The 57,671-nt window shown below is 42.3% G+C and carries 48 protein-coding genes (1 of these 48 running past the window's edge); 36 read left to right on the forward strand and 12 right to left on the reverse strand.

Annotated elements, in window-relative coordinates; translation table 11 throughout:
• Window positions 1-64: 64 nt before the first annotated feature.
• Window positions 65-733 (reverse strand): tetratricopeptide repeat protein, encoded by a 669-nt coding sequence (locus tag R2S08_RS14405; protein WP_133783265.1) that lies wholly within the window; start codon window positions 731-733, stop codon window positions 65-67.
• 127 nt (window positions 734-860) lie between these two features.
• On the opposite strand from R2S08_RS14405, the gene recF reads away from it, so the two are divergent.
• A complete protein-coding gene (gene recF, locus R2S08_RS14410; protein WP_133783263.1) occupies window positions 861-1,964 on the forward strand; it encodes a DNA replication/repair protein RecF in 1,104 nt (367 codons plus the stop codon).
• Window positions 1,957-2,247 carry a DUF721 domain-containing protein gene (locus R2S08_RS14415; RefSeq protein ID WP_108553164.1) on the forward strand — a complete coding sequence of 97 codons (291 nt, stop codon included), beginning with the start codon at window positions 1,957-1,959 and terminating at the stop codon, window positions 2,245-2,247. Before recF ends, R2S08_RS14415 begins: the two co-directional genes overlap by 8 nt.
• Window positions 2,248-2,252: 5 nt before the next feature.
• Here R2S08_RS14415 and R2S08_RS14420 read toward each other — a convergent pair whose 3' ends face one another.
• The 3 genes from R2S08_RS14420 to R2S08_RS14430 form a co-directional block, all read right to left on the reverse strand.
• Window positions 2,253-2,438 (reverse strand): hypothetical protein, encoded by a 186-nt coding sequence (locus tag R2S08_RS14420; RefSeq protein ID WP_316835831.1) that lies wholly within the window; start codon window positions 2,436-2,438, stop codon window positions 2,253-2,255.
• A 52-nt stretch (window positions 2,439-2,490) separates the two neighbouring features.
• Complete coding sequence (locus tag R2S08_RS14425; protein ID WP_316835832.1) at window positions 2,491-3,198, reverse strand: FKBP-type peptidyl-prolyl cis-trans isomerase; 708 nt, start codon at window positions 3,196-3,198, stop codon at window positions 2,491-2,493.
• 327 nt (window positions 3,199-3,525) lie between these two features.
• Window positions 3,526-3,945 (reverse strand): nucleoside-diphosphate kinase, encoded by a 420-nt coding sequence (locus tag R2S08_RS14430; RefSeq protein ID WP_108553167.1) that lies wholly within the window; start codon window positions 3,943-3,945, stop codon window positions 3,526-3,528.
• Between the two features lie 108 nt (window positions 3,946-4,053).
• Here R2S08_RS14430 and R2S08_RS14435 point away from each other — a divergent pair, with 108 nt between their 5' ends.
• The 8 genes from R2S08_RS14435 to R2S08_RS14470 all read left to right on the forward strand — a co-directional run bounded on the left by R2S08_RS14435 (window position 4,054) and on the right by R2S08_RS14470 (window position 13,164).
• Window positions 4,054-5,064 (forward strand): DHH family phosphoesterase, encoded by a 1,011-nt coding sequence (locus R2S08_RS14435; RefSeq protein WP_199078687.1) that lies wholly within the window; start codon window positions 4,054-4,056, stop codon window positions 5,062-5,064.
• Window positions 5,065-5,292: 228 nt separating this feature from the next.
• Window positions 5,293-6,309, forward strand: coding sequence for an FKBP-type peptidyl-prolyl cis-trans isomerase (locus tag R2S08_RS14440; protein ID WP_316835833.1), 1,017 nt, complete (start codon window positions 5,293-5,295; stop codon window positions 6,307-6,309).
• A gap of 80 nt (window positions 6,310-6,389) precedes the next feature.
• Window positions 6,390-7,157 carry a TatD family hydrolase gene (locus tag R2S08_RS14445; protein WP_316835834.1) on the forward strand — a complete coding sequence of 256 codons (768 nt, stop codon included), beginning with the start codon at window positions 6,390-6,392 and terminating at the stop codon, window positions 7,155-7,157.
• A 6-nt stretch (window positions 7,158-7,163) separates the two neighbouring features.
• Complete coding sequence (locus tag R2S08_RS14450; protein WP_316835835.1) at window positions 7,164-8,180, forward strand: type I asparaginase; 1,017 nt, start codon at window positions 7,164-7,166, stop codon at window positions 8,178-8,180.
• An 81-nt stretch (window positions 8,181-8,261) separates the two neighbouring features.
• Window positions 8,262-9,677: an MBL fold metallo-hydrolase gene (locus tag R2S08_RS14455; RefSeq protein WP_316835836.1), complete on the forward strand. Its 1,416-nt coding sequence runs from the start codon at window positions 8,262-8,264 to the stop codon at window positions 9,675-9,677.
• An 11-nt stretch (window positions 9,678-9,688) separates the two neighbouring features.
• On the forward strand, window positions 9,689-10,654 hold the full coding sequence (locus R2S08_RS14460; protein ID WP_316835837.1) for a YpdA family putative bacillithiol disulfide reductase: 966 nt from the start codon (window positions 9,689-9,691) through the stop codon (window positions 10,652-10,654).
• 32 nt (window positions 10,655-10,686) lie between these two features.
• Window positions 10,687-11,658 (forward strand): polyprenyl synthetase family protein, encoded by a 972-nt coding sequence (locus R2S08_RS14465; RefSeq protein ID WP_133783244.1) that lies wholly within the window; start codon window positions 10,687-10,689, stop codon window positions 11,656-11,658.
• A gap of 54 nt (window positions 11,659-11,712) precedes the next feature.
• Complete coding sequence (locus tag R2S08_RS14470) at window positions 11,713-13,164, forward strand: M28 family peptidase (protein ID WP_316835838.1); 1,452 nt, start codon at window positions 11,713-11,715, stop codon at window positions 13,162-13,164.
• A gap of 35 nt (window positions 13,165-13,199) precedes the next feature.
• On the opposite strand, the gene R2S08_RS14475 is transcribed toward R2S08_RS14470, so the two are convergent.
• Window positions 13,200-13,814 carry a DUF6266 family protein gene (locus R2S08_RS14475; RefSeq protein ID WP_316835839.1) on the reverse strand — a complete coding sequence of 205 codons (615 nt, stop codon included), beginning with the start codon at window positions 13,812-13,814 and terminating at the stop codon, window positions 13,200-13,202.
• Window positions 13,815-14,234: 420 nt separating this feature from the next.
• Between R2S08_RS14475 and R2S08_RS14480 the strand changes: the two genes are divergently transcribed.
• The 11 genes from R2S08_RS14480 to R2S08_RS14530 all read left to right on the forward strand — a co-directional run bounded on the left by R2S08_RS14480 (window position 14,235) and on the right by R2S08_RS14530 (window position 32,350).
• The gene (locus R2S08_RS14480; protein ID WP_316835840.1) at window positions 14,235-15,251 is read left to right on the forward strand and encodes a LacI family DNA-binding transcriptional regulator; all 1,017 of its coding nucleotides are present in this window, start codon (window positions 14,235-14,237) and stop codon (window positions 15,249-15,251) included.
• 433 nt (window positions 15,252-15,684) lie between these two features.
• A complete protein-coding gene (locus R2S08_RS14485) occupies window positions 15,685-18,693 on the forward strand; it encodes a SusC/RagA family TonB-linked outer membrane protein (RefSeq protein ID WP_316835841.1) in 3,009 nt (1,002 codons plus the stop codon).
• A gap of 12 nt (window positions 18,694-18,705) precedes the next feature.
• A complete protein-coding gene (locus tag R2S08_RS14490; RefSeq protein WP_316835842.1) occupies window positions 18,706-20,289 on the forward strand; it encodes a RagB/SusD family nutrient uptake outer membrane protein in 1,584 nt (527 codons plus the stop codon).
• 18 nt (window positions 20,290-20,307) lie between these two features.
• The gene (locus R2S08_RS14495; RefSeq protein ID WP_133783231.1) at window positions 20,308-21,348 is read left to right on the forward strand and encodes a SusE domain-containing protein; all 1,041 of its coding nucleotides are present in this window, start codon (window positions 20,308-20,310) and stop codon (window positions 21,346-21,348) included.
• A 119-nt stretch (window positions 21,349-21,467) separates the two neighbouring features.
• Entirely contained in the window at window positions 21,468-23,321 is a 1,854-nt protein-coding gene (locus R2S08_RS14500) for a glycoside hydrolase family 13 protein (RefSeq protein ID WP_316835843.1), read from the forward strand.
• A gap of 10 nt (window positions 23,322-23,331) precedes the next feature.
• Window positions 23,332-24,006 (forward strand): beta-phosphoglucomutase, encoded by a 675-nt coding sequence (gene pgmB, locus R2S08_RS14505; protein WP_316835844.1) that lies wholly within the window; start codon window positions 23,332-23,334, stop codon window positions 24,004-24,006.
• A 33-nt stretch (window positions 24,007-24,039) separates the two neighbouring features.
• On the forward strand, window positions 24,040-26,358 hold the full coding sequence (locus R2S08_RS14510; protein ID WP_316835845.1) for a glycoside hydrolase family 65 protein: 2,319 nt from the start codon (window positions 24,040-24,042) through the stop codon (window positions 26,356-26,358).
• Window positions 26,349-28,136, forward strand: a complete 1,788-nt coding sequence (locus R2S08_RS14515; protein WP_316835846.1) for an alpha-amylase family protein — start codon at window positions 26,349-26,351, stop codon at window positions 28,134-28,136. Before R2S08_RS14510 ends, R2S08_RS14515 begins: the two co-directional genes overlap by 10 nt.
• Before the next feature lie 9 nt (window positions 28,137-28,145).
• Window positions 28,146-29,474 (forward strand): MFS transporter, encoded by a 1,329-nt coding sequence (locus R2S08_RS14520; protein WP_316835847.1) that lies wholly within the window; start codon window positions 28,146-28,148, stop codon window positions 29,472-29,474.
• Between the two features lie 4 nt (window positions 29,475-29,478).
• Window positions 29,479-31,356 (forward strand): alpha-amylase family glycosyl hydrolase, encoded by a 1,878-nt coding sequence (locus R2S08_RS14525; RefSeq protein ID WP_316835848.1) that lies wholly within the window; start codon window positions 29,479-29,481, stop codon window positions 31,354-31,356.
• Window positions 31,357-31,387: 31 nt separating this feature from the next.
• Window positions 31,388-32,350, forward strand: coding sequence for an acetyl-CoA carboxylase carboxyltransferase subunit alpha (locus R2S08_RS14530; RefSeq protein ID WP_133783217.1), 963 nt, complete (start codon window positions 31,388-31,390; stop codon window positions 32,348-32,350).
• A 72-nt stretch (window positions 32,351-32,422) separates the two neighbouring features.
• Here R2S08_RS14530 and R2S08_RS14535 read toward each other — a convergent pair whose 3' ends face one another.
• A complete protein-coding gene (locus R2S08_RS14535) occupies window positions 32,423-35,458 on the reverse strand; it encodes a protein O-mannosyl-transferase family (RefSeq protein WP_316835849.1) in 3,036 nt (1,011 codons plus the stop codon).
• A gap of 380 nt (window positions 35,459-35,838) precedes the next feature.
• Between R2S08_RS14535 and R2S08_RS14540 the strand changes: the two genes are divergently transcribed.
• From R2S08_RS14540 to pth, 3 genes are all read left to right on the forward strand, one after another.
• Window positions 35,839-36,780 (forward strand): ribose-phosphate pyrophosphokinase, encoded by a 942-nt coding sequence (locus R2S08_RS14540; RefSeq protein WP_316835850.1) that lies wholly within the window; start codon window positions 35,839-35,841, stop codon window positions 36,778-36,780.
• A 51-nt stretch (window positions 36,781-36,831) separates the two neighbouring features.
• On the forward strand, window positions 36,832-37,410 hold the full coding sequence (locus R2S08_RS14545) for a 50S ribosomal protein L25/general stress protein Ctc (protein ID WP_133783211.1): 579 nt from the start codon (window positions 36,832-36,834) through the stop codon (window positions 37,408-37,410).
• A gap of 607 nt (window positions 37,411-38,017) precedes the next feature.
• Entirely contained in the window at window positions 38,018-38,578 is a 561-nt protein-coding gene (gene pth, locus R2S08_RS14550) for an aminoacyl-tRNA hydrolase (RefSeq protein ID WP_316835851.1), read from the forward strand.
• A 91-nt stretch (window positions 38,579-38,669) separates the two neighbouring features.
• On the opposite strand, the gene R2S08_RS14555 is transcribed toward pth, so the two are convergent.
• The 3 genes from R2S08_RS14555 to R2S08_RS14565 are packed head-to-tail and all read right to left on the reverse strand — an operon-like array spanning window position 38,670 to window position 44,606.
• Window positions 38,670-40,259: a response regulator gene (locus R2S08_RS14555; RefSeq protein ID WP_316835852.1), complete on the reverse strand. Its 1,590-nt coding sequence runs from the start codon at window positions 40,257-40,259 to the stop codon at window positions 38,670-38,672.
• A gap of 23 nt (window positions 40,260-40,282) precedes the next feature.
• A complete protein-coding gene (locus tag R2S08_RS14560) occupies window positions 40,283-41,119 on the reverse strand; it encodes a protein-glutamate O-methyltransferase CheR (protein WP_316835853.1) in 837 nt (278 codons plus the stop codon).
• 1 nt (window position 41,120) lies between these two features.
• On the reverse strand, window positions 41,121-44,606 hold the full coding sequence (locus tag R2S08_RS14565; protein WP_316835854.1) for a response regulator: 3,486 nt from the start codon (window positions 44,604-44,606) through the stop codon (window positions 41,121-41,123).
• A gap of 153 nt (window positions 44,607-44,759) precedes the next feature.
• Here R2S08_RS14565 and R2S08_RS14570 point away from each other — a divergent pair, with 153 nt between their 5' ends.
• From R2S08_RS14570 to R2S08_RS14580, 3 genes are all read left to right on the forward strand, one after another.
• Window positions 44,760-45,110: a Spx/MgsR family RNA polymerase-binding regulatory protein gene (locus tag R2S08_RS14570; RefSeq protein ID WP_316835855.1), complete on the forward strand. Its 351-nt coding sequence runs from the start codon at window positions 44,760-44,762 to the stop codon at window positions 45,108-45,110.
• A gap of 68 nt (window positions 45,111-45,178) precedes the next feature.
• Window positions 45,179-45,922, forward strand: a complete 744-nt coding sequence (locus tag R2S08_RS14575) for a hypothetical protein (protein WP_316835856.1) — start codon at window positions 45,179-45,181, stop codon at window positions 45,920-45,922.
• A 70-nt stretch (window positions 45,923-45,992) separates the two neighbouring features.
• Entirely contained in the window at window positions 45,993-47,963 is a 1,971-nt protein-coding gene (locus R2S08_RS14580; RefSeq protein WP_316835857.1) for a M1 family metallopeptidase, read from the forward strand.
• Window positions 47,964-48,114: 151 nt separating this feature from the next.
• Here the strand turns inward: R2S08_RS14580 and R2S08_RS14590 are convergent, their stop codons facing one another.
• Window positions 48,115-49,278 carry a mechanosensitive ion channel family protein gene (locus tag R2S08_RS14590; protein ID WP_316835859.1) on the reverse strand — a complete coding sequence of 388 codons (1,164 nt, stop codon included), beginning with the start codon at window positions 49,276-49,278 and terminating at the stop codon, window positions 48,115-48,117.
• A 60-nt stretch (window positions 49,279-49,338) separates the two neighbouring features.
• Complete coding sequence (locus R2S08_RS14595; RefSeq protein WP_316835860.1) at window positions 49,339-49,977, reverse strand: hypothetical protein; 639 nt, start codon at window positions 49,975-49,977, stop codon at window positions 49,339-49,341.
• Between the two features lie 57 nt (window positions 49,978-50,034).
• Here R2S08_RS14595 and R2S08_RS14600 point away from each other — a divergent pair, with 57 nt between their 5' ends.
• From R2S08_RS14600 to rpsJ, 6 genes are all read left to right on the forward strand, one after another.
• Window positions 50,035-50,259: a VF530 family protein gene (locus tag R2S08_RS14600; protein WP_316835861.1), complete on the forward strand. Its 225-nt coding sequence runs from the start codon at window positions 50,035-50,037 to the stop codon at window positions 50,257-50,259.
• 78 nt (window positions 50,260-50,337) lie between these two features.
• Complete coding sequence (locus tag R2S08_RS14605; RefSeq protein WP_316835862.1) at window positions 50,338-51,033, forward strand: carboxypeptidase-like regulatory domain-containing protein; 696 nt, start codon at window positions 50,338-50,340, stop codon at window positions 51,031-51,033.
• 702 nt (window positions 51,034-51,735) lie between these two features.
• Window positions 51,736-52,149, forward strand: coding sequence for a 30S ribosomal protein S12 (gene rpsL / locus R2S08_RS14610; protein WP_008244597.1), 414 nt, complete (start codon window positions 51,736-51,738; stop codon window positions 52,147-52,149).
• A gap of 16 nt (window positions 52,150-52,165) precedes the next feature.
• Window positions 52,166-52,633 (forward strand): 30S ribosomal protein S7, encoded by a 468-nt coding sequence (gene rpsG / locus R2S08_RS14615; RefSeq protein WP_084287544.1) that lies wholly within the window; start codon window positions 52,166-52,168, stop codon window positions 52,631-52,633.
• Window positions 52,634-52,651: 18 nt separating this feature from the next.
• Window positions 52,652-54,766 carry an elongation factor G gene (fusA, locus tag R2S08_RS14620; protein ID WP_316835863.1) on the forward strand — a complete coding sequence of 705 codons (2,115 nt, stop codon included), beginning with the start codon at window positions 52,652-52,654 and terminating at the stop codon, window positions 54,764-54,766.
• Window positions 54,767-54,828: 62 nt separating this feature from the next.
• On the forward strand, window positions 54,829-55,134 hold the full coding sequence (gene rpsJ / locus R2S08_RS14625; protein WP_008244591.1) for a 30S ribosomal protein S10: 306 nt from the start codon (window positions 54,829-54,831) through the stop codon (window positions 55,132-55,134).
• A gap of 92 nt (window positions 55,135-55,226) precedes the next feature.
• On the opposite strand, the gene R2S08_RS14630 is transcribed toward rpsJ, so the two are convergent.
• The gene (locus tag R2S08_RS14630; RefSeq protein ID WP_316835864.1) at window positions 55,227-55,835 is read right to left on the reverse strand and encodes a hypothetical protein; all 609 of its coding nucleotides are present in this window, start codon (window positions 55,833-55,835) and stop codon (window positions 55,227-55,229) included.
• Between the two features lie 80 nt (window positions 55,836-55,915).
• On the opposite strand from R2S08_RS14630, the gene R2S08_RS14635 reads away from it, so the two are divergent.
• The 3 genes from R2S08_RS14635 to rplC form a co-directional block, all read left to right on the forward strand.
• The gene (locus R2S08_RS14635; RefSeq protein ID WP_316835865.1) at window positions 55,916-56,752 is read left to right on the forward strand and encodes a sulfite exporter TauE/SafE family protein; all 837 of its coding nucleotides are present in this window, start codon (window positions 55,916-55,918) and stop codon (window positions 56,750-56,752) included.
• Window positions 56,749-57,141 carry a DUF1634 domain-containing protein gene (locus tag R2S08_RS14640; RefSeq protein ID WP_316835866.1) on the forward strand — a complete coding sequence of 131 codons (393 nt, stop codon included), beginning with the start codon at window positions 56,749-56,751 and terminating at the stop codon, window positions 57,139-57,141. Before R2S08_RS14635 ends, R2S08_RS14640 begins: the two co-directional genes overlap by 4 nt.
• 179 nt (window positions 57,142-57,320) lie before the next feature.
• On the forward strand, window positions 57,321-57,671 hold the 5' portion of the coding sequence (gene rplC / locus R2S08_RS14645; protein WP_316835867.1) for a 50S ribosomal protein L3. The gene runs 267 nt beyond the window's last position; the window shows 351 of its 618 coding nt (coding positions 1-351); it begins with the start codon at window positions 57,321-57,323; the stop codon falls past the right edge of the window.

Genomic DNA, 57,671 nt, shown 5'->3' on the forward strand with positions numbered 1-57,671 from the left:
TTGCCCACAAAAAAAGGCCAACCTTTCAGGTTAGCCTTTGTAAAAATAATTTAATCTTTTTGACTTATTTTGCCTGAGCACCTGCGCGGGCAATGTATTCGTCAATCATTGCAGCTTCCTGGCTTGCAGGGTATTCTGTTTTGATCTTGGTATAAGCTTCTTCAGCACCTTTAAAGTCTTTCAATTGTTCATTTACCAGGCCTAATTTTTTCAGGAACATTGGAGAAGTGAATTTGTTGCTGGCTTTATCAGCCGCTTTTTTATAATAAGTTGCTGCTTGTTTGTAGTCTTTCAACTCGCTGTATGCATCACCTAGTAAACCCAGAGCAAGCGGATCTGCCACCGGGCTTCCGGTTTCAGAATATTTACCTAAAGCTTCAGTCGCTTTTTTGTATTCACCTTTACGTAAATAAATACCACCTAAATAAAGATTGGCCAGATTGGCAGATTTTGTATTGGCATATTCATTGGCAATTTGTTCAAAACCTGGATAACCACCATCGCCGTTAATGGCTTTATTGGCTAAAGAATCCACACCTAAATATTGCTCAGCTTTGTACATTTTTGCAGTTGCTTCTTCAGCCCTGCCTTTTAAATATACATTTTGGTACCAGATATAGATACCAATTAATACCACTACTGCACCTGCAATAAATAACAGGCTTTTTGAGTTTTCTTGTACAAAAGAGCCCTTTCTTACAGGGTTGTTGAGTTCTTTTTCTGTTGCGGACATTTTATTTTAAAAAAATTAAGGATTGCAAAAATACATTTTTCGTTCAAAGTATCAACCCCTTTCTTTAGTATTTAATTAAACTTTAATGATTTAACGAAGGTAAACGGTAACTTTGAAGCCATAAACTATGTGGTTAAAAAACATTACCCTATTAAATTTCAAGAATTATACGGATGCCGATCTGCGTTTTTCAAAGTCGGTAAATGCCTTTGTGGGCAATAATGGCGCAGGAAAAACCAATTTGCTCGATGCCATACACTATTTATGTTTGTGTAAAGGTTATTTCAATCCGATTGACAGTCAGCAAATCAAATCGGGAGAAGATTTATTTTTAATACAAGGCGATTTTGACCGGAAGGAGAAGAATGAGAAGATCACTTGCGGCGTAAAGAAAAATCAGAAGAAGCAGTTCAAGAGAAATAAAAAGGAATACGAGAAGCTGGCCGATCATATCGGTCTGTTTCCGGTGGTGATGATTTCTCCCTATGATGTCAACCTGATCATGGATGGGAGTGAAGAACGCAGAAAGTTTATGGACAATGTGATTTCTCAAACAGATTCCAGGTATTTGGATGAGCTGATCACATACAACCGTCATTTGCTGAACAGAAATGCGCTGCTTAAACAAATTGCCCTTACCCGGAAATACGATCCGGCATTGCTGCAGATTTTTGATGAGCAGCTGGTGGCTTCGGGTAATAAGCTTTTTGAGAAGCGTAAAAGTTTCATGACAGAATTTATTCCTTTATTTAATAAGTATTACAGCTTCATTACCGAAGACCAGGAAGAAGTTCATTTATTGTACCAGTCACAATTAAACGAACATCATTTTGAAACCTTATTGCAGCAGGCCGCAGAGAAAGACAAGGTTCTGGAAAGGACTACTGTAGGTATTCATAAAGATGAACTGGTTTTTACCATCGGGGAAATGGCTTTAAAGAAATTTGGGTCGCAAGGGCAGCAAAAGTCTTTTTTGATTGCCCTTAAACTGGCACAATATGCCTACCTGCAAAAATACAGAGGATTTAAACCGCTGTTGTTGCTGGATGATATTTTTGATAAACTGGACGATCACCGCATGAGAAAGCTAATGGAAATGGTTTCCCATCATGATTTCGGTCAGATCTTTATTACCGATACAGGAAAAGAAAGAGTGCTGAATATTTTTAATAGCATTAAAGTTCCCGTAACTTTATTCGACGTAGATAACGGGGCTGTAAAACATGCGTAAACCGAATGATATTACTCTAAAGGAAGGCATCGATAAATTATTGGCTGTCTATAAATTGAAAGGAAAGTTTGATCAAACTTCTGTGGTGGCCTTATGGCCGGAAATTATGGGTAAAGCTATTGCAAACAGGACTACCCAAATCTATGTAAACAATAAAAAGTTATTTGTACGGATCGAGTCCTCGGTCATCAAGAACGATCTTTTAATGGTCAGAACCGGCATTATCCAAAGTATTAATGAACGTACCGGTTCTGAGGTCATCACGGAAATCGTGTTTCTTTAATTCTTTTAGCTCTTTCCGCCGCCGCCAAACACTTTGGAAATTACCCAGATGATCAGGGCAAGTATAATCACGACGATAATCACACCAGTCCATACACCGGTTTTAAAAATGCCTTCTATCACAGAGCAACTGCTTAAGGTGGTCACAAGAAGGGCAACTATTCCAAGAGGAAGATATTTTTTAAGATCCATAAATCATTGTTTTCCTAGATAACAATGATTTATGGAAATGGTTTGAGAAGGATTATTTGCCGTTTATTTTAAGCAACTCTACTTCGAAGATCAGCGTGCTGTATGGCGGGATATCTTGTCCGGCACCGCGTTCTCCGTAAGCCAGGTTGTACGGAATGAAAAATTTGTACTTGGAGCCTGGCTGCATGAGTTGTATCCCTTCTGTCCATCCAGGAATAACACGGTTTAAAGGTAATGCCAATGGTTCATTTCTGTCATAAGAACTGTCAAACTGCTTGCCGCTCAGCAAGGTGCCTTTGTAATGTGCAGTTACGGTGTCTGTCGCAGCAGGATGTACGCCACTGCCTTCTTTGAGTACAATATATTGCAAACCGCTGGCCGTCGTTTTTACACCTGCTGTTTTTTTATTGTTTTCCAGGAATGTTTTTCCTTCTGCAATGATACCGGCATATTTTTTCTTGCTGGCTCCGGCGAAGAGGTTATTAATGGCCGTTTGTGTTTTATCACTTGACAACAGGGGAGTTTTGCCGGTGAAGGTGTCTTTTAGTCCCTGGATAAAAAGTTCGTAGTTTAAAGCGGTTACACCGTTGTTCTTCAGGTTTGTTGCCATACTGGTTCCAAAGGCGTAGCTGGCAGAATCAAGACCGTTTTTGATAGCAGATGCTTTTACAACGGCTTTTTTTACAGGGTGTTTCTTGGTTTGCGCCATTGCAGTGAATGTCGTTAGAGGAAGCAACAGGGCGATAAAGGCTGTTTTCATTATGTGTTTAAATGTTTAAGTGTGTAGCTGGGCTAAGATTTGAAAGCGGAAAGTTATACATTTTTGAAACATAAAGAAAAAGAAGAGAAATAAGCTTGGTGAAAAAATCAATGTACTCTTCTGAGACTACGCTTTCTGCGCGCCGCTGCGCGGACTGCTTCGAAAGCTGAGGTCTCTTCAGAGTAACATTGATTTTTTTTCCGGGTGCTTAACCGGGAGGAGAGGCCAGACATGGAGCAGAGGGATAGTTTAGGTGTGGTCTGAGGGATGGGCATAAAAAAAGCACCCTTATGAGGTGCTTTTTTTATAAGTTGTTTCGTGTATTGCTTAGAAACGTTCGTCTGCTGTAAAGAAGAAATCGCCTTCAATCTGAGCATTCTCATCAGAGTCTGAACCATGAACAGCGTTTGCATCAATTGATTTTGCATATTTCTGACGGATAGTACCTTCAGCTGCTTCTGCAGGATTAGTTGCGCCGATCAATTTTCTGAAATCTTCAATTGCATTGTCTTTTTCAAGGATCGCAGCAACAATAGGACCTGAAGACATGAATTCAACAAGATCCTTGTAGAAAGGACGCTCTTTGTGAACTTCGTAAAATTTACCTGCAGTCTCAGGAGTTAATTTAGTATACTTTAATGCAATGATTTTGAAACCTGCAGAAGTGATGTCGTTGATGATTGCTCCGATATGTCCGTTAGCAACAGCATCAGGCTTGATCATTGTAAAAGTTCTGTTTGTAGCCATTTTTGTTTTAATTTTTTTGCAAAATTACGTTTTATACTGGTAATATTAAAGCTTGAAATATAAAGGCATTCATTTCTTCATTAAATTGTTAGCTTTGCAGCGAAATATATGTTATCTCTTTCAGAACTAAAATCTTTGCTGGCAACGCCGCAGAAAATTGTAATTACGACGCATCATAAGCCAGATGGCGATGCAATGGGCTCGTCTCTGGGTTTGTATGCTTACCTTATCCAGAAAGGGCACCACGTTAAGGTAATTACACCGACAGATTATCCATACTTTCTGCATTGGCTTCCTAATAACTCAGATGTTATTATATATACAGAGCAAAAGGAACAATCAGAACTTCATGTAGCAGAAGCTTCTTTGATCTTTTGCCTGGACTTTAATACCCTGAGCAGGATCAACGAACTTGGAGAAGTGATCCGGGCTTCGGAAGCTTATAAGATCATGATCGATCACCACCTGGAACCGGAGGATTTCGACGATTACCGGTGCTGGAACATCAATGCCTGTGCAGCTGCGCAACTGGTTTATGAATTTATTGTGCACGAACTTGAGGATGGCGCATTCATGTCTAAAGACATTGCAACTTGTCTTTATACTGGGATCATGACAGATTCAGGCTCTTTCCGCTTTCCTTCGGCAACTTCGGAAGTGTACAGGATAGGCGCAGATCTGATCGATGCAGGAGCAGAACACTGGAGAATTCACCAGCTGGTATACGATAATGCTACTGAAAACCGTTTACGCTTTTTAGGACATTGCTTAACCAACAAACTGGAGATTTTAAGGGAGTTCAATACAGCTATCATTACAGTTACTGCCGAAGAACTTAAAAAATATAATATTGTTACCGGAGATACCGAAGGGATTGTAAATTACGCATTGTCTGTAAACGGCATCAGGCTGGCTGCTTTCATTATAGAAAGAACTGACCGTGTTAAACTTTCTTTACGTTCTACCGGAGATTTTCCAGCCAATGAGATCTGTAAAAAATATTTCAACGGCGGTGGGCACAGAAATGCAGCTGGTGGTGCTTCTGATGAGAGTTTAACAGATACTGTAGAGAAGTTTAAATCTATTTTGACAGAGTATAAAACACAGTTACTACAATAAAAGCAACGGCAGGGCCCTCTTGAGAGCAGCTGAAATAAAAATAAATAAACGAAAACGGCGGAGCCCTCTTGAGGACCGCTGAGATCAAATAAACAAAACGATAAAACGGCAAAACCCTCTTGAGAACCGCTGAAATAAAAATAAATAAACGAAAACGGCGAAGCCCTCTTGAGGACCGCTGAGATCAAATAAACAAAACGATAAAAAAATAAAACGACAAAAAACGCAATGAAAAAAACTTTAGTACTTCTTTTTGCAGCTACGCTTGGTTTAGCTGCTTGTAATAACTACAAAAAAGGACCGGGTGGTTTAATGTACATGATACATAAATCAGAAGGAAAAGAAAAAATCAAAGAAGGTGATATCATTAAATTGAACTTTATTCAAAAAAATGAAAAAGATTCAGTGATGGCGAATACCTATGATCTTGAGCAACCTCAAATCTTCCCTGTAGGTAAAAAACAATATGCAGGTGATATGAACGATGTATTGTACCTTTTTGGTGAAGGTGACAGTGCAACTTTCAAATTGGATTTAGATACGATGGCTAAACACTCAGGTCAGCCAAAACCAGCTAACCTGAAAAATGATAAATACCTGGTATTTACCGTTAAAATTGAGAAAGTATTACACAAAGATCCAAAAGAAGCAGATTCTACTTTCCAGAACAAAGCCAAAGATTTCTTCCAGAAGGACTATAAGGCAACAGTTGAAAGACACAAAACATCTGAAGAAGGAAAAATCAAGAAATTTATTGCAGACAATAACCTGAAAGTACAAACTACAGCTTCTGGTTTGCAATATGTGATCACCACTCCTGGAAGCGCACAAAAACCAGTAGTTGGCGATACCATCATGGTGAACTACACAGGTAAACTGACCACCAAAAAATCAAACGGAAAAGACAACGTATTTGATACCAGCGATGCTAAAATTGCCAAAGAAACCGGTAAATTTAATCCAATGGCTCAGTACGGTCCACGTGCATTTGCATTAGGAAGAGCAATCCCTGGTTTTGACGAAGGTTTGCAACTGATCGGTAAAGGTGGTAAAGCTACTTTCATTATCCCTTCTAAATTAGCTTATGGCGAGAACGGTATGCCTCAGGGTGGTATTAGTCCTTATACTCCATTGGTATTTGAAGTAGAACTGACAGACATTAAAAAACCTTCAGCGGTTACTGTGCCAGCTCCGCCAGCACCAGTAAACCCAGCTGTAGCTACACCAGCTCCAGTTAAAAAATAATCAGGCTTTCGCCTTCGGGCTATAACCCATTGCCCTGTCTATTGTATAGACAGGGCTTTTTTATTTTGTATCTTTGCGCCATGCTTTTAACCGATACCCATACCCATCTTTATTACGAAAGAGACCAGCACAAGCAAAGCGAACTCCTGCAACGCTGTTTTGATCAGGGCATACAGCGCCTGTTTCTGCCTAATGTAGATGTCGCTTCCATTGCGATGATCAATGAACTGGTAGAGCGTTACCCGGAAAATTGTTTTGCTATGGCAGGGCTTCATCCCTGTGATGTAAAAGAAAACTTTGAAACTGTACTGGAAGAGATCTATACCAGTATAGCCGGCCGGAAGATCTATGCTATAGGAGAGATCGGTATTGACCTTTATTGGGATAAAACCACACTGGGTATCCAGCAAAAAGCATTTAAAGAACAGATCAAATGGGCCAAAGCGTTGGACTTGCCTATCGTCATCCACTGCAGGGAAGCTTTTGATGAAGTTTTTGAAGTGCTGGAAGAAGAAAAAGACGATAAGCTCCGTGGCATTCTGCACTGCTTCACAGGAAATCTGGATCAGGCCCTCAAAGCCATTGAACTTGGTTTTTACCTCGGAATAGGCGGCGTAGTGACCTATAAGAAAGCCGGCCTGGATGAAGTACTAAAATTTGTTCCTCTGGAGCATATCGTTCTGGAAACCGATTCACCTTACCTTGCCCCGGTGCCATTCAGAGGCAAGCCAAATGAAAGCAGCTACCTGATTTATGTAGCCAGGAAGCTGTCGGAAATCTACGGTATTTCTGTTGATGAAATAGCTGATATTACTACACTTAATTCCAGAAAGATTTTTTTAGTTTAGCAGTCAATGACTAAACTACTTATTATTTATACTGGCGGAACTATTGGCATGGTCAATAATCCGCAGACTGGTGCGCTTATACCTTTTGATTTTGAGCAGATCCAGCAAAATGTTCCCGAGATGGTTCGCCTAAACTACCAGCTCGATGTGCATTCTTTTGATCCGATTCTGGACTCCTCCAACATGCATCCGGACATCTGGGCCAAACTTGCCCGGATCATTGAGAACAAGTACGCCCAATACGATGGTTTTGTGATCCTTCATGGTTCAGACACAATGGCCTTTACCGCGTCGGCTCTGAGCTTTATGCTGGAGAACCTGGCCAAACCCGTTGTGCTGACTGGATCTCAGTTGCCTATCGGAGAGATCAGAACCGATGCCAAGGAAAACCTCATCACCGCCCTTGAAATTGCTGCCACCAAAAAGCAAGGTAGAGCCATGGTGCCAGAAGTTTGCATCTATTTTGACTACCAGTTGTTGAGGGGTAACCGGGCCATCAAATACAACTCCGAAAAATTTGAAGCCTTCCGGACGCCTAATTATCCAAAACTTGCAGAGGCAGGCGTGCATTTAACCTTCTACAAGAACTATATTCAGCAGCAACCAAAGGAAGCTTTTAAGGTTCATGCAGATTTTAATGCCAATATCGGGGTCATTAAATTATACCCGGGTATCACCCCTCAGGCGGTGCAGGCCGTTACCCAATCCTCTGTCAACGCCATTGTACTGGAAACCTTCGGCTCTGGAAATACCACTACAGCCCAATGGTTTATCGATAGCTTGCAGGAAGCTGTAGATGCAGGGAAGGTCATCGTAGACATTACGCAATGCCAGGTAGGTTCGGTAGAACTTGGTAAATATGAAACCAGTAAAAAGCTGCAACAAATGGGCGTGGTTAGTGGTTACGACATGACCTTTGAAGCCGCAGTGACCAAATTGATGTACCTGATGGGCCTTGGTTTACCAATGACAGAAATCACCAAACTCATGGAGCAATCCCTTCGCGGAGAGCTCACTGTATAAGTAAAACTTCTGTAAATTCGTTTCAGATGTCAGTGTTCCTGAATAATAAGCCGTATTTTTATAGCTTATTATTCAGATGCTATGAAGATAGAGCAAATTTATACCGGATGTCTGGCAGAGGCCGCCTATTATATTGAAAGTAATGGGGAAGCCGCGATCATTGATCCCCTCAGAGAGGTAGAATCTTACCTGAAAAAGGCAAAGAAGGATGGCGCGGTCATCAAGTATATCTTCGAAACTCATTTTCATGCAGATTTTGTTTCCGGCCATATTGACCTGGCCGAAAAATCAGGGGCAACGATAATTTATGGCCCCACCGCCAAAACTTCTTTCCCGGCACATATTGCTGCCGATGGAGAAGAGTTCAAAATAGGTGAACTCACGATACAAACCCTGCATACCCCAGGTCATACCCCAGAATCAACCACCTATCTGCTCAAAGACAAATCAGGAAAACCCTATTGTATATTTTCCGGAGATACCTTGTTCATTGGTGATGTAGGTCGTCCGGACCTGGCACAGCAAGGCGATATGACCATGGAAGATATGGCAAGTACTTTATATGATTCACTGCACAGTAAAATCCTGAACCTTCCCGATGAGGTGCTGGTTTACCCGGCCCATGGCGCGGGTTCTGCCTGTGGTAAGAACATGAGCAAGGAAACATTTGATACTTTAGGACATCAGAAAGAAGTCAATTACGCTCTAAAAGCGACAAGCCGCGAACAATTCATCAAAGAAGTCACCGACGGCATTTTACCGCCGCCACAATACTTTGCAAAAAATGCTTCCATGAACAAACATGGCTACGAAAGTGTAGACCAGGTTTTTGAGAAAGGCTTAAACCCGCTCAGTCCCGAAGCGTTTGAAGCATTGGCCAATCAAACAGGAGCCTTATTGCTCGATACCAGAGATCCGCAGGTTTTTGCCAAAGGATTTATCCCTTCCTCTGTGAATATTGGCTTAAACGGCCAGTTTGCCCCATGGGTAGGTGCTTTGATCACCGACTTGCAGCAGCCTTTGCTGTTGATCGTAGAAGAAGGAAAAGAAGAAGAAGCCCTGACCCGTTTGGCCAGGGTAGGTTATGACAATACCATTGGCTATCTTCAAGGTGGTATTGGATCCTGGACGGCAGCAGGTAAAGATACCGATACCATTACCTCTATTTCGGCCGAAGCCTTCGAAGATATCCTGACCCAGCGACCTGAAATTCATGTCCTGGATGTGCGCAAGCCAGGAGAGTACGAAGCAGAGCACCTGGAATCCACTTTAACCCGGCCGCTGGATTATATCAATGAATGGACCAGTGAAATCCGTCCGGACGAAACCTATTATATCCATTGTGCCGGTGGTTACCGGTCTATGATCGCAGCCTCTATTTTAAAAGCCCGAGGAATAGATCAGGTGATCGATATTGCTGGTGGCTATGGGGCAATTAAACAGACAGGTCTTAAAAGGACAGATTTTGCCTGCCCTTCTAAAGCCATGAAAGCTTAATCTGTTCATTGATGAACGAATACGATGTATTAATTATTGGTGCCGGGCCAATCGGGTTGGCCTGCGGCATAGAAGCTAAAGAAGCGGGATTGAGTTATGTGATCGTGGATAAAGGCGCACTGGTGAACAGTCTGTATAATTATCCGGTTTTTATGACCTTCTTTTCCACTTCCCAGCGACTGGAAATTGGCGGTGTTCCTTTTGTAAGTATTAATGCCCGACCCAACCGCAATGAAGCAGTGGAATACTATCGCCGTGTAACGGAAAAATTTTCTTTGAACATTCATTTGTTTGAACCCGTTAAAGGAGTAAGAAAGCAGGAAGACGGCTCTTTCTTTGTCGACACGACTAAGGCAATATACCGAACAAAATATGTCGTGATTGCTACCGGTTTCTACGATGCCCCGGTGATGATGAATATTCCCGGAGAGGAGCTTCCAAAAGTGACCCATTATTATAAGGACCCGCATTTGTATGCATTTCAAGATGTCGTAGTGGTTGGGGCGAACAACTCTGCCATTGATGCTGCGCTCGAAGCCTACCGAAAGGGGGCAAGGGTTACACTCGTGATCCGTAAAGGAGAGATTGGTTCTTATGTGAAATATTGGGTGCGCCCGGATATTGAGAACAGAATCAAGGAAGGTGAAATCAAGGTCTATTATCATTCGGAATTGCTGTCTGTTGAGGAAAATTCCGTAAAAATCAGAACGGAAGAAGGGGTTTTGGACATAAAGAACGATTGGGTGATTGCCATGACTGGTTATAAACCGGATGCTGATATGCTGAAAAGATTAGGCGTACTGTTGGAAGAAAGACAGGGAGGCGTTCCGGCATATAACCCTGATACAATGGAAACTAACCTTCCCGGCTTATATGTTGCAGGTGTAGTTTGCGGCGGACTGGATACCCATAAATGGTTCATAGAAAACTCAAGAGTACATGCAGAGCAGATTTTTGCCCATATTAGAGGAATTTAATTTATGTTTGTGGACAACATTTTTGAACCTGCATGCCGGGAATAGATCAGATTAAAGAACCCATAGCTGCCGATATTACGGTTTTTGAGGAGAAGTTTAAAGCTTCCATGCACAGTGATGCCCCGTTACTGGACCGGATAACGCATTATATCGTTAAAAGGAAAGGGAAACAGATCCGTCCAATGTTCGTTTTCTTTGCTGCCAAATTATGCGGTGGTATTGTCGAATCCACGCATCGCGGCGCTGCACTGGTAGAGCTCCTGCATACGGCCACTCTGGTCCATGATGACGTCGTAGACAACGCCTACGAGCGAAGAGGCTTTTTCTCTATTAATGCCTTGTGGAAAAACAAAATTGCCGTATTGGTCGGCGATTATCTCCTGGCCAAAGGGCTCCTGCTCTCGGTCAATAACAATGAATTCCGCTTACTTCAAATCGTTTCAGAAGCCGTAAAGCAAATGAGCGAGGGTGAACTGCTCCAGATCGAAAAGGTGCGGCGTATGGACATCAGTGAGGCTTTATACTTTGACGTGATCCGTCAGAAAACAGCTTCTTTAATTGCTTCCTGCTGCGCCTGTGGTGCTGCATCTGCCGGAGCCAGCGATGAAGTAATAGAAAAGATGCGTCTTTTTGGGGAAAAGGTGGGTATTGCCTTTCAGATCAAAGACGATACTTTTGATTTTGGAACCGATGACGTAGGCAAACCTATAGGTATAGACATTAAAGAAAAGAAAGTTACCCTTCCGCTGATCTATGCGCTGAACCGTTCGGACAAAGCGGAGAAGAAACGCATCATCAACCTGGTTAAAAATCATCAGGACGATCCGGTAAAGATCCAGGAGATCATTGATTTTGTGAACGGGAAAGAAGGGGTCCGCTATGCCAATGAAAAAATGGAAGAATACCAGAAGGAAGCTTTTGATATTCTACACAGTTTTGAACCTGGCGATGCCAGGACAGGCCTGGAGCAACTGGTCCGTTATACTACGGAGCGTAAAAAATAATTTTTTGCCCCATTCAGTCTCCGCCTAAAATCTTAATTCATAAAAATTTGATCTATGAAATATTTGTTTAGTTTATTGCTCCTATGCAGTTGTATCCCTGTTTTTGCGCAGGATCATTTTTCCAGTACTTTTTCTGCCATCAATGCCGAAGTTCAAAGTCATTCTAAAGCTTATTCCAATCTTAAATGGGCTACTGAAACCATTGGGCACCGTTTAACCGGTTCGGCCAATGGCGCAAAAGCAGAAACATACGCTTATAACCTGCTAAAATCTTACGGATATGAAGTGAAATATCAGCCTTTTGAAGTGGAAAGCTGGAGCAGACTCAGCAATGAAACAACCATAGGAAACAGTCCCGGTCAATTGCAAAAAGTTTCTTCTGTTGCCCTGGCACACTCCCCGGTCAAAGCCGATGTAAAAGCAGAACTGGTGGATATGGGCAATGGACTGGAAGCCGACTATCAGCAGGCAGCGGATAAAATCAAAGGAAAAATTGCCCTGGTTTATCTTGGTGTTCTTCCTGGATCTCCTGCCGGAACAGCCTCTCTGCACCGCTCAGAAAAAACCGCTATTGCGACCAAATATGGTGCAGTTGGAATTATTATGATCAACACGGTAAAAAATAATGTGCTTTTAACTGGTACAGCATCCGTTACCGGGAAGCTGATCCCGATTCCTGCCGTTTGCATTGGCCTGGAGGACGGGATGAAAGTAAAAGAGAGCCTGAAAACACAAGCTCGGTTTGCCCGTTTAAACATGACCAATTTCTCTGGAATGATCAAAGCCCGCAATGTGGTGGCCAGTTTAAAAGGAAGCAGTCTGCCAGCAGAAAAGATTGTGGTAGGTGGGCACCTGGACAGCTGGGACCTGGCTACAGGTGCTATTGATAATGGGATCGGTTCTTTTGCTGTAATCGACATGGCCCGCACATTTAAAGCACTCCAGTTGAAAACCAAACGGACTGTAGAGTTTGTATTGTTTATGGGAGAGGAAGAGGGGCTCCTGGGTTCTAAAGCTTATGTAGCCGATGCCTTGAAAACCAATACACTGAGCCACGTGAGGTTTATGCTGAACTACGATATGGTCAATGATCCTAAGGGCTTTTTGAGCAGCAGAAAGGAAATGAAAGACCTGTTCACCTCATGGGGGAGTGATATTATTAAACTGGATACTGGTTTCCGGAATTCATTCCTGGCGGAAGCTGGTCTGCATAGTGATCACGAACCCTTTATGTTAATGGGGATTCCTGTAGGCGGCGGTTTTGGCGGAGAGTTGCCCAACCAATCCGGGCAATTTTACCATTCAAATGGCGATGTATTCAGTTTGGTGGATGAACAGGGACTGAAAAACACCGTGCGCTATAGTGCTATGCTGGCTTATGCACTGGCCAATACGCCGGTGATTCCTGTTGCCCGTCAATCTGATGAGGCACTGAAAGCTTTTTTAAAGGAGAATAACCTCGAGCTTCCGCTAAAGATTGCTGGCGAATGGAAGTGGAAAGACTAAGATAGAGGATGTGGTTAGATAGAACGTTTTACGCTCTATTTAACCTCAATTTCGCCCAAATATTGATTGGTGGAACTGATCTGAAATTGCTCCGAGAAAAAACTGATGTAGCAATGTACACGATGCCCGCTGAATTTTTCAGGAAGAACAATCCGAACAATCTCTTCTTCGCGGCTTCCAGCCTCCAGGAGTGTTGAGAATTGCATTTCTACCGGATCATACACCACCAGGGTAACCAGATCATCTGCGGCACTCATCGGTGAAAAATTACTGTTGATCCAGCTGAAATCTAAAGCGTTGCTGACCACAGAAGCAGCCTCTGGCAGGGATGCCCCATGAAGATCTCCTTTGCTGAACAATAAATTTGGAAAGTCTATCCTGAGGTCAGGGCAAGTTCCTGTAATTGCATGTTTGAGGTTGTAAGAAAGCGCCCCGTTCATGGGCGTCGCCTGCGTGAAATTTTGGAAACTGCGTTTGATAATCTCGTCAGTACCCAACAGGAAGCCTCTTAATAAAATCATCTTGGCGCGTTGCCCTAATTGAGGTATCGAGGCGCTTTTGTTACTCGTCGTTGGTAAACTTCGCATATAGTCTATTCCGTGCCAGCTTGCCCCAACTACAGTGCCCACCTTTCCCGAGAAGGGTCCCATAATCCCTTTTTTTATTCTACCCATTTTTTAATTTAAATTTATAATTGGTTTATAATTAGTAATATACGGAATATTTCTCTTTTGTAGAAATATTTATACTTATACAATGGAGAATAGTATACCTTATAGTAGAATAATTGCAGATCTGTCTAGTCCTGGTTAATGGCTGAGCCTCACATGATGCACACATTAGACACACTTTCTTCACAAAAAGGTACCTGTTTGTGTGTTAATTGTGACGGAAGTGTGTACAAGGTGTGAAGAAGTCTTTTTCTTGTGAAGAACCAGACTTATCCCAGCATCATCCATTTGTTCTTGGTTTCTGAAAATTATATCACATTATTTTTTATTGCCAGGTAACTTTTCTATTATATTTACCTCTAAATAAGTAAATAGCAAACCGGGGGATGAAGAAGACGCATGCATAATATCAATATAAAGGAACTGGCCAGGGCACTGAACCTGTCTACTTCCACAGTTTCAAGAGCGTTTAGAGACAACAGTGATATCAGCAAAGAGACGAAACAAAGGATACTAGCGAAGGCCAAAGAACTTAACTATCAGCCCAACCACTATGCGAGTAACCTCCGGGAGCAGCGCAGCAAAACAATTGCGGTTATTGTGCCCGAACTTGCCAATAACTTTTTTTCACAGGCCATTCATGGAATAGAACGTATTGCGAGGGAGAAGGGCTATCATATCCTGATCTATGCCACAGAGGATGAGTATGAGAAAGAGGTTTCTTTTATCCACCACTTGCACAACGGCCGTGCAGATGGGATTATTATGTCAGTATCCGGTGAGGCCAATGACCATACTTATTTGAACGAACTGGCACAAAAACGCTTGCCTCTGGTCTTTTTTGACCGTGTTTACGAAGATATTGTAACCCCCCGCGTCATCACCAACGATTACGACAGTAGTTTTTCTGCTGCGGAACACCTGATCAAACAGGGCTGTTCCAGAATTGCCTACCTGGTGATCAATAAAAACCTCTCCATAGGAAAGACCAGAATGCAGGGGTATATTGATGCATTAGAGAAGTATAATGTCCCTTTTGATGATCGCCTGATTGTAGACTGCAGCAACAGTTATAAAAAAAACAATACCATTTTAAAGAAAATGCTGAAGGAGCTGAAGCCTGATGGGGTGTTTACTTCGGTAGAGCGTTTGGCCTTTGCGACTTATTATGCCTGTTATGACCTGGAGATCAGAATTCCTGATGACCTAAAAGTAATTGGTTTTTCAAGCCTGGAGATTGCGCCCTTACTCAATCCATCCTTAACCACGATTACCCAGCCAGCTACCGAAATAGGGGTAGAAGCCGCCATGCTTTTGTTCAAAATGCTGGAGTCTCCGGACTCAGTAGATATCAATAAAAAAGTGGTACTGGATTCTAAATTGATCAAGCGAAAATCGACCGAAAAAAAGGCTTAAAAATGAGGTTTTTTTAGCCCTGAAAATCACCACTTATTGTTAAGTTTTTTTGATGTTTTTGTTAAAACGCGCAGAATTCTGTGTTTTTTATGTTGACCATTTTTGTTTAATCGTCAGTATTTTCGGGAACGTTCCCGGTATCGTTCCCGAAAATACCATCAAAAACATCTTAGTGTATCAGATACACTTAAAATCTTGATTTTTGTTTGTAATTAATTGATAATCAATGTTGAAAATATATAGTGTGTATTTTTTAATTAAATTGACTTGCAAATATTTTTGGTTTTTTGAAGCTGTTTTTAGTATAAAATATGGTGCTGGAAAAAAATAAAATATAAAATTTTGAATTATCGTTGCCAAATGTAAATTTACCCTAAGTGTTATACACTCTGATTGTTAACCAAATATTTACACTTAAAAACGAGTTCAGAATATGAAAGTTTTTTACCTCCTTAAGCCTTGTTTACTCCTGCTAATTGTCTTGTCAACTTTCGCAGCAAAGGCACAAACCAGCTCCTTAGCTGGAAGAGTATTGGATGAGACGGGGCTACCTCTTCCCGGCGCATCTGTTCAGATCAAAAGTTTGGGCAAAAGTACAGTAACTGATGCCGCAGGGAAGTTCCGTTTAACAGGGCTTTCTAATGGCTCGTTTGAGGTAACCGTGAGCTATATCGGTTATACACCAACGCTGCGAACGGTTTCTGTGTCTGGAAATACCACTTCAGATTTTTCAGTAAAGCCAGATGCACAAAACCTGAATGAGGTGGTGGTGATTGGTTATGGTACAGCAGAAAAGAAAAATCTTACCGGTTCTATTACAACGGTGAGTTCGAAAGATTTCCAGAAAGGGGCAATTACCACACCTGAACAATTGATCCAGGGTAAAGTGGCTGGAGTGAACATCATCACCAATAGTGGTGCACCGGGTGTCGGTAGCCAGATCCGTATTCGTGGAGGTGCTTCGCTGAATGCCAGTAATGATCCTTTAATTGTTATTGACGGAGTGCCTTTCAGTGGCAATAACATTGATAATGCGCCGAATCCCTTGTCACTAATCAACCCGAACGATATTGAGACCTTCACTGTTTTGAAAGATGCGAATGCAACTGCTATTTACGGTTCCAGGGCCTCAAACGGGGTAATCTTGATCACAACTAAAAAAGGTGGTTCTGGCGATCCGGTTATCAATTTCAGTACCAGCAATTCTTATGCAACAGTAGCTAAAAAAGTGAATGTTTTATCTGCAGATCAGATCAGAAGTTTTGTGAATTCCAATCCAAATGCACAGTATGATGCTGGGAAGACCTTTGTCTCTCTATTAGGAAAAGCGAATACCGATTGGCAGAACGAAATTTTTAGAAATACTTTTTCTACAGATAATAACCTGAGCATGTCGGGTAATTTTCACGGTGTACCTTATCGCGTTTCAGGGGGCTACCTCGATCAGCAAGGTTTATTGATTACGGATAAATTTACTCGCGCAACAGGAGGAATTACCATTTCTCCAAAATTTTTCACTGATCACTTAAAAATTGACTTGAATCTAAAAGGGGCATTAACAGAATCACATTTTGCAAATGCTGATGCTATTGGAGCTGCACTTCAGTTTGATCCAACCCAGGTGGTTAATACCCCAAATAGCTTTGGGAATTATTTTGAATGGTTAAGAAGTGATGGAAGTTTAAATCCTAATGCACCGCGCAATCCTGTTTCCCTAATCAGGTTAAAGGATAATAATGGAAAAGCTCAGAGGAGCTTTGGTAATGCAAAGTTTGATTATTCCTTTCACTTTTTGCCGGAGTTACATGCTAATTTGAACTTAGGCTATGATGTGTCTAAAGGCTCAGGAAGTATCTATATCCCACAATATGCAGGTCAGAGTGCGCCAATATTTGGTTCTGTAACTCAGTCTTTGAATACATCAAGCAATAAAGTTTCTGAGTTTTATTTGAATTATGCCAAAGATGTGGAAAGTATCCGGAGTCGCTTTGACGCAACGGCAGGTTATGGTTATTATGATAACTCAAAAACTACTTATAATTATAACGAATATAATGCTTTAGGCGGTTTACGAACAACACCAAAATTTCCATATTTTGTAGACAGGAACAAATTATTGTCTTATTACGGAAGATTGGTTTATACACTTGCCGACAAGTATATTCTTTCTGGTACGATGCGTGCAGATGCTTCTTCAAAATTCTCTGAAAATAACAGATGGGGCTATTTCCCTTCAGTTGGTCTTACCTGGAAAATCAATGGGGAAAATTTCTTGAAAGATAGCAAAGCTGTATCGGACTTGAAATTGAGATTAAGTTATGGTAAAACCGGAAATAAAGACGGTGTACCAGGAAAGACTGACGCAGAGACCATTGGTGATTATAGTTATCTGGCTAAATATTATGCAAATAGTACAACTGGTCAGTACCAGATTGGAGATACTTTTTACGATTATTATGCGCCTTCGGCCTATGATCCGGATTTAAGATGGGAAACGACTTCAACATATAATGCTGGTCTGGATTATGGCTTTTTGCAAGGCAGGATATATGGAACAATAGATGTTTACTATAAAAAAACAAAAGACCTTTTAAGTACAGTAAACATTTCGGTAGGAACAAATTTCAACAATACCCTTCTCACTAATGTGGGTAATATGGATGTAAGAGGTGCAGAGTTCAGTTTAAACTTTGCCGCTATAAAAACAGATAATATCCGTTGGGATTTTGGTTTTAATGCAGCATATAACAAAAGAAAAATAACGAATTTAACTTTGAATCCTGATCCTGCAAGTAAAGTGGGTGCCGGTGATATTACAGGGGGAACCGGTGTAACCATAAAATACAATGCTGTTAACCAGGTGCCTGGTGCGTTTTTTGTATACAAACAAGTATATGATGGCAATGGAAAACCTTTAGAAGGTGTCTATCAGGACTTAAATAGTGATGGTGTGATCAATTCCAGTGATCAGTATTTCTATAAATCACCCGATCCTAAAGTTATTTTGGGTTTCAATACCGCCTTTAGTTATAAAAAATGGACTTTAAGTACAGTTCTTAGATCTAATATAGGTAATTATGTTTATGATAACATTTCTTCGAATTTCGGAGTAAGAAGCAATATTATGAGCCCTGCTGGTGTGATCAATAACGCTGGTGCAGATTTCCTGAATACAGGTTTTACCAATAATAGCAATACATTTCTAAGCGACTATTATGTCAAAAATGCTTCGTTCCTGAAAATGGATAATCTGGGGCTGGCTTACGATGCTGGAAAAATATTCAGAAACAGGAATACTACGCTACGTATAAGTGCAAACTGCCAAAATGTGTTTGTAGTTTCCAAATATAAAGGGGTAGACCCTGAGCTAACGGATGGTATAGATTATAAACTGTACCCTAGGCCGAGAACATATACTTTAGGTTTAAATGTTGGTTTTTAATTCAAGATAGAAATGAAAAATTCCATTAAAATAATATTGGCATCAGGCATTTTACTATTGTCGTTAAATGCATGTAAAAAGAGTGATTTAAATTTGAAGCCGACCAACGATGTTACCGCCGATGTAGCTTATGCTACTCCGGCAGGATACAAAGCAGAGCTGGTTAAGCTTTATGCAACATATGGATTAACCAGTCCTGGCGGTTCTGATCAAAGTGACATAGGTGGGTTAAACTCAGGTTTTGCAGACTTTCTGAGGTTGTTCTGGACATCGCAGGAGCTGACTACTGATGAGGCGGTTTGTGCCTGGGGTGATACTGGGATTCCTGAACTGGACAATTCTACCTGGAATGCAGATAACCAATTCCTTCGTGGCTTGTACTCCAAAGCTATTCTTCAAATTACATTCTGCAATGAGTATTTACGTGAAAGTACCCCGGATAAATTGGCCAGCCGTAACATTACTGGATCCGATGCGACCAATGTGCAACGTTATCGTGCGGAAGCAAGATTCCTTCGGGCATTCCAATACTGGGTATTGATGGATGGTTTTGGTAATCCACCTTTTGTAACAGAGAATGACCCGATTGGAAAAACACCGCCAAAACAAACCACCAGAGCTGCGCTGTTTTCTTATGTAGAATCTGAGCTTAAAGCCATTGAGGGTGATCTTGCAGATCCAAGGAGTAATGAATATGGACGTGCAGATAAAGGTGCAGACTGGGCTTTACTGGCCAGATTATATCTGAATGCTCAGGTCTATACCGGAACTGCAAAATATACTGAGGCAATTACTTATTCCAGTAAAGTAATAGGTGCAGGTTATGCATTAAAAGCAAATTATAAAGACCTGTTTCTGGCAGATAATAATGTTAACAATAATGAAACGATCCTGACTATTAATTATGATGGTGTACGTGGAACCAATTACGGTGGAACAACATTTTTAATTAATGCAGCGATCAATGCAGATATGAGTCCTGCATCTTTCGGGGTTCCTTCAGGTGGCTGGGGTGGTAATCGTACCCGTCAGAATTTGCCTGCATTATTTCCTGATCCAAATGGTACAGCAGATAAACGTGGTGTTTTCTTCGGAACAAAAAGTACAGTAGATGATATTTCGGTGTTCACAGATGGTTTGCGGGTAACCAAATTCAAAAATGTAACCTCAACCGGGGTAACACCGCCATCCCTAAATGGAACGTTTAGTTCATTGGATTTTCCTTTGTTCCGTTTGGCAGAGCAATACCTGATCTATGGTGAGGCGGTGATGCGTGGTGGTTCTGGTGGCAGCCAGGCTCAGGCATTAACTTATGTGAACAATTTGCGCCAACGTGCTTATGGTAATGCTTCAGGAAATGTATCTGCTTTGACAGTTGACTTTTTCTTAGATGAGCGTGCAAGAGAATTGTACTGGGAGGGACATCGTCGTACTGACCTGGTTCGCTATGGTAAATTTACCGATGCGAGTTATTTATGGCCATTTAAAGGGGGTACGAAATCTGGAGCAGGCCTTCCTGCTTACCGTAACTTATACCCGATTCCAGCAGCTGATCTGATCGCAAATCCGAATCTGGTTCAAAACACAGGTTATTAATTATTCAATCGATAAAATATGAAATCAATTTTTTTAAAATCCATTTCCCTTGTTTTATTAACGATTGGATTATGGTCTTGTAAAAAGGATGAAACAAAGACAGTGTCTAATGTGAGTCCGGCAGGTGCGCTTACTGCATCTGCAACAAGTTTGAATTTAGTTCAGGCAAATGCCACAAAACCGGCGCTTACACTGACTTTTCCTGCACCTACGGTTACAGGTTATCAAATTCCGGTAACTTCTACCTTGCAATTTGCACTGGCAGGTACAGGCTTTGCGGTAACCAAAGAGATCGTAGCTACAACTACAACTTATTCTCCAACAGTTAACGATTTTAACACCATGTTACTTGCATTAGGTTTAAAAATCGGGGTTTCCGGGCAGGTTGATGTCAGATTAAAATCTGCTCCTGCACCAAATGCGGTGACTTATTCCAATGTGATTACCATTACGGCTACGCCTTATCTGGCCTCGGCCTGGATCTATGCTCCAGGTGCTTATCAAGGTTGGAATCCTGCAACTGCAGATAGTTTGGTTTCTTTAACCAGCAATGGTATCTATACTGGTATCATAAATTATCCGGCTGGACAATTTGAGTTCAAAATCACACCAGCTAAAACCTGGGATGTTTCTTATGGTGATGGTGGTGGCGGTACTTTGAGTACTTCTGGAGGTAATTTAAATGCAGGTGTAGCAGGATCAAGATTGGTGACTGTGGATATGAACAAAAAGACCTGGACGATTGCTGATGGCAATGTATGGGCTATTATTGGTAGTGCAACACCTCTGGGTTGGGATGCCGATACAGATATGAAATTCATCAATGACGGAAAAGGAGCCTACAAAATTACCCTTAATCTGGTTGCCGGGGAGTTTAAAATCAGAATGGGACATAAATGGGATTTCAATTTTGGTGGAACCATTGCGGCCCTGGTCGCTAATTCTCCTAATAACCTCCCGGTTTCAGCCAGCGGAAATTATACAATTACTTTCACTCCTGTTTACGGAACTGACGGAAAACCAGTTAGTGCTACGGCAACAATGGTGAAAAACAACTAATTACCCAATTCCCTGGCAAATGATCATTTGCCAGGGAATTTAAAAATCTTTTACCGGTCATTCTCACCTGAAGACCCTCTGCAGATCCCCAATTTAAATTACAATAATCCGAATATCAGATGAAGAAATTATCCCTTTTATTTTTATTAACGGTTTTAAATTTGTGGGCCCATGCCCAGAAGCTGGAGCGTATAGAACCGATGTTCTGGTGGGTTGGTATGAACAATCCTAAGCTTCAGCTGCTGGTTCATGGAGAGCAGATTGCTTCACTTGGTGTCCAGCTGAATTATTCTGGTGTTAAACTGGCAGAGGTGCATAAAGTAGAAAATCCAAACTACCTGTTCCTGGATCTGGAGATTAGCCCGGAAGCCAAAGCAGGTAAGTTTCCAATTGTATTTGTGCAAAATGGAAAGAAAAAACAACAGTACATCTATGAACTGAAGAACAAAGATCAAAGTGCAGGAAGGGTACAGGGGGTAACCAGCAAAGACCTGATCTATTTGCTGATGCCAGACCGTTTTGCTAATGGTGACCCTAAAAATGATGTGGTGAAAGGACTGCAGGAAACTACCCTTAACCGGGATTCTATGTATTACCGCCATGGTGGAGATATCCAGGGCGTGATCGATCACCTGGATTATTTAAAAAACCTGGGTGTAACCACCATCTGGATGACCCCGGAAATTGAAAATGACATGGCCAATGCTTCTTACCATGGTTATGCAGCTACAGATCATTATAAGATTGACCCCCGTTACGGCAGCAATGAGTTGTATAAAACTTATGTGGATAAAGCTCATGAAAAGGGCTTAAAGGTCATCAAAGATATTGTACACAATCACATCGGAACAGGTCATTATCTGTTTAAGGACATGCCGATGAAAGATTGGGTAAACCAGTGGCCTGTTTATACCCAAACCAGCTATCGCGACCAGCCGGTTATGGATATCCATGCTTCTGAAGCCGACCGTAAAAAAATGCTGGATGGCTGGTTTGTGCCTTCTATGCCTGATTTGAACCAAAGAAATCCTTATGTACAGAATTACTTAAATCAGAACCACATCTGGTGGATAGAGTACGCCGGTATAGATGGTTTAAGACTGGATACTTATCCTTATAATGATCCGGAATACATGGCCGACTGGGCGCAAAAGTTAAAAGCAGAATTTCCTAATCTGTCTGTTTTTGGAGAGACATTGGTGAACTCTGTGGCCAGCCAGGCTTTTTTTACTGGTGGAAACACGGTAAATAGGGGCTTCGATACCCATTTGCCGGGTATTACAGATGCCGTAGTTAAGGATGCAGTTTATGAAGCCTTAAATGGTAAATCAGGCTGGACTGATGGCATCTATCGCCTATATGCTACACTTTCTCTTGACTTCCTGTATCAGGACCCGACCCGGAATGTGGTATTTATGGATAACCACGATATGAGCCGTTTTTACTCTATGGTGAACGAAGATTTTGATAAATATAAAGCTGGACTGGCATTGATCTTTACCATGCGTGGTATACCACAGGTATATTATGGTACCGAGATCCTGATGAAGAATTATTCGAACCCGGATGGCCTGGTACGGTCTGATTTTCCAGGAGGCTGGAAAGGTGATAAAACGGATAAGTTTAAGCCTGCCGGGCGTACGGAGAAAGAGAATGAAGCTTTCAATTACTTCAGTAAACTGGCCAATTTCCGAAAAAACAGTGAGGCATTGCAAACAGGAAAGATGATGCAATATGTTCCTGAGGATGGAATTTACGTTTACTTCAGGTACAGCGACCCGAACAGGGCAGCAAAAACCGTTATGGTGATCATCAATACAGAAGATAAAGCGAAACAATTGAATACCGGAAGATTCAGCGAGCGGATGAAGGGTGCAAATACTGCCCATAACGTGGTGAGCGGAGAAAACATCAGTTCAATTCAAACCCTAAGCGTGCCTGCTAAATCATCATTGGTACTGGAATTACAATAAAAGCCCTGCAATGCAAAACAATTTACCTGAAAAACAAATCGCTTGCCTTTTTGATCTAGATGGCGTGCTGGTGGACACCGCAGTTTACCATTATCAAGCCTGGAAACAGTTGGCCAATAGGCTTGGCTTTGATTTCACAGAGGCACAAAATGAGCACCTGAAAGGTGTAAACCGGATGCGTTCCCTGGAGATGATCCTGGACTGGGGAGGTGTAGAGAAAACAGAAGAGGAGAAAGAAGTACTGGCTGCACAAAAGAACGAGTGGTACGTGGCCATGATCAATAAAATGACAGCGGCAGAGGTACTGCCGGGATCGATAGATCTGCTGGAAAATTTACGTGCCGAAGGGATCAAGATTGCCCTGGGCTCTGCAAGCAAAAATTCTTCTACCATCCTGGAAAGAACACAGCTTACTCATTTTTTTGATGCCATTGTAGATGGAAATGTGGTCTCTAAATCTAAACCCGATCCTGAAGTTTTTGTGAAAGGCGCAGAACTGCTTGACGTACCTGCAGAGAACTGTGTGGTTTTTGAGGATGCACAGGCTGGTATAGATGCTGCACTGGCTGGGCATATGAAATCTGTAGGCGTTGGGGCAGAAGAAAACCTCAAAGGGGCAGACTTGTATGTTAAAGACCTTTCGCAGATCAGTGTGAAAGAAATTATTTCCCTTGTAAAAAGATAAGATCCTGTTCAGCAGGTTTAAATAAGCATAAAGATGAAGAATTATATAAAGCCAGAAGAGTGGAACATCATAGAGGAAGGTTTTGATCCTCATTTAAATAAGATATCAGAAAGTATTTTTAGTATTGGCAACGGCCGGATGGGGCAGCGGGCCAATTTTGAAGAGCAGTATAGCGGAGAGACCTTGCAGGGAAATTATGTTGCAGGGGTCTACTATCCAGATAAAACACGTGTGGGCTGGTGGAAAAATGGCTATCCGGACTATTTTGCAAAAGTATTAAATGCAGCCAACTGGATAGGAATAAACGTTAATATAGATGGAGAAGCTTTGGACTTGAACTTGTGTAAAGTAAGCGGCTTTAAACGTTTGCTGAACATGAAGGAGGGATACCTGGAACGCACTTTTATTGCCGAGCTGGCCGGCGGGAAAAAACTGGAGATTCGCTCTAAACGCTTCTGCAGCATTGCGGATGATGAAATTGCAGCCTTGCATTACCAGATCATTCCTTTGAACTTTGAAGGTACATTGAAGATTACTTCTTTTACAGATGGAGATGTAAAAAACCAGGACTCCAATTATGAAGAAAAATTCTGGGACCTGGTGCATGGAGCAAATGAAGGAGATACTTCTTTCTTAACGCTGCGCACAAAAAAAACAGCTTTTGAGGTATGTACTGCAGTACAAACTTCGGTCTTGAAAAATCATACCCAGCTGAACTTGAAAGCAGGAGAAGCTGTAAATGATAAATATTTGTCTTGCGTGGTGAGTGTTGAAGTGAAAGCGCAGGATTGTATCGACATCTATAAAATAGCGGCCAACCTATCTTCCATGAACTATGCCAAAGAAGCACTTCGGGCAGAGAGTGCAAAGGCCATTGCCAGGGCATCTCAAAAGGGTTTTGAGCAGTTGCTGGCCGATCAGGCTGCAGCGTGGGCAGCAAAATGGGAAGAAAGTGACATCCTGATTGAAGGTGATGTGGCTGCTCAGCAGGCCATCCGTTTCAATATTTTCCAACTCAACCAAACTTATACAGGTAAAGACGCCAGACTCAATATCGGCCCTAAAGGCTTTACGGGAGAGAAATACGGAGGTTCTACCTATTGGGACACAGAAGCCTATTGTATTCCTTTTTATCTTTCTACTGCACCGGCAGAGGTGGCTAAAAACCTTCTGGTCTATAGATATAAGCATTTGGGCAAGGCCATTGAAAATGCAGAGAAGCTGGGCTTTAGCCATGGGGCGGCTTTGTATCCAATGGTGACCATGAATGGCGAAGAATGCCATAACGAATGGGAGATCACTTTTGAGGAGATCCACAGGAACGGGGCTATTGCATTTGCTGTTTTTAACTATGTGCGCCATACCGGTGATGAGGCGTATCTGCAGGAATATGGACTGGAAGTGCTGATCGGCATTGCCCGTTTCTGGAAGCAGAGGGTAAACTGGAGTACAGATAAGAACAAGTATGTGATGCTTGGAGTAACCGGACCAAATGAATACGAAAACAACATTAATAACAATTGGTATACGAATACGCTGGCGGCATGGTGTTTAAATTATGCTATAGAAGCGGCAAAGATCGTGGAAACAGCTTCACCGGCAGATTACCGGCGGATTGCGGCCAAAACCAGTTTGCAGCAGGAAGTTGAATTTGCAGGCTGGAAGGAAGTAGCCGATCAGATGTACTTTCCATATGATGAAAAAGAAAAGGTTTTCCTGCAGCAGGATGGCTATATGGATAAAGAACAGATCCTGGTGAGTGAGTTGCCTGCAAGAGAACGTCCTTTAAACCAGAAATGGAGCTGGGACAGGATACTCAGATCTGTCTTTATTAAACAGGCCGATGTATTACAAGGTATGTATTTCTTTGAAGACAATTATGACCTGGATACTTTGCGCAGGAATTTTAAATTCTATGAATCCAGGACGGTGCATGAGAGTTCTTTATCACCATGTGTACACAGTATTCTGGCGGCGAAGTTAAACGATGAGGAAAAAGCATATGAGTTTTACCTGCGTACGGCACGCCTGGATCTGGACGATTACAATAATGATACGGAGGATGGGTTGCACATTACTTCTATGGCAGGTACCTGGATGAGTATTGTGGAAGGTTTTGCAGGAATGCGGGTAAGAAACAATCAGCTTCGGTTCCATCCTTTTGTGCCCAAGCAATGGAAATCTTTTGCATTTACAGTAAATTTCCGTGGAACAACCCTGAAAGTGAATATTGAAGCTGGAAAGATCAGCATTACAAATGCCTCGGCAAAAACCATAGAAGTGATGGTGTTCGACCAGGTATATCAGATTCCGCAGGGCGAGAAAACAATGACGTATGAATTATGCGTGTAATCCTTAAAAACTTAATTATAGTGATATTGGTTTTGTCTGGGACAGCAAGGGCTTCCTTTGCGCAAAAAACAGACAAGCCCGGAAATGTGCATATGGATCAGAAGAAAATAGTCATCTATCAATTGTTGCCGCGTTTGTTTGGTAATACGAGCACAGCCAATGTTCCCTATGGAACAATTGCGCAAAACGGTAGCGGTAAATTTGATGACATTAATGATAAAGCTTTAACGGGAATTAAAGAGCTTGAGGTAAATTATGTATGGTACACAGGCGTGATTGCCCATGCGAGTTTGACCGATTATAGTGCTTTTGGTATTCAGCCAGATGATGCGGATGTCGTGAAGGGGCGTGCCGGTTCGCCTTATGCCATCCGGGATTATTATGATGTAGATCCTGATCTGGCCAGAGACGTTAAGAACCGGATGAAAGAATTTGAGGCTTTGGTGAAAAGGACACATCAGCAGGGCTTAAAGGTGATCATTGACTTTGTTCCTAATCACGTGGCGCGCCGCTACCATTCTAATGTTAAACCAACCGGAGCTATAGATTTTGGGGCTTATGATGATGTAAGGAAAGCTTTTAGTGCAGCCAACGATTTTTACTATATCCCAGGGCAAGCTTTGGTGGTTCCGGCATCGGCAGATACCATAACGACAGCATTAAGTCCTCTGATGGACCATAAATTTAAAGAAGACCCTGCGAAAGCGACGGGAAACAATGTGTTTTCTGCATCGCCGAAGGCAGATGACTGGTATGAAACCGTGAAATTGAATTACGGGGTAGATTATCAGGATGGAATGAAAGCCTATTTTTCTCCCTTGCCACCGGTGTGGACAAAAATGAGGGCGATCCTCTTGTATTGGGCAGCCAAGGGTGTGGATGGTTTCAGGTGCGATATGGCTGAGATGGTGCCGGTTGCTTTCTGGAGTTGGGTGATTCCTGAAGTAAAGAAGGTTTATCCTCAAATTGTATTTATTGGAGAGGCCTATGATCCGAAAACCTATGAAACCTATTTTAATGAAGGAAAATTTGATTACCTGTATGATAAGGTGGGTTTATATGATGGATTAAAAAAACTGATCAGGAATGAGTCTTCAGCGGATGTTTCTGTTATTCCTGCTGCGCGTACATTGGGTAATGCGGCTTATGAAAACCGGATGCTCCGTTTCCTGGAAAATCATGATGAAGAACGGATTGCTTCGGCAGGTTTTGCCGGACAACCAGAATATGCACTACCGGCGATGGTCGTTTCTGCAACTTTAAGCGGAGGACCTGTGATGCTCTACTTTGGGCAGGAAGTGGGAGAGCCCGGAAAAGGTAAAGAGGGTTTTGGCGGAGATGATAACCGCACAACGATTTTTGACTACTGGGGCGTACCGGAACACCAGAAATGGATGAACCAGGGGGCGTTTGATGGGGGATTACTGAATGCAGAACAAGTAAAGCTGCGGGCATTTTACCAGAAATTGATGCAAGTCAGTACCGGTTCAGAAGCCATATCCAAGGGAGGTTTTTATGAAGTTCAGCTGAACGGAAATGGAAATAACAGAATGTATGGATATATTCGGTATACTGATAAGCAGCGTTTATTGGTCCTGGTCAATTTTGACAGAACGCAAAACCTGGAAACGCGTATTGATATCCCGCAGGATATTTTGAATAAAAAGCCCGTTTTAGCAACAAAGGACCTGTTCAGTGGGCAGGTTGTTGCGCCAGTATCCGGAAATTCGATCCAGGTGAAAGTAGGGCCGGTATCGGCACAGATTATAGAATTTTAAACCATAGAAATGAACATAAAAACCATCACCGAAAATCCAAAACTGAGCCTGGTACAAATTGTGAACATGAGTATCGGCTTCTTCGGTATCCAGTTTGGCTGGGACTTGCAGCGGGCCAATATGGGACGGATTTACGAAAATCTGGGGGCTAACCCGGATCAGGTACCTTTGTTGTTCCTTGCAGCACCGCTAACGGGTCTGCTGGTACAACCGGTGATTGGTTATTTAAGCGACAGGACCTGGCACCCCAGATGGGGAAGAAGACGTCCTTATTTTATGGCAGGGGCAATTATCAGTTCCATTGCCCTGGTATTTATGCCACACAGCAGTGCCTTATGGATGGCTGCGGGATTGCTTTGGATTCTGGATGTTGCGGGAAATGTAGCTATGGAGCCTTTCCGTGCTTTTGTAACGGATAAACTTCCGGATTCGCAGGTGAACAGAGGTTTTATTATGCAGAGCATGATGATTGGGCTGGGGGGGAGTATTGCTTCGGCATTGCCATGGCTCATGAATAATATATTTCATCTAACCAATACGGCAGAACAGGGCAGTATCCCTGAAAATGTGAAGGTCTCTTTTTACATCGGTGCTTTCTTTTTTCTGGCTTCGGTGTTGTATACGGTATTTACAACCAAAGAATACCCGCCTGCTGATGTAGATTATAAAGAGAAAGTATTGGAAAGCAATAAGGGTTTTGGTGCCGGGGCAAAAGACATCTGGCATTCTTTATTAAATATGCCAAAGCGGATGCAGATTGTGTCGCTGGTACAGTTCTTTACCTGGCCAGGTTTGTTTCTGATGTGGTTTTATTATACCACGGCTGTTGCGGTCAATGTATTTGGCGGGAAAGATGCGAGTGACCCGGTTTATGCACATGGTGCAGATTTCGGGAGCCTGACATTAGCTTATTACAGCGTAGTTACCTTTCTGTTTGCGCTGGTTCTGCCAAAGATTGCTGATAAACTCGGACGGAAAACCACACATGCCCTTTGTCTTCTCTGTGGGGCGATGGGCCTGATCAGTGTGGCCTGGGTACATGATAAAAATATGCTGTACCTGTGTATGACCGGTGTCGGGATTGCCTGGGCAAGTATCTTGTCTATGCCTTATGCTATGCTCAGCGGGTCGCTGCCAAAGAACAAGATTGGGATCTATATGGGGATCTTCAATTTCTTTATTGTATTACCAGAGATCATTGCTTCCCTTGGATTTGGCTGGCTGATGCGTGAGGTACTGCACAATGACCGTCTTTTGGCGGTACAGATAGGTGGAGTGCTGATGATCGTTGCTGCTGTGATCTGTTATGTTTTTGTAAGAGAAAAACCTAAACTATAATCTAATGAAGACAACTTTGTTTATGGTACTGATTTTATCGGTATTGGCCTTGGCATGCAAAAAAAGTAACCCGGGTACAGATCCGGTTACACCAGTAGACACCGGCCTTCCTTCGGCTGCAAAAGATGGTGTAGCTTTTATTAATAATGGCAAGTCGGCGATTGTAACCCTGTATGCACCGCTTAAAAAATCGGTGTCTTTGATGGGTGATTTTAACAACTGGCAGGGTACGGCTATGAAGAATACAGCAGATGGCAATACCTGGTGGGTACAGATAGACGGACTGGATCCCAATACCGAATATGCCTATCAGTTCCTGGTGGATGGAACTTTAAAAGTAGCAGACCCTTATTGTCAGAAGGTATTGGATCCGGATAACGATAGTTATATAGACAGTAAGACCTATCCCGGTTTAAGAGCTTACCCGGCAGGTAAAACAACAGGCATAGTGAGTGTCATGCAGGGCAATCCGCCAGTGTACACCTGGAAAAACACAACCGCTTTTACGCGGCCTGCAAAAGACAACCTTGTGGTGTATGAATTGCTGGTACGGGATTTTACGGCAGAGCATAATTATGCATCTACTTTACAAAAGCTGAATTACCTGGCTTCCCTGGGCATCAATGCTATAGAGTTGATGCCGGTTAATGAATTTGAGGGAAACCTGAGCTGGGGCTATAACCCTTCTTTCTATTTTGCACCAGATAAGTACTACGGTACGAAAACTGCCTTGCAGAATTTTATTGATGAATGCCACGGACATGGTATTGCCGTTATCCTGGACATGGTTCTGAACCATTCTTTTGGGCAGTCGCCAATGGTACAGCTGTATTTTGAAAATGGTAAACCTGCGGCCAACAGCCCCTGGTTTAATGTAGATGCCACGCATCCTTATAATGTGGGTTTCGATTTTAACCATGAGAAAGCGGCAACTAAAACTTTTGTGAAAAATGTGGTGAAGTTCTGGATGCAGGAATATAAAATTGACGGCTTCAGATTTGATCTGTCTAAGGGTTTTACACAGAAAATCTCTACAGACGATGCTTCTTTTAGTGCTTATGATGCGAGCCGGATTGCGATTTGGAAAGAATACAATACTTATATCAAAAGTATAGATCCCAACAATTTTTATGTGATCCTGGAACACTTTGCTGATGCATCTGAAGAGACTGTTTTGGCAGGTGAGGGAATGATGCTCTGGAACAACCTCAATTATAATGTCAATGAAGCTACAATGGGCTGGCTGGGCAATTCTGATTTTTCCTGGGCCTTTTTTGCCAAACATGGCTTTGCGAAGTCAGAAAACCTGGTCAATTTTATAGAAAGCCATGACGAGGAACGGACCATGTTTAAGAATATTACTTATGGAAATGCTTCGGGAAGCTATAATGTACAGGATTTGGGTACAGCTTTAAAAAGGGAGGAAATGGCCGCGGCATTCCTGTTTTCGGTGCCGGGGCCGAAAATGCTCTGGCAGTTTGAAGAACTGGGCTATGATGTTTCCATTGATTTTAATGGTCGTACGGGGAATAAACCGATTCACTGGGAGTATACGGATGATCCAAAGCGCAAGACTTTATATAATGCTTATGCTGCATTCATTCAAATGAAAAAGAAGAATAGTATTTTCAGTTCCCCTAATGCCAGCTATAACTTATCCGGGGCTGTAAAGTATATTAAATTGACAGATGCGACCAATACCGTAGTGGTGGTGGGGAACTTTGATGTGGTGGCCCGGGCGGCCAGTGTAGATATGGGAACTTCCGGAAACTGGTATGAAACAGGCAGCAGCAGTCCGGTAAATTTCAGCAGCAATACCTATACAAAAACACTTGCTCCGGGAGAGTATCATATTTTTAGTAAAAGTGCTTTGAGTAATTAAGGATTTTTTTCTCTATTTTTACCGCCCACTTATGGAACAGATAAAAACGTCATTTGATTTTGAAAAACCTATTGCTGAACTGCTTCAGCAAATTGAGAAGGTAAAACAGGTTGCTGATAAAACCAAAGTAGATATGTCTGCTACCTTAACAGAACTTGAAGGAAAACTGGCGGAAACCAGGGAAGCGACTTACCGCAACCTGACCGGCTGGCAGGAAGTTCAATTGTCCCGTCATGCAGAAAGGCCTCAGACGCTGGACTACATCGGAATGATCTGTGATGATTTCATCGAACTCCACGGAGACAGAACCGTTAAAGATGATAAAGCGATCATTGGTGGCTTTGCGACCATTAACGGACAAACGGTGATGATCATTGGTCATCAGAAAGGGAAGAACACCAAGGAACGCCAATTCCGTAATTTTGGAATGGCCAATCCTGAAGGATACAGAAAGGCATTGCGCTTGATGAAACTTGCAGAAAAGTTCAACAAGCCTGTAATTTCCTTTATTGATACCATGGGTGCTTATCCTGGTCTTGAAGCCGAAGAGCGCGGACAAGGGGAAGCCATTGCAAGAAACCTGCTGGAGATGTCTGTGCTTCGCGTACCGATCATTTGCTTTATTGTGGGTGAAGGTGCATCCGGAGGTGCTCTGGGTATTGGGATTGGAGACCGGGTGTATATGCTGGAGCATACCTGGTATTCGGTGATCTCTCCTGAATCTTGTTCATCTATCCTTTGGAGAAGCTGGGATTACAAGGAGCGTGCAGCAGAATGCTTAAAGCTGACCTCTTCCGATATGTACAGCAATAAGCTGATTGATGGTGTTGTTAAAGAGCCATTGGGTGGTGCACACCAGGATCCGGAACAGATGGGGGTAACCCTTAAAGAACAGATCTTAAAAGACCTGAAAGAACTGGGTAAGAAAAATACAGATAAACTGATTACAGAAAGAATAGATAAGTTCTGCGCAATGGGCGTAGTTACTGAATAAAAAAATACGACTACAAAAAGAAAGGGCTGCAATTTATGATTGCAGCCCTTTCTTTTTTAAAGCCCCCGGGGCTTAATTGCCGCCCTGGGGAAAGAATGGTGCGAATCTGGATTCCAGTGCACTGAATTGGTTTTTCAGGTTCTGGCTCAGTTTTGTTTGTTTATGCTGCTCGGCAGTATGTGCCATTTGATTCAGGAAGGACATGCCCAGTTGTACGTTCTGACCTCCAACAAACCTGCTCTTGCTTTCAGATACGTCTGCAAGATAGGTAAGTTCTTTTTGTATATAGGTTGCTGATTTTTCAATCAGGGCATTTGCTCTTGCGGTTTCACCCAGTATATACAGGTTCTCTGCCATAAAATAAGTACCCATCATAGAACGCATACCATAAAATCTATCAGGCATCACCTGGTAATATTTCTCCACGATCTTTTTAGCTTCGTCGATTTTGCCTTCTTTGATCAGGCTGGATACTGAAGTATTGAACAGATTGGCGAAGATGGATACGTCATCGGAAGATTGCTGATCCAGGTAGGTAGCGGTTTTAATGTTACCCCATTTGAATTTGTTCATGATGTTGTTGTACAATATCGGTGTGTTGACCAGATCTTGTCTGCTGGAAGCGGCACTGTCTGCTTTCAGAGGTAATAGACGCATAGCCAATCCTTCAGTATATAAGTAGTTATCTAAACCATTGAACTGCTCTGAAGGTACGGTGCTCGCAAAATAGATAGGTCTTTTCCACTGGTTGTGTGCAAGAATATCAAACATGGCCAGTGTACCTTTGGTTACATAGCCTTTGTTGTATTTCCATTCCAGGGCAGGCACAATTTTACCGGCCTCTGCTGCGCCTACTGTACCGGTGCTGATCACCTCTGCAGGATTTACTGTTAATTTGAAGTTTTTGGTTGGGATGAAGTTCTCTTTTGTTCCGTTTTGAAGAGGAACTTTGTCTTCATCATTATCAGATAACAGGATGTCTACGATATCTTTCAATTCAACCGGGCCAGCAATATTGGCATCCTGATAATACATTACATCTCTAACCCCCTGAACATACTGAGATTCTTTCATCGTGATCGGAAGTGGCGCAGATTCGTTTTGCTTGCGTCTCATTCCGTTGATGTACCAGTCTGTATCAAATAAGCTCAGGTTGACCAGGCGGATGTCCGGCCGGATGTTTTCTACTTCCTGTGCATACCATAATGGATAGGTGTCATTATCACCATAGGTAAAGAGGATCGCATTAGGTGCGCAGGACTGCAGGTAATCTACAGCAATATCATGGGCCACCATTTTAGTAGAACGGTTGTGGTCATCCCATCCCTGTTCGGCCATAATCACCGGGGCACAAAGCAATCCAATTGCTGTTGCGGCAATAGCACCGTTTTTAGGGGTGATCTTTTTAAATAACCAGTCTTGCAGGGCAAGTACACCGAGTCCTATCCAGATGGCAAAGGCATAGAAGGAGCCCGCGTAGGCATAATCCCTTTCCCTCGGCTCCAATGGCTTCTGGTTTAAATACAATACAATGGCAATACCGGTAAAGAAGAAGAGTAATCCTACGATACCTGCATCTTTCTGGTTGCGTTTGAAATGCCATACAGCACCAATCAATCCCAGAATTAAAGGCAGGAAGAAAAATCTGTTGTAGGCATTGCTGTCTACAATAGAAGGAGGGAGGTGGCTCTGGTTACCCAGCATCATGGCATCGATTGGTTTAATTCCACTCAGCCATTGTCCTTCATACAAACTTCCCTGTCCCTGGTCGTCATTCTGGCGGCCAACAAAATTCCACATAAAGTAACGCATATACATGTTACCGATCTGGTATTTGAACAGGAAGCCGATGTTGTCAAATAAACTTGGGAAATGGGTATCGTCGAATCCCATCATATCTTTATAGTAGGCAACGTGTCTGTCGTCGTCACTGTACATCCTTGGGAAAGGTGTTACTTTGTCATATTCATAGTCTGTTTTCTTTCCAGCTACTTCGTACTTGTCTGCTCCTTTTCTATAGAGCGTTTTTCCTTCTGTCAGGTTTACTTTCTGTGAATTGTAGTTCGGACCAAAAAGCAAAGGACGGTCTCCGTATTGTTCCCTGTTCAGATAGCCCAGAAAAGAGAAGGCATTGTCCGGATCACTGTTGTTCAGGTTCACATTTGCTTTTGCGCGGATGATGATCATGGCAAAAGAACCATATCCGAAGATGATCAGTGCAGTGGACAACAAGGCCAGGTTTAATACTTTTTTCTGGTGTTTAATAGAGTAACGGATACCCAATACCAAACCTCCGATGAGGAGTATGGCAAAGAAAAGAACTCCGGTTCCGAAGCCCAAACCTAAAGTGTTGACAAAGAAAAGATCGAAGTAAGCACCAAATGATACGACATATTGTATAATACCATATTGTACAAATGCGAGGATCAGGATTCCAACAAAGAAAGTTTTTAGTATACCTATATTGGTTGGTTTTGGTGTTTTCTTGAAATAATATACAAAGGCCATCGCAGGGATGGTCAGTAAGTTTAAAAGGTGGATACCAATGGAAAGTCCCATGATATAGGCAATGAACAACAACCATCTGTCTGCTCTTGGCTCATCTGCATGTGCTTCCCATTTCAGGATGCCCCAGAACACGATGGCGGTAAACAGGGAAGATAAGGCATATACCTCCGATTCTACTGCTGAAAACCAGAAACTGTCTGTGTAAGTATAAGCCAGGGCTCCAACTACACCAGATCCCATAATGGCAATCAGTTTTGAAGAGGTGAGTTCTTCACCAGGTTTAAGCACCAGCTTTTTGGCCAGGGCTGTAATGGTCCAGAACAGGAACAGAATGGTGGCCCCACTGGCAACAGCAGAACCTACGTTCATGAAATAAGCGATTTTGGTCAGATCACCCGCTGCAAATAAAGAGAAGAAGCGTTGGATCATTAAAAATAAAGGTGCGCCGGGCTGGTGTACCACCTGCATCTTTAATGCAGAGGCAATAAACTCGCCGCAATCCCAAAAACTTACAGATGGCTCCAGGGTTAAAATATAAGATACTGTGGCAACCAGAAAACAGAACCAGCCTGTAAGGTTATTAATTTTTGAATAATTCATTTTATTTGAATAGATAATTGTGGGCTATAAAAATGCTGCCGAAAATAAAGAATAAGATTGATAATCGTACAATGATAGGACGAGTTTAACAAAAATTAACCATAGTCCCAAAATGTAAATCATTTGAAAAGAGGGGGAAGAAGAAAAAAATAGATTTTTTTTCAGTTTGTGTTTGCAAGTTTGAAAAATGTGCGTAGATTTGCATTCCATTTCGAAGCAAGCCTTTTAAATGGAAGATTGTCCGATAGTATAAGGGTAGTACAACGGTTTTTGGTACCGTTTGTCTTGGTTCGAATCCAGGTCGGACAACAAAACAATATTCGGATTGTGACTAAAACCGCAATCCGATTTTTTTTAACCAGCATTGATACCGATCAATCATGCCATTGCAATTTAACCCAGTTAAACTTTTTGCCGGAACGGGCACAAAGGAATTAGCACTAAAAATTGCCGAATCTTACGGCAAGCCCCTAGGTGACGTCACGTTAAACAGGTTCAGTGATGGCGAATTTCAACCTTCTTACGACGAAACTGTCCGCGGTTGTGATGTGTTCATTATCGCTTCTACTTATCAGCCTAATGATAATTTAATGGAACTTTTACTGATGATTGATGCGGCGAAGCGTGCTTCTGCCCATTATATCACTGCAGTTGTTCCTTATTATGGTTTGGCCAGACAGGACAGAAAAGACAAGCCGCGTGTGGCTATTGGTGCAAAATTAGTGGCTAACCTGTTAAAATCAGCAGGTATTCACCGCATCATGACCATGGATCTTCATGCTGCCCAGATTCAGGGCTTCTTTGATATCCCGGTAGATCACCTGGATGGATCCGTAATCTTTGTTCCTTATATTAAAAGTCTTGGACTGGAGAATCTGACGATTGCTTCACCGGATATGGGTGGCTCTTATCGTGCCCGTACTTTTGCCAAGTTCTTTAATGCGGAGGTTGTGATTTGTGACAAACGCCGTAAAAGAGCAAATGAGATTGAATCCATGTCGATTATTGGTGATGTGAAGGATCAGGATATTGTTTTAATTGATGACATCTGTGATACTGCAGGTACTTTATCTAAAGCTGCGGCTTTAATTATGGAGAAAGGTGCAAGAAGTGTAAGAGCGGTTTGTACGCATCCGGTTTTGTCTGGTAAAGCGATAGAGACAGTTGAAAATTCTATGTTGGCCGAGCTGATCGTTACGGATACAATCCCGTTGAAAAGATCGAGTGATAAAATTAAGGTGCTGAGTACCGCTGAATTATTTGCTAAGGCAATTGCCAATGTGAATGAACATGGCTCAATCAGTGACTTGTTTAAAGTTTAATACAATTAAAGGCCTGTAAGGGTTGATTACTAATAAATAAATATATAAAAGATGAAAACAATCGCAATTAGCGGTTCTCCAAGAGAGAACGTAGGGAAACGCGATGCTAAGGAGCTTCGTTACGAAGGTAAGGTTCCTGCAGTATTGTATGGTGGCAACGAACAATCACACTTTGCTGTGGTAACTACAGAGTTAAAGGATGCTATTTATACGCCTGAGGCTAACTTTGTATCGATCGATATCAACGGTAAAAAAACCAACGCTATCATCAAAGAATTACAATTTCACCCGGTTACTGACCAATTGTTACACGTAGATTTTCTTCAGTTATTTGATGACAAAGAAATCTTAATGGAAATCCCTGTTAAATTAACCGGTACTTCTCCAGGTGTTAAAATGGGTGGTAAAATGGTTCAGAAATTACGTAAACTTCGTGTTAGATCTTTGCCTAAAGACATGCCTCAGGCTGTTGAAGTAAGCATTGCTAAATTAGAAGTTGGTAACTTGTTCCGCGTACGTGACCTTGCAAAAGGTGCTTACACTGTAACTAACACTCCAGAAGATACTATCGTTTCTGTTGGAATGTCTAGAGCATTGAAACAAGCAGAACAGCAAGCAGGTAAAAAATAGTCCTGAGCTTTCAGCATGGAAAAGCAGCATCGTTAACTCGGTGCTGCTTTTTTTGTTTATAAAAGTTTGGAGAGGGGCAAATCTTGTAGAAAAAAGGCATTGTACTTCGGGGTCTGGACTCCTTGCCCCGCTGCGCTCTTGTGGCAAGGCGCCCTGAGGCCCCCGAAGTACAATGCCTTTTTTTTCTGGGCGCTTAGCTGGGGGGAGAATCCGGGCATGGCGCAGACTTGTAATGTGTTTTATTCAATTTAAATATTTCTATTCCTTTTTCCACTTTCAGGCTCGATGTGTTAGTTTTTTTTACTCCTGTATTTAACCTATTTCCATAAACTATTCTGCGCCATGCCCAGATTCTCCCCCCAGCTAAGCGCCATATAAAAATCAATATTACTCCGAGAAGACCTCAGGGCGCCTTGCCACAAGAGCGCAGCGGGGCAAGGAGTCCAGTCTTCGAAGAGTAATTTGATTTTTCAACTAGCTTACATCCCATAAATCTTTACATTTGTGCGAAAACTGCACCAGCCGGTTGTTGTTTGACGACTGAATTTGACAGGTTGTCACTACAGGCAAATGACGTCTTGCAGTTAAAAATAAAACAATACGCTAAATGAAATACCTGATCGTAGGTTTAGGGAATATAGGCCCTGAATACGCCCATACAAGACATAATATAGGATTTGATATTGCAGATGAACTCGTGAAAGAATTGGGAGGTAGTTTTTCCAATATGCGCCTGGCCTATTACGCCGAATGCTCTTTTAAAGGGAGGAAAATCCATGTGATTAAGCCAACTACTTTTATGAACTTAAGCGGTAAAGCAGTGAATTACTGGATGCATGAGCTAAAGATCCCATTGGAAAACATTCTTGTTCTGGTAGATGACCTGGCTATTCCATTTGGTAAGCTGAGGCTGAAATTAAAAGGAAGCAGTGCTGGGCATAACGGATTGCAGAACATAGAAGATATCTGTGGCGGACAGAATTATCCCCGTTTGCGGTTTGGGATTGATGACAACTTCTCCAAGGGACGGCAAATTGACTATGTACTTGCACCGTTTGACAAAGATGAACTGCCGGAATTGCCGGCATTGATTGACAAAAGCGTCGAACTGATCAAAAGTCTGGTCACTATAGGTCCTGCACAGACCATGACCGCATTTAATAAATAGAAAGAAACCTGAACTTCTGTACTCAGGCAGACCTTTGATCGATGTTTGATTTTATCTCCAACAGTAGATCGGAAGCCTGCCTGAGGATATTTTACTTCTTCCGGGTATAAAAGGCAATTTTTTTGTGAAGAACATCCTGTTCAAAGGGCTTGCTGATCACATCATTGGCTCCGGCACTTATGGCCGTCTTTTTATCATCGTCCATGACTGCTGCAGAAAAGGTAATCACAGGAATATTCTCCTTACCGGGTGCATAGCCTTCCCGAATAAGTTTAATGGCTTCCAATCCGTTCATAACGGGCATAAAAGTATCCATTAAAATAAGGTCATAATCATTCTCTTTTAGCTTTTCAAGGGACTCTTTGCCATTTTCGACCAAATCAAACTGAATGTTCCAGTCCTTCAGGATCTTTTTGATCAGAAAGGCGTTAATTGAGTTGTCCTCGGCGATGAGGATCTTTACATTCTCGAAAGGTGCCAGCTTGCCGCTTCCGGGAGTTTCTTCATGTTTTTCGTTGCTCACGACTTCATACCAGTTTGTAAAGCAGAAAGTACTGCCTTTTTGTTCTTCACTTTTTACGTTTAGGATACCGCCCTTTAATTTGGCCAGATTTTTTACAATGGAAAGCCCTAGTCCTGTACCTCCAAATTTGATGGTGGTCTGTTCATCGGCCTGCTCAAAAGTTTCAAAGATCTTTTCGATATTTTCTGCAGCTATACCAATGCCGGTGTCGGTTACAGAAAACTCAATCTGGAGATTATTTCCTTTACTATCGAGTACTTTTACTTTAAGTGTAACCGTACCTTTCTGTGTAAATTTAATCGCATTGGCAATCAGGTTCATCAGGATTTGATTCAAACGCAGTGAATCTGCCATGACCAGTGCCGGTATTTGCTCATCATACTCGGTCAGCAGTTCAAGGTCCTTTTCTTTGGCATGTATCCGCAGGAGGTTAATCACAGAGTTGCAATTTTTGATCAGGTCTGTTTCTGCCCGGTTGATCTTAAACTTACCAGCCTCTATTTTCGAAAGATCCAGAATATCATTGATCACTCCAAGCAAGGAATTAGAGGAGATTTCCAGTAAACTAACCATTTCTTTTTGTTCCTCCGTAAGGGGGGTGCTGTGGAGTAAGTTTGCAATGCCGATGATTCCATTGATCGGGGTACGGATTTCGTGACTCATATTGGCCAGAAAGTTTTCCTTAATCCTTTTGCCTTGTTCAGCCTCTTCTTTTGCCTGGATCAGCTTTTTCTGATAAGCCTGCAGTTCCTCATTTTTCTTTTTGATGTCACGCTGTGTGCGTACAAACTGTATAAAGGAATCTACCTTTGCAGAGGTAACAAAGGGATTTAGTGGTTTGTACAAATAATCTACGGCACCTGTATTCAGACCTTTTACCGCATATTTGGTGTCGGTGGAAATGGCTGTTACGAAGATAATGAGGATGTCCTTGGTGCGGGGATTGCTTTTTAAGATCTCCACCAATTCAAAGCCATCCATTTCCGGCATTTGAACATCCACCAAGGCGATGGAAATATCCATTTCCCAGGACAATCGGAGTGCCTCATTGGGCAAAGTTGTACTGATTACATTTACATCGTCTCTCTGCAGCAAGGCCTCCAGGGCAATGATGTTTTCCGGTCTGTCATCAACAATTAAAATGTTAATCTTTTCCATTGCTTATTATTCTTAGTGTACAGCTAGGCTGTCTTTTGATAGATGTTATTTTTCTTGTCGATTACTTTAAATCTTCCTATTTCAGTACTCCGGAGTGTTTCTTTGGAGCCCAGGCACAGAAAGCCAAAATTAGCTAAACTATTATAAAAAAGATCTATAACCTTTTTTTGAAGGTCCATATTGAAATAGATCAGTACATTGCGGCAGGAAATCACCTGGAACTCATTAAAGACACCGTCGGAGGCCAGATTATGGGCCGAGAACAGGACGTTCTTTTTGAGAGAATGCCGGATGGATGCTGCATCGTATTTTGCGGTATAATAATCAGACAATGTATGTGAAGTGCCCGTCTTTAAATAGTTCTCGGAGTAGAGCTTCATCTTTTTCAGGTCATAGATGCCGTTCTTTGCAAAGTCCAGCACCTCAGAATTGATATCTGTACCATAAAAGAAAGTCCGGTCGTACAGTTGTTCTTCGGCAAATAAGATGGCAAAAGAATACAGCTCTTCTCCTGTAGAACATCCTGCATTCCAGACTTTTATGCGCTGATAGGAGCGGATATAGGGTAAGATATTTTCTTTTACTGAAGTATAGAATGCAGGATCCCTGAACATTTCGGTTACATTAACGGTTACTTCGATTAAAAAGGATTCAAAGTAGTCTGCATCATTGGTCAGTAAAGTACGCAAGTCAAACAGGCTCAGATTCTGAAGCTGCATAATCCTGGTTACTCTTCTTTTCAGGGAGGCGCCGGAGTAATTGCTGAAATCAAAACCATGGATCTTGTGAACCAGGGTAATCAAGTCTGCCAGCTCAGTATAACTGATGGTTTCGGGTAGATGCTCTGTTTTATGTTTCATATTAGCTTAGCCATACCCTCATCATGGAGAGCAATTGATCAATATCGACTGGTTTGGAAATATAATCGTTGGCCCCGGCCTCGATACATTTTTCTCTGTCCTGCTTCATGGCTTTTGCGGTCAGGGCAATGATAGGTACCTTAGAAAATCCCTTATTTAACCGGATGGCTCGCATGGCCTCATAGCCATCCATTTCCGGCATCATGATGTCCATGAGCACCAGATCAATATCCTTATGCTCCTCCAGTTTTTCGAGGGCTTCCCTGCCATTATTGGCAATCACAATTTGGAGATCATAGCTTTGGAGTGCGCTGGATAAGGCAAAGATGTTTCGCATATCATCGTCTGTGATCAAGACCGTTTTATCCTTCAGGGCTTTTTCAATCGTAGATACACTCTTCGCTTTTCCTTGTGAAGCAACACTAAACAGGGCTGGATCATCTTCTTTCCTGATCTTATTCATAAACAAGCTCACCTCGTCTATCAGCCTGTTGTTTGATTTGGTTGATTTCAGGACCATGGCTTCCGTATATTTCATAATATGGGAGATCTTTTCCTGGTCCAGTTCCATTGCTGTATTAATGATCACCGGAATATGGGTCAGCGCTGGCTGTGTTTTGATCTGGTCCAGCAGGTCAAAGCCCGAAATATCGGGGAGATTCAGATCCAGGATGATGCAATCGAAAGCTGTCGTTTTTAGAACATCCAGTGCTTCCTGTCCTGTAAAGGCCTGGACCACTTCTATGCCTTTGCTGACCAGCTCCTCTTTAACAATCATACTTTGCAGTTCCTGGTCTTCAATGAGCAACACGGTTTTAAAATTATACTGATCTGTATTGTTCATCAGCAGATTAAAGGCGGTATCCAACTGGTCCTTTTCGATGGGCTTTTTCAGGAAGCCAATCGCGCCTTCTTTACGTGCTTTGTCTGTTTTTTCGTCACCGGCAGACATCATATGCACCGGAATATGTTTAGTCCTTGGGTCTGCTTTTAGCTTTTTAAGTATCGTCCATCCGTCCATTACAGGTAGCATGATGTCCAGTACAATTGCATCTGGTAATTCAGAGAATGCCATTTCCAGTCCGATATCGCCGCTATGGGCAAGTATGGGCTGGAAGCCTTTTTCTTTTGCATAATCTTTCAACACATCTGCAAAAACAAGGTCATCTTCTACGATAAGCAGGACATGATCTGTTTTCTTTTGTACACCTGGTTTAACTTCAGATACCACCGCTAAAGCTGATGCTGCCTCGGCTGGAACTGCGGATGTTTGAGTTTCGCCGGCCTGATGAGCAGTTGTATATTCCGCAGGCAGGAATAAGGTAAAAGTACTTCCGCTTCCCGGATTACTTTCAATTTGAATCTCACCGCCCAGGATATTTGCCAGTTCTCTGCTGATGGATAAGCCCAGCCCGGTACCACCGTATTTCCTGCTCGTGGATCCATCCGCCTGTTGAAAGGCTTCAAAGATGAGTTTTTGTTTTTCCGCAGGGATGCCAATTCCGGTGTCACGGACTTGCATGGAAATCACCTCTTTAGCTTGTTTAAGTTGTTCTGAAAAATAAGTTGTAGCCCTGGAAGAGCGGCTCAGTTCCAGTGTGATCTTACCGAGCTCGGGTGTGAATTTAAAGGCATTGGAAAGGAGGTTCTTAATGATTTGCTCTACCCGGGAAAGATCTGTAAGAAGCCTTTCAGGGAGGTCATTTGTTCTGATGGTCTCAAAGTCTATTTTCTTGCTGCGGGCAACTTCATTGAACAGAGATTCCATGTTTTGGGTAAGCTCCAGGGGTCTTACAGGTTCAATATTCAGGTCAATCTTACCAGACTCTATTTTAGAGAGATCCAGGATGTCATTGATCAGGGTAAGAAGGTCTGTACCTGCATTGTGGATCACGCCAGCATATTTGATCTGGTCTTCGGTTAGGTTTTCCGGCTTGTTTTCCTTTAGGATCCTGGCCAGGATCAGAATGCTGTTTAGCGGGGTCCTTAGTTCATGGCTCATATTGGCCAGGAATTCTGATTTATATTTACTGGATACCGCAAGTTCTTCTGCTTTGAGGCTCATGGCTTCGCGGGCCTGGTTAACGGAGATATTCCTTTCTTCCAGTTGCTGTGCTTTTTCTTCCAGTTCAGCATTGGTTTGCCGTAATTCTTCCTGCTGCACACGCAGTTCCTCTTCAGAGGCCATCAGCTGGTCGGACTTATAGATCAGTTCCTCGTTGGTGGTACGCAATTCTTCCTGCTGGCTTTCCAGTTCTTCGGCCTGTTGCTGGGTTTGCTCAAAGAGATTTCTGAGCTGAATCCTTGCAGCGGCACTGTTGATGGCAACACCTATGCTTTCGGCGATGGTTTCCAGAAATTTTGTGGTGGTCTCATCAGGGTTGTCTTTCAGACCAATTTCGATCACTGCAATGGTCTCCTCCTCAAAAAGTATGGGAATCAGGTATATGCATTTAGGAAGGGTATGACCAAGGCCAGAGATGATTTTCATATAATCCTCCGGAACATTGGTCAGGAGTTTTCGTTTCTTTTCCAGTGCAGCCTGACCCACCAGGCCTTCTCCCAAATAATAGCTTTCGATAGTGCCCTTTTTTCGTTGATAGGCATACCCACCTGCAAGGGATAAATTTTTTCTTTTCTCATCGGTTAAGAAGACCGCACCTACGGGTGCCTGAAGGTAATTGCAAATTTCGGTGATGATATTGGTGGAGAGTTCCTCCATTTCCTGTTCGCCACGCATGGCCTCGTTAATTGCTGCTGTGCCTGAAAGGAGCCAGTTTTTCTGCTCATTTTCGATAGAAAGCTGTTCCAGCTGCGCATTATTTTGTCGTATCTGATCCTCTGTTTCCTTTTGCTGATCAAATGTTCTTTGAATATAAGTGAACAGGAACATGATCAGACAGAAGATCACCAGGGCACTTCCAATAACAATGGCAATGGTTTTGGTTTTGCTTTGTATGGTGGCATCGATCCTTTTTTTGAGTAGGGCTCTTTCTTCAAGAATCATTTTAGCACCTAATCTGGTCAGGTTTTCTCTTCTCATTTTTGCCTTTTCACTCAAATAGAGTTTATAAGCGGTTTCCTTACCTTCAGACTGCTCGGCCTGAAGGATCTCTTTCATGGTACTCATCCTTTGCTGAGCAAATAATTCCAGCGAATCCACACGTTGCGACTGGAGTGGGTTGTCAATAACCATATTCTTCAGGTCATGCAGGCTGCTTTCCACTTTGCCCAGATTATCAGTATAGGTATGCATGTACATTTGATCTTCGGTAAGGATATAACCCTTCAATGCATTTTCGGCAGAAGTCATTTGGAGATCAACTTTCTGGGTGAGCAGCATGACTTCATAAGTGTGGTTTTCCCAGTTAGAGTCCTTATCAAAAGATTCAATGCTTAGATAAGACGTGACTGCAGAAAAGAGGACAAATAGCAGGGAAACAGCAAATCCCGTAAGTACCTGTTGTTTAAATGATAACTTGATCATATCTGTTGAGATGTGGCTTTTATATAATCTCAGGAAGCATGGCTCCAGAAATTATGCAATATTACTTAATAATGGGTGGAGAACCGTTAATTTAATAAATATTATCTGTGAAATTTATTTATTTTAGCTGGCAATATTCATTAAAATACCCCTATGATCACAGTCTACGGCATTCCCAATTGTAATACAGTAAAAAAAGCAATCACCTGGTTAAAGGAAGGTGGTTTTGATTTTGATTTCCATGATTTTAAAAAGAAGGGAGTTACTGCGGAAAAATTGAACGAATGGTGCGACATTTTTGGCTGGGAGAACATCCTGAATAAAAAAGGAACGACCTGGAAGAAGCTGAGCCCGGAAGAGCAACTGGTGGCTAAAGACCAGGTCGGTGCGATCCAAATTCTGCTAAAGCACACGAGCGCTATCAAGCGCCCGGTGGTGGAAAAGGACGGAAAGGCCATTCTTTTGAGCTTCAATGAAGATCAATATCAGGCGCTTTTAAAATAGTTGAATCCTTTTATTGTTATTTTTTGTTAAATAGGCATACAGGTTCTAAAACTGTATTAAATTTGGCCATGGTTAAAAAACTGATAATTGCGCTTGTATTGCTGCTGCCCATTAAATTAATGGCACAGGGAAATGTAAATGGAACTGTTTATGATTTCGATAACAAGACTTTTCCATTACAGCAGGTGGCCGTTAGAAATTTGAACACCAAACAGGTGGCAGTAACTAAGGCTTCCGGACAATTTACTATCGCTGCCAGTAAGGGAGATCTCATTGAGTTTTCTTTGGTCGGTTATCATACAGATACACTGTTTCTGACAGATTTAAATCCCAAGACTATATTTCTGCCTGTAAATTCTAAGAACCTGAAAGAAGTGAGCATTGTTAGTGCAAAGCTTTCTCCTTATCTGGACCTGAAGAAAAACCAGGAAAATGCAAAGGAGGTTACCCGGGTTTCTACGGATGGACTGGAAGGTAAAAAGAACGGTGACCGGGCAGGGGGCATGATCTTATCGCTGGGTTACGGGAAATATAAAAGAGAACAGGCCAAGTTGCGGGCACTCGAGGAAAGAGATGTATACGAAACAGAAATCAACAACAACTTTAATGAGCAAACAGTGAGTGATCTGGTTAAGTTGAAAGGTCAGGAACTTAAGGATTTTATTTCTATGTTCAGACCCTCTGTTCCACTGATTAAAGGAGAGCGTCCGTTTAATTATTCCTTCTACATTGCCCAGGCTTATCACCGTTGGTTGAAAATGACTCCGGAGGAAAGAAAACCGGTACCTATCCAGAAATTGAAGCAAAACTAACGTTACATTGCAGAAGCATCAAATGGATTTGATACATTTACTTTTGTCAACCGTAAACTAAAATTGATTCATGAACTGGAAGTCTTCAAAACCCCGTTGGGTTTTAATTCTGCTCTGTGCCTTAAGTTTAAGCAGCGCAGCACAACAAAACAATACAACAGATGGTAACTATGATGCTCACGCTGCATTCGGACCATTGTTCTATACTCAGAATGGAAATGAGTATCGTTCTGCGAGTGGTTATCCTGGGCCAAAATACTGGCAGAATCGTGCCGACTACAATATAGCGGCTACGCTGGATGATGTTAAAAATACCGTTACCGGGACGGTAGTGATTACTTATAAAAACAACAGCCCTGATAAGCTACCTTACCTTTGGCTGCAACTGGACCAGAATTTGTTTTCTGAGAAATCGAGAGGAGCCGCATTGATCCCTCCCGGAAGCCGTTACGGCGCAAGGGGCGAAAAGGTAGACGGTGGTTATCGTCTGAAAGACCCTGTTGTTTCCCAAAAAGGAAAGGCCGTTAAATTTACGTCGATTATTGAAGATACAAGAATGCAGATCCGGCTTGAAGAGCCTTTGGCAGCAGGGGAGGTGATCAGTATTAAAATAGATTATTCTTTTGTGATCCCACTCAACGGCTCTGACCGGATGGGACACCTGGAAACTAAAAACGGAGAAATTTATACGATTGCTCAGTGGTTTCCCCGGATGTGTGTCTATGATGATGTACTGGGCTGGAATACCCTGCCATACTGGGGAGCATCTGAATTCTATTGTGAATATGGTGATGTGGATTTTACCGTGAATGCACCGGCAAGTCATCTGGTGATGGGCTCTGGTGAATTATTGAATCCCCAGGAAGTATTTACTGCGCAGCAGCTGAGCCGCTGGAATGCAGCAAAGTCGAGTGATCAGAAAGTCAGCATCCGCTCGGAAGCGGAAGTGACAGATCCGAAGTCCCGCCCGGCTAAGGACAGGCTGACCTGGAGGTTCAAAATGAACAACACCAGGGATGTGGCCTGGGCTTCTTCAAAGGCATTTGTACTGGATGCCGCCAGAATCAATTTACCAAGCGGTAAAAAATCGCTTGCTGTATCTGCGCAACCCGTTGAAAGTAATGGCAATGATAGCTATGGACGTGGCGTGGAGTATGTGAAAGGCGCTATTGAGCACTATTCACAGAAATGGTTTGAATATCCTTATCCGATGGCGGTGAACATTGCTTCAAATGTTAGTGGCATGGAATATCCAGGTATCGTTTTTTGCGGCTGGAAGGCCAAAACTTCTGAAACCTGGGGCGTTATTGATCATGAGTTTGGTCATACCTGGTTTCCAATGATCGTAGGAAGTAATGAACGGAAGTACGGTTGGATGGATGAAGGTTTCAATACTTTTATCAATGGCTTATCTAATGATGCTTTTAATCACGGAGAATACAAGAATGCGCCGGTGGATATGCATGCGAATGCCAGGTTCATGGGAAGTCCGGGTGTAGAGTCTGTTATGCTGAGCCCTGATGGGATGAAGGAAAGAAATATTGGTTTAAACTTGTACTATAAACCTTCCTGGGGCTTAAAAATACTGAGGGAACAGGTACTTGGTGCAGATCGTTTCGACTATGCTTTCCAGAATTATATTAAGCATTGGGCATTTAAACATCCTACACCTTTTGATTTTTTCCGTTCTATGGATAATGGTGCCGGAGAAGATTTGTCCTGGTTTTGGAGAGGTTGGTTTCTGGAGAGCTGGAAGATGGACCAGGCGATTACCAGCGTAGCCCCAGCAAAGAAAAATGGGGTTGCGGATGGGTATAATATTGTTGTGGCGAATTTGGAAAAAATGCCAATGCCTGTTATTTTACAGATCACGACGGCTAGCGGAAAAAAAGATATCGTTAAGCTTCCTGTGGATGTATGGATGAGGAACAGCAGCTGGATTGTGCATTATCCGACAACTGAAGAAGTGGTGTCTGTCGTGTTGGATCCGGATAAGGTGTTGCCGGATGTTAATCCGGACAACAACAGCTGGAGTAAATAGTTTTGCTGTAGCAGAGCTTGCCTGAGTGCGCTCAGGCAAGTTTCCCTAAGCGTGGCTGCTGCTGGCGCCTTCGAGTTCAAAGATCTCCAGATCGAAATATCTTGCAGATGCTAACAGATGATCGAAAATGTCGGCCATGATGTATTCGTAATCAGCCCACTTGATGGTGCTGGTAAAGGCGTAGATTTCTATAGGAAGTCCGGTTGCCGTTGGGGCCAGATGTCTGACCATCATAGTCATTCGTTTGTGTGTTCCGGAGTGATTGCTGATGTAGTTGTATGTATTTTCGGTAAAGTCCGGCATTGGTCAGGTTTCGCCCGTTGATCAGCAGGCTCTTGTCTGCGCCAATACGTTCATTGTTTTTGTCAATATCTTTTTTCCGGTGATCAATGTATGCACTGAGGGTCTGGATTCTTTTAAATGCTTCTGCTTCTTCATCGGTGATGAAACGTATGGTGGACTGTTTGATGTAGATGGCCCGTTTGATCCTTCGCCCTCCGGTTTCTTGCATCCCCCGCCAGTTCTGGAAGGAGTCTGAGATCAGGGAATAAGTGGGGATGGTAGTGATGGTTTTGTCAAAGTTCTGGACTTTTACTGTGGTGAGGTTGATTTCTATCACATCACCATCGGCTCCATATTTGGTCATGGTGATCCAGTCTCCGATGCGGACAATATCATTTGCACTGACCTGTATACTAGCTACAAAGCCCATGATAGTGTCTTTAAACATGAGGAGCAAGACGGCTGAAATGGCGCCCATTGCCGAGAAAAAGGCAACCGGGGATTTTCCGGTGAGGTTGGAAAACATCAATATTGCCCCGAACAGGAACAAAAATATGCGGATGACCTGCAGGTAGCTCTCTATAGGTTTTTCCCGGAAAGCGGTTTTTTTCCTCAGGGAATCTGCGCCAGAGCGGAGGAGAGACATGATCATCCAGATAATGATGATGACCATATAGATGTCGGTGAGCTGGTTTAAGGGCGAAATCAGTGCGGGGAAATGTATGAAAACAGCTGGAATGGCATTTTTAACCAGGATCAGCGGAACACTCAGCGCAAGAAAATGTGGAAATCTGTTTTCCAGTAAGTGGTGGAAGAAATCAATTCTGGAGCGTTTGGCAACACGGATCAGGGCGATTCTCAGCAAGCGTCTCACCAGGTACTGCAGGAGGTAAACCAGCAGTACCAGTAAGGCTAAAAGTGCGAATAGGTTAATGTATACAGCCAGACTTGCCTGTATGCCCCATTTCAAGAGGAGCTGGTAAGTGTATAGGCTGATGTGATTGAGGTTGTCGTAATTTTCTGCTGCTTTCATTTAAAATAGGTCAAATTAAGTAGTGGCAACAGATTACAAAAAATATTTTACAATCCAGAATTATTTAAAAAAGCTTGCGATCAGTTTCTCTGCATCGATTGTTGGTGCCGGTGGGTCCAGACGGATCAGCCATCCTTTTTGTTTGAGCAGGGCGATGTCTACCTTGGCTACAGACAGGTCTTTGCCTTTCAGGTACTGATGATAGATCAGCGGTTCTTTTGGAGCTATATTGGCTGGGGTGTGGTACAGGATCTCGAGTTGGAATTTTGGCCATAATTGTATGTCTCCCATATTGGCGGAAAAGATCCGGACGGCTTTATGCGGTGGGATAATGCCTGCAAACTCTCCTTTAAAATGTTGATTCTTCTCTGTGGTGAAACTGAGCAGAAGCTGGTAGGAACTTTCATTGACGAGGTGGAAATGTGCAACGGCCTGACTGTGCTGGTCGCTGACCAGTCCAAGGTATATGCCTTCATCAATAAAAGCGGCTTCCGGAACAGTAGTTTCCGTCCTGTTTTTAACTATACCACTTTCATCCGGAATATCCCCGTGTACAAGTGTTACTTTTGAAGCCATTACGGGTATCTCAAAGTCGTTGTTATCCGTTACTCCGATCATGTCTTTGTCAATGATGCGGGTGATATACCCTTCTATATTTTCGTCTACAAAACGAACAAAATCACCTAATTTTAATTGCATAATCCAAACTTAGATAAAATTGAATGAAATCTACCTCATTCTTCCTAATTTTGCAGCATGGCAAATGCAGAAGAACAGGCAAATAATCCCCTGCACGGGAAAACACTGGAGTTTATTTTAAAACAGCTGGTTTGGCACTATGGCTGGGAGGAACTCGGTCAGCTGATCCGTATTGCTTGTTTTAATAACAATCCGACAATGAATTCCAGCCTTCGTTTTTTGCGCAAAACCGATTGGGCCCGTAAAAAGGTGGAGCGTCTTTACCTGAACACTTTTCATTAGAGCGTAAAAATTGTTAAATCGGTATATTGATTCCGGTTGAGGTCTATTAAATCCATGATTTAATGCTTAACTTTAAGCATGATCAACAGATTTACTCTTTTTTTATCCTTTGCCTTGCTGAGCCTGGCTGTTCAGGGCCAGCAGTTGAAAGGAACAGTGTCGGACCGGAATTCGAGATATCCGCTGGAACAGGTACAGGTTTTTAACAGAAATACCGGGCATAGCACCGTCACGGATGCGAAGGGAAGGTTTAAGATTAATGCGGTGGCTAATCAGGTTATCATATTTTTTCAGCCCGGATATTTACCGGATACACTTTTTCTGGTGAACATGAGTCCTGTGAAAAGGTATCTGACTGCAGATCGTAAAACTTTGAATACAGTAGAGATCAAAGCGAAAACATTTAATCCGGAGATTGAATATGCAGATGTTTACCGCAAAGCGGATCCTACCCGGCTGGAAGTCAACAAGCCTTTTGGTTTTTCTCCTTCTGCGTATTTCGGTAAGGAAGGGAAAGAGGCCCGGAAGTTGAAACGGAAACTGGAAAACGAGAAAACGGAACGAAAGATCGATGCCAGGTTTAACAACGCGGCTGTAACGGCGCTTACTCCTCTTAAAGGTGCTGATTTGGATGCTTTCATGACGCGTTACCGTCCTACATTGGAGGCGCTGAATAAAATGGATCAGGAAGATCTTAAGTTTTACATCATGAATTCTTACAAGGAGTTTAAGGACCTGTCTCCGGAAAAAAGAAAAATGCCAGATTTACATTAACGATATCAGGAAGGTTGAATTATGTCGGAAAATTCTGTACATCTGCTTCAAGGCTAACGATATCAGGCGGGCTGAAGAAGCCCGCAGATCTCTGAGGCCTTTCCGCAGCGTACGAGAATTTTCCTTAGCAAATTGCAGAGGGAGGGAGGAGACCAGGCATGGTGCGGTTTTTTTGCACGTTTGGTTTGCCCTGATTATTCTATACTGGAATAAGTCTACATGTATGCAGTCCTAAGTTTGTTGTTTTTCAATCCTGTTGATGTGCTGGCGTGCTCAACCAGAGCAGGATATATACACCAAGTCAGATTAGGCTCGAAATCCAGAAAAAAAGAAGGTGTAAGGGAGAAGGCCTTTTAAGGTTTGCGGGCTTTTTCTGCCCGCCTAAGCTTAAGCAGCCTTCGAGCTTACCCTTCTTTTTTAACTAAGCACCCTGTTACTTCCGCGCTTATTCTTCTTTCCAACTTATCGCCTTCAAACCTCCTGATGAAATCCATTGATTTCGGAATTTGCAGCCTAGCGCTCCTTATCAAGGAAAGAAGTAAATCCGTTATACAGAAGAACAACCGCGTTAAAATTATCCCCGGAGGAAAAATCAGATTTTCTTCGCTAACGACTTGATTTATAAATTGTATTGTCTTACCTTTGCAGTCCCTTAGTGAGGGGTAAAGTTTTTAAACATTAATAGAAAACAACAAAAGAACAATGCCAACCATTCAACAATTAGTTAGAAAAGGTAGAGTAGCACTGGAGTTCAAGAGTAAGTCTCCGGCGTTGGACAGCTGTCCACAGCGAAGAGGTGTATGTACACGTGTGTACACCACTACCCCTAAAAAACCAAACTCAGCAATGCGTAAAGTTGCCCGTGTACGTTTAACCAATGGTAAAGAGGTGAATGCCTATATCCCTGGTGAAGGTCACAACTTACAGGAGCACTCTATCGTATTGATCCGTGGTGGTCGTGTTAAAGATTTACCGGGAGTACGTTACCACATCATCCGTGGAGCATTAGATACTTCAGGAGTAGCTGGTCGTAACCAACGTCGTTCTAAATACGGAACAAAACGTCCTAAGCCAGGACAAGTAGCTGCGGCACCAACAAAAGGTAAAAAGAAATAATTAGGAGGACAAAAAAATGAGAAAATCAAAACCAAAAAAGAGAATCATTCTTCCTGATCCGAAATTTAACGATGTTCAGGTGACCCGTTTCGTTAACAACATGATGTTTGACGGAAAAAAATCTATCGCTTATTCTATTTTTTATGATGCTGTTGAATTGGCAGAGAAAAAATCTGGTGAGAATGGATTAGAAGTATGGAAACGTGCTTTAACAAATGTAATGCCTGCTGTAGAGGTTAAATCTCGTCGTGTGGGTGGTGCAAACTTCCAGGTACCTACAGAGGTAAGACCTGACCGTAAAATTGCTTTAGGCATGAAATGGTTAATTTCTTACGCTCGTAAACGTGGAGAAAAAACAATGAAAGAAAAATTAGCAGGTGAAATCGTTTCAGCAGCTAAAGGTGAAGGTGCAGCAGTTAAGAAAAAAGAAGATACGCATAAAATGGCTGAAGCCAACAAAGCGTTCTCTCATTTCCGTTTCTAATCCAAGTAGAATCATAAAATGTCAAGAGATTTAAAATACACAAGAAACATTGGGATCGCAGCTCACATTGATGCGGGTAAAACCACAACAACAGAGCGTATCCTTTATTATGCTGGTGTTAGTCACAAAATTGGTGAGGTGCACGAAGGTGCTGCAACAATGGACTGGATGGCACAAGAGCAGGAACGTGGTATCACGATCACTTCTGCAGCAACAACTGTAGGTTGGAAATACAGAGGACAGAACTACCATATCAACATTATTGATACACCGGGACACGTGGATTTTACCGTAGAGGTAAACCGTTCGTTACGTGTATTAGATGGTTTGGTATTCTTGTTTTCAGCAGTTGACGGTGTTGAGCCTCAATCTGAAACCAACTGGCGTTTAGCCAACAACTACAATGTTGCCCGCATTGGTTTCGTAAATAAAATGGACCGTTCCGGAGCAGATTTCTTAAAAGTTGTTAAACAGGTTAAAGACATGCTGGGAAGCAATGCAGTTCCTCTGCAATTGCCTATTGGTGCTGAAGATAGCTTTAAAGGTGTAGTTGATTTGATCAACAACCGTGGTATCGTTTGGAATGAGCATGATAAAGGAATGACCTTTACTGAAGTGCCAATTCCTGAAGATATGCTGGATGAGGTTGCTGAGTGGAGAGAAAAATTGCTGGAATCAGTAGCGGAATATGATGAGACTTTGATGGAGAAATTCTTCGAAGCCCCTGAAACCATTACTGAGCGTGAAGTTTTAGATGCTTTACGTCAGGCTGTATTGGATGCTAAAATTGTACCTATGGTTTGTGGTTCATCTTTCAAAAACAAAGGTGTACAAACTATGCTTGATTATGTGATGGAGTTATTGCCTTCACCTATGGATCAAGAAGGTGTAACTGGTATTAATCCAAATACTGGTGAGGAAGTATCGCGTAAACCTGATGAAAAAGAGCCTTTTGCAGCTTTAGCATTTAAAATTGCAACAGATCCTTTCGTAGGTCGTTTGTGCTTTATCCGTGTATATTCAGGTAATCTTGAAGCAGGTTCTTATGTGTACAATGCACGTTCTGAGAACAAAGAGCGTATTTCCCGTATCTTCCAAATGCATGCCAACAAGCAAAACCCAATCCCTAATGTAGGTGCTGGTGATATTGCTGCGGTAGTAGGATTTAAAGATATCAAAACTGGTGATACGCTTTGCGATGAGAAAAACCCGATTATTCTGGAATCCATGAACTTCCCTGAGCCGGTTATCGGTTTAGCTATTGAGCCTAAAACTCAGGCTGACGTAGATAAATTAGGTATGGCTTTAGGTAAACTGGCTGAAGAAGATCCAACTTTCAGGGTTCAGACTGATGAGGAAACTGGTCAGACTGTTATCTCTGGTATGGGTGAGCTTCACTTAGATATTTTGATTGACCGTTTAAAACGTGAATTCAAAGTAGAAGTTAACCAGGGAGCTCCTCAGGTTGCTTATAAAGAGGCAATTACTGGTACGACTCAACACCGTGAAACCTATAAGAAACAAACAGGTGGTCGTGGTAAATTCGCGGATATCCAGGTTATTATTTCTCCTATTGATGCAGATTACGAAAAAGGCGGATTGCAGTTCGTAAACGAAATCGTGGGTGGATCTATTCCTCGTGAGTTTATCCCTTCTGTAGAAAAAGGTTTTGCTGCTGCCATGTCTAATGGTGTAGTTGCAGGTTACCCGCTTCCTGATATGAAGGTTCGTTTGATTGATGGTTCATTCCACGCGGTCGATTCAGATGCTTTATCTTTCGAGATTGCTGCACGTTCGGCATTCCGTGAGGCATTGCCTAAATGTAAACCGGTATTAATGGAGCCTATCATGAAAATTGAGGTGCTTACACCAGAAGAAAACATGGGTGATGTTATGGGAGACTTAAACCGTCGTCGTGGCCAGCTGCAAGGTATGGATACACGTAATGGTTCTCAGGTAATTAAAGCCCTGGTTCCACTTTCAGAAATGTTTGGTTATGTAACTCAGTTACGTACAATTACTTCTGGCCGTGCAACTTCTACAATGGAATTCGATCACTATGATCCAGCGCCTAAAAATGTTCAGGAAGAAGTGATTGCGAAATCAAAAGGAAAAGTTAAATCTTCAGATTAATAAATAACACCGGCAGCCTGTTATTAATAGCTCTAACAGGCCGCCTTAATTAAATAAATAAGATGAGCCAAAGAATCAGGATCAAATTAAAATCTTACGATTACAACCTGGTAGATAAATCTGCTGAAAAAATCGTAAAAACTGTTAAACCTACGGGTGCAGTGGTTAGCGGACCAATTCCGTTGCCTACAGAAAAGAAAATCTTTACAGTTTTGCGTTCACCGCACGTGAATAAAAAAGCTCGTGAGCAGTTTCAATTGTGTGCATACAAACGTTTGTTAGATATTTATAGCTCTAACTCTAAGACAGTTGATGCTTTGATGAAACTTGAATTACCTAGCGGTGTTGAAGTAGAAATCAAAGTTTAATGACGATACTTAATTGAACAAAAAGGCCTCTGCAAATGCAGAGGCCTTTTTGTTTGGCATCATGTCGGCGAAGGCCGGCATCCCGGGACCTGCTAGCGCTCCCGGCTTTTATAATCTTCAAATTTATTGCGTTCGTCCTGTAATTCCCGGGCTAATTTTTTCTCTTTGTCGTTAGATTTTACTTTATAGGCCTGGTATTCATCTGCTATTTCCTGGTATAGGGTAGACCTGTATTTGGCTTCATGTATGTGTTTAGCAGAACGGACCACTACAAATGCAAGAGCAAGTGCCAGTGCAATGATCAGTGTCCATACAATGCTGTTATAAGTCGATTTGGTGAAAGAAATACCCAAAAAGCTAATCTCGTTCAGTTTCGCGTTAGAGCTCGCCAGCGAGCTTTCTTTGCCTTCTATCTGAGCCTTCAGGTCTGCGATAGCTTTTTGTTGCTCGTTAATTTTAGCTTTGGATACGACAAGTTGTTTTCTTTCTGTATTTATCGTGTCTTTTACATTTTTCCAAAGGCCAGACAGTCTGGCCGGGTTGATTAATTTAGCGCCATAGAGTGTTTTTGATTTTGACAACATGAACTGGTACTGACCGGAAAGAGAGGGATCTGTTTTGGTAGTGTCTTGAGCAAAAGTGTTTTGCGTGATCAGCAGTAAACAAATTGCTGCAAATAAAGAAAGTATACATCTTTTCATAACATAGGATTGGTTTGCTTAATTTAACATAAATATTTTAATTTTATTGTGTTTTAATTGTAGATGGTATATTTGTCGGGATGTCGGTACTACTATTTACAGTTATTGTTTTGGCCGGAGCTTTTCTGGCTGGCCTGGTAGGTTCTTTAACTGGCTTGGGCGGAGGTGTAATTATAATCCCACTGTTAACCCTTGCTTTGGGTGTAGATATTCATTATGCTATCGGTGCCTCTATTGTGTCTGTAATTGCGACCTCTTCAGGTTCTGCTGCAGCTTACGTAAAGGAGGGGATCACCAATATCAGAATCGGGATGTTCCTGGAGATCGCTACAACTATAAGTGCCATTTTTGGCGCAGTAATTACGGTGTTTATCAACCCCAGTTATATCGCTGTGATCTTTGGATTGATCTTGCTGTTTTCTGCAGCTATGATGTTAAAGAAAAAGGTAGATCATTCTGATACAGATACTTCTGGTAAAATTGCTAATTTTTTTAAATTGAATGGCAGTTATCCTACGGAAGCGGGTGAAAAGAAGTATGGGGTGCATAATGTGATTGGTGGTTTTGTGATGATGTTCTTTGCGGGTATCATTTCTGGCTTGCTGGGGATTGGTTCCGGAGCCTTAAAAGTGGTTGCTATGGACAATATCATGAGGATCCCGTTTAAGGTTTCTACAACTACGAGTAACTTTATGATGGGGGTTACGGCTGCTGCCAGTGCAGTGGTTTATTTGCATCGGGGGCAAATAGACCCGGGTATAGCGATGCCTGTAACGGTAGGTGTTTTGTTGGGTGCAACTATAGGTTCCAAGATCCTGGTTAAAGCAAAAACTGATAAATTGAAAGTAATATTTGCTGTAGTGGTGGTTTTTCTGGCTCTGCAAATGATCTATAATGGCTTATCCGGTAAATTATGAAAAAGTCAAAACACTATTTTGCTGATAAGGATGTGCAGGTGATATTGGGCACCTTGCTTAGGGTAGGGGTTATTTTGTCGATGTCTGTGGTGCTCCTGGGTGGGATAATTTATCTTCTGCACCATGGAAATGGCTTGGTTGATTACAAGATATTTGACTCGTCAAAGAATCAGTATGCTTCTATCCTGGCTGTTTTTGAAGGAATAAAAAGCATGGATAGTCAGGCAGTTATACAATTTGGGGTGCTTTTATTGATTTTTACGCCAATAACGAGAGTTGTTTTTTCTATCTTTAGCTTTCTGATTGAACGGGATTATATGTATGTGCTGATCGGTGTATTTGTACTTTGTGTCATTCTGTTCAGTTTAAGCAATAAGCTGGTCGGGTAGATTTTTACCTCTGGTTATTTCATGCTTCAAAAAAATAATTGCAGTTATTTGAAAAAATAATTAGCTAACTATTTGAAAATTAAGATTTCTTTCCTATTTTTGCCGTCCCTTAACGGGGATGTATATCCACCTTGAACGAAGCCCTACTGCTTCGATGGGTGTTAAATTAAAAATAGAAAATGTCAGGTATTATTGGAAAAAAAGTAGGAATGACCAGCATTTTCGACGCCGATGGTAAGAATATACCATGTACGGTGATCGAAGCTGGACCTTGTGTAGTTACACAGGTAAAGACCGAAGAGAAAGACGGTTACGTTTCAGTTCAATTGGGTTTCGACGAAGCCAAAGAGAAAAACACAACCAAGCCTCTTAAAGGCCACTTTGCGAAAGCAAGCACTACCCCAAAACGTAAACTGGTTGAATTTGAGCCGTTTGAAGAGTCACTTAACTTAGGTGATACTGTAACGGTTAACATCTTTAACGAAGGTGATTTTGTGGATGTTGTTGGAACCTCTAAAGGTAAAGGTTTT

Origin of the sequence: Pedobacter nutrimenti (assembly GCF_032678445.1) — a bacterium.
Taxonomy (GTDB): Bacteria; Bacteroidota; Bacteroidia; order Sphingobacteriales; family Sphingobacteriaceae; genus Pedobacter; species Pedobacter nutrimenti_A.

Excerpts from the sequence above, each read along its gene's own strand:
- R2S08_RS14545 (WP_133783211.1), top strand. The coding sequence starts at position 36,832 with ATGAAAACAATCGCAATTAGCGGTTCTCCAAGAGAGAACGTAGGGAAA.
- R2S08_RS14430 (WP_108553167.1), bottom strand. The coding sequence starts at position 3,945 with ATGGCTACAAACAGAACTTTTACAATGATCAAGCCTGATGCTGTTGCT.
- R2S08_RS14405 (WP_133783265.1), bottom strand. The coding sequence starts at position 733 with ATGTCCGCAACAGAAAAAGAACTCAACAACCCTGTAAGAAAGGGCTCT.
- R2S08_RS14515 (WP_316835846.1), top strand. The coding sequence starts at position 26,349 with ATGCGTGTAATCCTTAAAAACTTAATTATAGTGATATTGGTTTTGTCT.
- R2S08_RS14565 (WP_316835854.1), bottom strand. The coding sequence starts at position 44,606 with ATGATCAAGTTATCATTTAAACAACAGGTACTTACGGGATTTGCTGTT.
- R2S08_RS14575 (WP_316835856.1), top strand. The coding sequence starts at position 45,179 with ATGGTTAAAAAACTGATAATTGCGCTTGTATTGCTGCTGCCCATTAAA.
- R2S08_RS14525 (WP_316835848.1), top strand. The coding sequence starts at position 29,479 with ATGAAGACAACTTTGTTTATGGTACTGATTTTATCGGTATTGGCCTTG.
- R2S08_RS14480 (WP_316835840.1), top strand. The coding sequence starts at position 14,235 with ATGCATAATATCAATATAAAGGAACTGGCCAGGGCACTGAACCTGTCT.
- R2S08_RS14510 (WP_316835845.1), top strand. The coding sequence starts at position 24,040 with ATGAAGAATTATATAAAGCCAGAAGAGTGGAACATCATAGAGGAAGGT.
- pth (WP_316835851.1), top strand. The coding sequence starts at position 38,018 with ATGAAATACCTGATCGTAGGTTTAGGGAATATAGGCCCTGAATACGCC.
- R2S08_RS14495 (WP_133783231.1), top strand. The coding sequence starts at position 20,308 with ATGAAATCAATTTTTTTAAAATCCATTTCCCTTGTTTTATTAACGATT.
- R2S08_RS14470 (WP_316835838.1), top strand. The coding sequence starts at position 11,713 with ATGAAATATTTGTTTAGTTTATTGCTCCTATGCAGTTGTATCCCTGTT.
- R2S08_RS14635 (WP_316835865.1), top strand. The coding sequence starts at position 55,916 with ATGTCGGTACTACTATTTACAGTTATTGTTTTGGCCGGAGCTTTTCTG.
- R2S08_RS14560 (WP_316835853.1), bottom strand. The coding sequence starts at position 41,119 with ATGAAACATAAAACAGAGCATCTACCCGAAACCATCAGTTATACTGAG.
- R2S08_RS14630 (WP_316835864.1), bottom strand. The coding sequence starts at position 55,835 with ATGAAAAGATGTATACTTTCTTTATTTGCAGCAATTTGTTTACTGCTG.
- R2S08_RS14475 (WP_316835839.1), bottom strand. The coding sequence starts at position 13,814 with ATGGGACCCTTCTCGGGAAAGGTGGGCACTGTAGTTGGGGCAAGCTGG.
- R2S08_RS14460 (WP_316835837.1), top strand. The coding sequence starts at position 9,689 with ATGAACGAATACGATGTATTAATTATTGGTGCCGGGCCAATCGGGTTG.
- R2S08_RS14570 (WP_316835855.1), top strand. The coding sequence starts at position 44,760 with ATGATCACAGTCTACGGCATTCCCAATTGTAATACAGTAAAAAAAGCA.
- R2S08_RS14455 (WP_316835836.1), top strand. The coding sequence starts at position 8,262 with ATGAAGATAGAGCAAATTTATACCGGATGTCTGGCAGAGGCCGCCTAT.
- R2S08_RS14445 (WP_316835834.1), top strand. The coding sequence starts at position 6,390 with ATGCTTTTAACCGATACCCATACCCATCTTTATTACGAAAGAGACCAG.
- R2S08_RS14500 (WP_316835843.1), top strand. The coding sequence starts at position 21,468 with ATGAAGAAATTATCCCTTTTATTTTTATTAACGGTTTTAAATTTGTGG.
- rpsJ (WP_008244591.1), top strand. The coding sequence starts at position 54,829 with ATGAGCCAAAGAATCAGGATCAAATTAAAATCTTACGATTACAACCTG.
- rpsG (WP_084287544.1), top strand. The coding sequence starts at position 52,166 with ATGAGAAAATCAAAACCAAAAAAGAGAATCATTCTTCCTGATCCGAAA.
- R2S08_RS14580 (WP_316835857.1), top strand. The coding sequence starts at position 45,993 with ATGAACTGGAAGTCTTCAAAACCCCGTTGGGTTTTAATTCTGCTCTGT.
- fusA (WP_316835863.1), top strand. The coding sequence starts at position 52,652 with ATGTCAAGAGATTTAAAATACACAAGAAACATTGGGATCGCAGCTCAC.
- R2S08_RS14440 (WP_316835833.1), top strand. The coding sequence starts at position 5,293 with ATGAAAAAAACTTTAGTACTTCTTTTTGCAGCTACGCTTGGTTTAGCT.
- R2S08_RS14600 (WP_316835861.1), top strand. The coding sequence starts at position 50,035 with ATGGCAAATGCAGAAGAACAGGCAAATAATCCCCTGCACGGGAAAACA.
- R2S08_RS14425 (WP_316835832.1), bottom strand. The coding sequence starts at position 3,198 with ATGAAAACAGCCTTTATCGCCCTGTTGCTTCCTCTAACGACATTCACT.
- R2S08_RS14535 (WP_316835849.1), bottom strand. The coding sequence starts at position 35,458 with ATGAATTATTCAAAAATTAATAACCTTACAGGCTGGTTCTGTTTTCTG.
- R2S08_RS14640 (WP_316835866.1), top strand. The coding sequence starts at position 56,749 with ATGAAAAAGTCAAAACACTATTTTGCTGATAAGGATGTGCAGGTGATA.
- R2S08_RS14450 (WP_316835835.1), top strand. The coding sequence starts at position 7,164 with ATGACTAAACTACTTATTATTTATACTGGCGGAACTATTGGCATGGTC.
- R2S08_RS14520 (WP_316835847.1), top strand. The coding sequence starts at position 28,146 with ATGAACATAAAAACCATCACCGAAAATCCAAAACTGAGCCTGGTACAA.
- R2S08_RS14530 (WP_133783217.1), top strand. The coding sequence starts at position 31,388 with ATGGAACAGATAAAAACGTCATTTGATTTTGAAAAACCTATTGCTGAA.
- R2S08_RS14420 (WP_316835831.1), bottom strand. The coding sequence starts at position 2,438 with ATGGATCTTAAAAAATATCTTCCTCTTGGAATAGTTGCCCTTCTTGTG.
- R2S08_RS14540 (WP_316835850.1), top strand. The coding sequence starts at position 35,839 with ATGCCATTGCAATTTAACCCAGTTAAACTTTTTGCCGGAACGGGCACA.
- recF (WP_133783263.1), top strand. The coding sequence starts at position 861 with ATGTGGTTAAAAAACATTACCCTATTAAATTTCAAGAATTATACGGAT.
- R2S08_RS14435 (WP_199078687.1), top strand. The coding sequence starts at position 4,054 with ATGTTATCTCTTTCAGAACTAAAATCTTTGCTGGCAACGCCGCAGAAA.
- R2S08_RS14590 (WP_316835859.1), bottom strand. The coding sequence starts at position 49,278 with ATGAAAGCAGCAGAAAATTACGACAACCTCAATCACATCAGCCTATAC.
- R2S08_RS14605 (WP_316835862.1), top strand. The coding sequence starts at position 50,338 with ATGATCAACAGATTTACTCTTTTTTTATCCTTTGCCTTGCTGAGCCTG.
- R2S08_RS14485 (WP_316835841.1), top strand. The coding sequence starts at position 15,685 with ATGAAAGTTTTTTACCTCCTTAAGCCTTGTTTACTCCTGCTAATTGTC.
- R2S08_RS14555 (WP_316835852.1), bottom strand. The coding sequence starts at position 40,259 with ATGGAAAAGATTAACATTTTAATTGTTGATGACAGACCGGAAAACATC.
- pgmB (WP_316835844.1), top strand. The coding sequence starts at position 23,332 with ATGCAAAACAATTTACCTGAAAAACAAATCGCTTGCCTTTTTGATCTA.
- R2S08_RS14465 (WP_133783244.1), top strand. The coding sequence starts at position 10,687 with ATGCCGGGAATAGATCAGATTAAAGAACCCATAGCTGCCGATATTACG.
- R2S08_RS14490 (WP_316835842.1), top strand. The coding sequence starts at position 18,706 with ATGAAAAATTCCATTAAAATAATATTGGCATCAGGCATTTTACTATTG.
- R2S08_RS14595 (WP_316835860.1), bottom strand. The coding sequence starts at position 49,977 with ATGCAATTAAAATTAGGTGATTTTGTTCGTTTTGTAGACGAAAATATA.
- R2S08_RS14415 (WP_108553164.1), top strand. The coding sequence starts at position 1,957 with ATGCGTAAACCGAATGATATTACTCTAAAGGAAGGCATCGATAAATTA.
- rpsL (WP_008244597.1), top strand. The coding sequence starts at position 51,736 with ATGCCAACCATTCAACAATTAGTTAGAAAAGGTAGAGTAGCACTGGAG.